The organism is Streptomyces sp. NPDC049887, from assembly GCF_040656535.1.
Classification (GTDB): domain Bacteria; phylum Actinomycetota; class Actinomycetes; order Streptomycetales; family Streptomycetaceae; genus Streptomyces.
This window is the reverse complement of record NZ_JBFAMM010000004.1, coordinates 1-54966: the sequence shown is the minus strand read 5'-3', so window position 1 is coordinate 54966 and position 54966 is coordinate 1. Positions and strand designations below refer to the sequence as shown.

General features: G+C 71.8%; 55 protein-coding genes, 1 tRNA gene, 4 pseudogenes and 1 riboswitch (1 of these 61 only partly in view). Of the genes and pseudogenes, 26 read left to right on the top strand and 34 right to left on the bottom strand.

The window, feature by feature from the left end:
- The 3 genes in view from AB0J10_RS06360 to AB0J10_RS06350 are tightly spaced (at most 31 nt apart) and all read right to left on the bottom strand, a layout consistent with a single transcriptional unit that may run on beyond the window.
- A protein-coding gene (locus AB0J10_RS06360) for a hypothetical protein (protein ID WP_363058406.1) crosses the window boundary here: on the bottom strand, positions 1-206 show its 5' portion. It extends 10 nt beyond the left edge of the window; the window shows 206 of its 216 coding nt (coding positions 1-206); its start codon is at positions 204-206; its stop codon lies beyond the left edge, outside the window.
- 31 nt (positions 207-237) lie between these two features.
- Complete coding sequence (locus tag AB0J10_RS06355) at positions 238-453, bottom strand: hypothetical protein (protein WP_363058404.1); 216 nt, start codon at positions 451-453, stop codon at positions 238-240.
- Positions 454-483: 30 nt separating this feature from the next.
- A complete protein-coding gene (locus AB0J10_RS06350; protein ID WP_290353683.1) occupies positions 484-693 on the bottom strand; it encodes a hypothetical protein in 210 nt (69 codons plus the stop codon).
- Between the two features lie 353 nt (positions 694-1046).
- Between AB0J10_RS06350 and AB0J10_RS06345 the strand changes: the two genes are divergently transcribed.
- Positions 1047-1307: a hypothetical protein gene (locus AB0J10_RS06345; RefSeq protein WP_363058402.1), complete on the top strand. Its 261-nt coding sequence runs from the start codon at positions 1047-1049 to the stop codon at positions 1305-1307.
- Between the two features lie 391 nt (positions 1308-1698).
- The gene (locus AB0J10_RS06340; protein ID WP_363058400.1) at positions 1699-2019 is read left to right on the top strand and encodes a hypothetical protein; all 321 of its coding nucleotides are present in this window, start codon (positions 1699-1701) and stop codon (positions 2017-2019) included.
- Between the two features lie 85 nt (positions 2020-2104).
- On the opposite strand, the gene AB0J10_RS06335 is transcribed toward AB0J10_RS06340, so the two are convergent.
- Both AB0J10_RS06335 and AB0J10_RS06330 read right to left on the bottom strand, forming a co-directional pair.
- Positions 2105-2365, bottom strand: coding sequence for a hypothetical protein (locus AB0J10_RS06335; protein WP_363058398.1), 261 nt, complete (start codon positions 2363-2365; stop codon positions 2105-2107).
- A 260-nt stretch (positions 2366-2625) separates the two neighbouring features.
- A complete protein-coding gene (locus AB0J10_RS06330; protein ID WP_363058396.1) occupies positions 2626-3141 on the bottom strand; it encodes a helix-turn-helix transcriptional regulator in 516 nt (171 codons plus the stop codon).
- Between the two features lie 555 nt (positions 3142-3696).
- On the opposite strand from AB0J10_RS06330, the gene AB0J10_RS06325 reads away from it, so the two are divergent.
- Both AB0J10_RS06325 and AB0J10_RS06320 read left to right on the top strand, forming a co-directional pair.
- A complete protein-coding gene (locus AB0J10_RS06325) occupies positions 3697-5637 on the top strand; it encodes a cellulose synthase catalytic subunit (RefSeq protein ID WP_363058394.1) in 1941 nt (646 codons plus the stop codon).
- A complete protein-coding gene (locus AB0J10_RS06320; RefSeq protein ID WP_363058392.1) occupies positions 5634-7586 on the top strand; it encodes a kelch motif-containing protein in 1953 nt (650 codons plus the stop codon). The genes AB0J10_RS06325 and AB0J10_RS06320 overlap by 4 nt, the downstream gene beginning before the upstream one ends.
- Positions 7587-7658: 72 nt before the next feature.
- Here the strand turns inward: AB0J10_RS06320 and AB0J10_RS06315 are convergent, their stop codons facing one another.
- From AB0J10_RS06315 to AB0J10_RS06280, 8 genes and pseudogenes are all read right to left on the bottom strand, one after another.
- Positions 7659-8660, bottom strand: coding sequence for a glycoside hydrolase family 6 protein (locus AB0J10_RS06315; protein WP_363058390.1), 1002 nt, complete (start codon positions 8658-8660; stop codon positions 7659-7661).
- Between the two features lie 238 nt (positions 8661-8898).
- Positions 8899-9570 carry a class F sortase gene (locus tag AB0J10_RS06310; RefSeq protein ID WP_363058388.1) on the bottom strand — a complete coding sequence of 224 codons (672 nt, stop codon included), beginning with the start codon at positions 9568-9570 and terminating at the stop codon, positions 8899-8901.
- 6 nt (positions 9571-9576) lie between these two features.
- The gene (locus AB0J10_RS06305; RefSeq protein WP_363058386.1) at positions 9577-10251 is read right to left on the bottom strand and encodes a hypothetical protein; all 675 of its coding nucleotides are present in this window, start codon (positions 10249-10251) and stop codon (positions 9577-9579) included.
- Between the two features lie 105 nt (positions 10252-10356).
- On the bottom strand, positions 10357-11136 hold the full coding sequence (locus AB0J10_RS06300) for an HAD-IIA family hydrolase (RefSeq protein ID WP_363058384.1): 780 nt from the start codon (positions 11134-11136) through the stop codon (positions 10357-10359).
- Between the two features lie 88 nt (positions 11137-11224).
- Positions 11225-11497: pseudogene (locus AB0J10_RS06295) on the bottom strand (nucleotide pyrophosphatase); the annotation flags it as partial.
- Positions 11498-11506: 9 nt separating this feature from the next.
- A pseudogene (locus tag AB0J10_RS06290) lies at positions 11507-11729 on the bottom strand (FAD-dependent oxidoreductase); the annotation flags it as partial.
- 146 nt (positions 11730-11875) lie between these two features.
- The gene (locus AB0J10_RS06285; protein WP_363058382.1) at positions 11876-12688 is read right to left on the bottom strand and encodes a hypothetical protein; all 813 of its coding nucleotides are present in this window, start codon (positions 12686-12688) and stop codon (positions 11876-11878) included.
- Positions 12689-13147: 459 nt separating this feature from the next.
- Complete coding sequence (locus tag AB0J10_RS06280; RefSeq protein ID WP_363058380.1) at positions 13148-14362, bottom strand: ROK family protein; 1215 nt, start codon at positions 14360-14362, stop codon at positions 13148-13150.
- Between the two features lie 56 nt (positions 14363-14418).
- Here AB0J10_RS06280 and AB0J10_RS06275 point away from each other — a divergent pair, with 56 nt between their 5' ends.
- Together AB0J10_RS06275 and AB0J10_RS06270 are read left to right on the top strand one after the other, a co-directional pair.
- Positions 14419-15543, top strand: a complete 1125-nt coding sequence (locus AB0J10_RS06275) for a Gfo/Idh/MocA family oxidoreductase (RefSeq protein ID WP_363058378.1) — start codon at positions 14419-14421, stop codon at positions 15541-15543.
- Positions 15540-16025: a heme-degrading domain-containing protein gene (locus AB0J10_RS06270; RefSeq protein WP_363058376.1), complete on the top strand. Its 486-nt coding sequence runs from the start codon at positions 15540-15542 to the stop codon at positions 16023-16025. Before AB0J10_RS06275 ends, AB0J10_RS06270 begins: the two co-directional genes overlap by 4 nt.
- A 127-nt stretch (positions 16026-16152) precedes the next feature.
- Here the strand turns inward: AB0J10_RS06270 and AB0J10_RS06265 are convergent, their stop codons facing one another.
- The 4 genes from AB0J10_RS06265 to AB0J10_RS06250 all read right to left on the bottom strand — a co-directional run bounded on the left by AB0J10_RS06265 (position 16153) and on the right by AB0J10_RS06250 (position 19370).
- Entirely contained in the window at positions 16153-17013 is an 861-nt protein-coding gene (locus AB0J10_RS06265) for a fumarylacetoacetate hydrolase family protein (RefSeq protein ID WP_363058374.1), read from the bottom strand.
- A gap of 148 nt (positions 17014-17161) precedes the next feature.
- Entirely contained in the window at positions 17162-17917 is a 756-nt protein-coding gene (locus tag AB0J10_RS06260; protein ID WP_363058372.1) for a YidC/Oxa1 family membrane protein insertase, read from the bottom strand.
- 117 nt (positions 17918-18034) lie between these two features.
- Positions 18035-18346, bottom strand: a complete 312-nt coding sequence (locus AB0J10_RS06255) for a DUF6412 domain-containing protein (RefSeq protein WP_363058370.1) — start codon at positions 18344-18346, stop codon at positions 18035-18037.
- A gap of 241 nt (positions 18347-18587) precedes the next feature.
- Positions 18588-19370 carry a class E sortase gene (locus AB0J10_RS06250; protein WP_363058368.1) on the bottom strand — a complete coding sequence of 261 codons (783 nt, stop codon included), beginning with the start codon at positions 19368-19370 and terminating at the stop codon, positions 18588-18590.
- 117 nt (positions 19371-19487) lie between these two features.
- On the opposite strand from AB0J10_RS06250, the gene AB0J10_RS06245 reads away from it, so the two are divergent.
- From AB0J10_RS06245 to AB0J10_RS06230, 4 genes are all read left to right on the top strand, one after another.
- Positions 19488-20492, top strand: a complete 1005-nt coding sequence (locus AB0J10_RS06245; RefSeq protein ID WP_363058366.1) for a hypothetical protein — start codon at positions 19488-19490, stop codon at positions 20490-20492.
- A gap of 56 nt (positions 20493-20548) precedes the next feature.
- The gene (locus AB0J10_RS06240; RefSeq protein ID WP_363058364.1) at positions 20549-23689 is read left to right on the top strand and encodes a DUF3427 domain-containing protein; all 3141 of its coding nucleotides are present in this window, start codon (positions 20549-20551) and stop codon (positions 23687-23689) included.
- A 308-nt stretch (positions 23690-23997) separates the two neighbouring features.
- Positions 23998-24450 carry a hypothetical protein gene (locus AB0J10_RS06235; RefSeq protein ID WP_363058362.1) on the top strand — a complete coding sequence of 151 codons (453 nt, stop codon included), beginning with the start codon at positions 23998-24000 and terminating at the stop codon, positions 24448-24450.
- 110 nt (positions 24451-24560) lie between these two features.
- On the top strand, positions 24561-24848 hold the full coding sequence (locus AB0J10_RS06230) for an acylphosphatase (RefSeq protein ID WP_363058360.1): 288 nt from the start codon (positions 24561-24563) through the stop codon (positions 24846-24848).
- Between the two features lie 190 nt (positions 24849-25038).
- Here the strand turns inward: AB0J10_RS06230 and AB0J10_RS06225 are convergent, their stop codons facing one another.
- From AB0J10_RS06225 to AB0J10_RS06215, 3 genes are all read right to left on the bottom strand, one after another.
- The gene (locus AB0J10_RS06225; RefSeq protein WP_283301333.1) at positions 25039-25305 is read right to left on the bottom strand and encodes a DUF1876 domain-containing protein; all 267 of its coding nucleotides are present in this window, start codon (positions 25303-25305) and stop codon (positions 25039-25041) included.
- 60 nt (positions 25306-25365) lie between these two features.
- Positions 25366-25809, bottom strand: a complete 444-nt coding sequence (locus AB0J10_RS06220) for an SRPBCC family protein (RefSeq protein WP_363058358.1) — start codon at positions 25807-25809, stop codon at positions 25366-25368.
- A 789-nt stretch (positions 25810-26598) separates the two neighbouring features.
- Positions 26599-28305: a DUF445 domain-containing protein gene (locus AB0J10_RS06215; RefSeq protein ID WP_363058356.1), complete on the bottom strand. Its 1707-nt coding sequence runs from the start codon at positions 28303-28305 to the stop codon at positions 26599-26601.
- A gap of 108 nt (positions 28306-28413) precedes the next feature.
- Between AB0J10_RS06215 and AB0J10_RS06210 the strand changes: the two genes are divergently transcribed.
- Entirely contained in the window at positions 28414-29718 is a 1305-nt protein-coding gene (locus AB0J10_RS06210) for an SGNH/GDSL hydrolase family protein (protein WP_363058354.1), read from the top strand.
- Positions 29719-30048: 330 nt separating this feature from the next.
- On the opposite strand, the gene bcp is transcribed toward AB0J10_RS06210, so the two are convergent.
- Positions 30049-30516, bottom strand: coding sequence for a thioredoxin-dependent thiol peroxidase (bcp, locus tag AB0J10_RS06205; RefSeq protein ID WP_363058352.1), 468 nt, complete (start codon positions 30514-30516; stop codon positions 30049-30051).
- A gap of 127 nt (positions 30517-30643) precedes the next feature.
- Between bcp and AB0J10_RS06200 the strand changes: the two genes are divergently transcribed.
- The 3 genes from AB0J10_RS06200 to AB0J10_RS06190 all read left to right on the top strand — a co-directional run bounded on the left by AB0J10_RS06200 (position 30644) and on the right by AB0J10_RS06190 (position 31925).
- Positions 30644-30964 (top strand): DUF3618 domain-containing protein, encoded by a 321-nt coding sequence (locus tag AB0J10_RS06200; protein ID WP_138055004.1) that lies wholly within the window; start codon positions 30644-30646, stop codon positions 30962-30964.
- Between the two features lie 55 nt (positions 30965-31019).
- Positions 31020-31367, top strand: coding sequence for a co-chaperone GroES (locus AB0J10_RS06195; RefSeq protein ID WP_017948036.1), 348 nt, complete (start codon positions 31020-31022; stop codon positions 31365-31367).
- Positions 31368-31501: 134 nt separating this feature from the next.
- Positions 31502-31571: riboswitch (guanidine-III (ykkC-III) riboswitch) on the top strand.
- Between the two features lie 33 nt (positions 31572-31604).
- The gene (locus AB0J10_RS06190; protein ID WP_363058349.1) at positions 31605-31925 is read left to right on the top strand and encodes a multidrug efflux SMR transporter; all 321 of its coding nucleotides are present in this window, start codon (positions 31605-31607) and stop codon (positions 31923-31925) included.
- Positions 31926-31981: 56 nt separating this feature from the next.
- Here the strand turns inward: AB0J10_RS06190 and AB0J10_RS06185 are convergent, their stop codons facing one another.
- A complete protein-coding gene (locus tag AB0J10_RS06185) occupies positions 31982-34516 on the bottom strand; it encodes a transglycosylase domain-containing protein (protein WP_363058347.1) in 2535 nt (844 codons plus the stop codon).
- Positions 34517-34748: 232 nt separating this feature from the next.
- Between AB0J10_RS06185 and AB0J10_RS06180 the strand changes: the two genes are divergently transcribed.
- From AB0J10_RS06180 to AB0J10_RS06150, 7 genes and pseudogenes are all read left to right on the top strand, one after another.
- Positions 34749-35549, top strand: coding sequence for an ABC-2 family transporter protein (locus AB0J10_RS06180; protein ID WP_363058345.1), 801 nt, complete (start codon positions 34749-34751; stop codon positions 35547-35549).
- Positions 35550-35640: 91 nt separating this feature from the next.
- Positions 35641-36078 (top strand): annotated as a pseudogene (locus tag AB0J10_RS06175) (ABC-2 family transporter protein); the annotation flags it as partial.
- Between the two features lie 66 nt (positions 36079-36144).
- Positions 36145-37002, top strand: a pseudogene (locus AB0J10_RS06170) (ATP-binding cassette domain-containing protein); the annotation flags it as partial.
- Between the two features lie 26 nt (positions 37003-37028).
- A complete protein-coding gene (locus AB0J10_RS06165; RefSeq protein WP_363058343.1) occupies positions 37029-37736 on the top strand; it encodes a DUF1707 domain-containing protein in 708 nt (235 codons plus the stop codon).
- A gap of 172 nt (positions 37737-37908) precedes the next feature.
- Complete coding sequence (locus tag AB0J10_RS06160) at positions 37909-38565, top strand: HNH endonuclease signature motif containing protein (protein WP_363058341.1); 657 nt, start codon at positions 37909-37911, stop codon at positions 38563-38565.
- Positions 38562-39062: an HNH endonuclease gene (locus AB0J10_RS06155; protein WP_363058339.1), complete on the top strand. Its 501-nt coding sequence runs from the start codon at positions 38562-38564 to the stop codon at positions 39060-39062. Before AB0J10_RS06160 ends, AB0J10_RS06155 begins: the two co-directional genes overlap by 4 nt.
- 50 nt (positions 39063-39112) lie before the next feature.
- Positions 39113-39196 (top strand) — tRNA-Leu (locus AB0J10_RS06150).
- A gap of 59 nt (positions 39197-39255) precedes the next feature.
- Here AB0J10_RS06150 and rdgB read toward each other — a convergent pair.
- From rdgB to AB0J10_RS06130, 4 genes are all read right to left on the bottom strand, one after another.
- A complete protein-coding gene (rdgB, locus tag AB0J10_RS06145) occupies positions 39256-39858 on the bottom strand; it encodes an RdgB/HAM1 family non-canonical purine NTP pyrophosphatase (protein WP_363058337.1) in 603 nt (200 codons plus the stop codon).
- 73 nt (positions 39859-39931) lie between these two features.
- Positions 39932-40309 (bottom strand): hypothetical protein, encoded by a 378-nt coding sequence (locus AB0J10_RS06140; protein WP_363058335.1) that lies wholly within the window; start codon positions 40307-40309, stop codon positions 39932-39934.
- A gap of 271 nt (positions 40310-40580) precedes the next feature.
- Positions 40581-41318 (bottom strand): ribonuclease PH, encoded by a 738-nt coding sequence (gene rph / locus AB0J10_RS06135; protein WP_363058333.1) that lies wholly within the window; start codon positions 41316-41318, stop codon positions 40581-40583.
- A gap of 179 nt (positions 41319-41497) precedes the next feature.
- A complete protein-coding gene (locus AB0J10_RS06130) occupies positions 41498-41731 on the bottom strand; it encodes a PTS glucose/sucrose transporter subunit IIB (RefSeq protein WP_123187908.1) in 234 nt (77 codons plus the stop codon).
- 272 nt (positions 41732-42003) lie between these two features.
- Here AB0J10_RS06130 and AB0J10_RS06125 point away from each other — a divergent pair, with 272 nt between their 5' ends.
- Together AB0J10_RS06125 and AB0J10_RS06120 are read left to right on the top strand one after the other, a co-directional pair.
- Positions 42004-43299: a PTS transporter subunit EIIC gene (locus AB0J10_RS06125; protein ID WP_363058331.1), complete on the top strand. Its 1296-nt coding sequence runs from the start codon at positions 42004-42006 to the stop codon at positions 43297-43299.
- A gap of 241 nt (positions 43300-43540) precedes the next feature.
- On the top strand, positions 43541-44815 hold the full coding sequence (locus tag AB0J10_RS06120) for a PTS transporter subunit EIIC (RefSeq protein ID WP_363058329.1): 1275 nt from the start codon (positions 43541-43543) through the stop codon (positions 44813-44815).
- 165 nt (positions 44816-44980) lie between these two features.
- On the opposite strand, the gene AB0J10_RS06115 is transcribed toward AB0J10_RS06120, so the two are convergent.
- From AB0J10_RS06115 to AB0J10_RS06105, 3 genes are all read right to left on the bottom strand, one after another.
- Positions 44981-45400: a universal stress protein gene (locus AB0J10_RS06115; RefSeq protein ID WP_363058327.1), complete on the bottom strand. Its 420-nt coding sequence runs from the start codon at positions 45398-45400 to the stop codon at positions 44981-44983.
- Between the two features lies 1 nt (position 45401).
- Positions 45402-46982 (bottom strand): APC family permease, encoded by a 1581-nt coding sequence (locus AB0J10_RS06110; RefSeq protein WP_363058325.1) that lies wholly within the window; start codon positions 46980-46982, stop codon positions 45402-45404.
- A 127-nt stretch (positions 46983-47109) separates the two neighbouring features.
- Complete coding sequence (locus AB0J10_RS06105; protein WP_363058323.1) at positions 47110-47862, bottom strand: MBL fold metallo-hydrolase; 753 nt, start codon at positions 47860-47862, stop codon at positions 47110-47112.
- A 242-nt stretch (positions 47863-48104) separates the two neighbouring features.
- Between AB0J10_RS06105 and AB0J10_RS06100 the strand changes: the two genes are divergently transcribed.
- The gene (locus tag AB0J10_RS06100) at positions 48105-48611 is read left to right on the top strand and encodes a type II toxin-antitoxin system PemK/MazF family toxin (RefSeq protein WP_363058321.1); all 507 of its coding nucleotides are present in this window, start codon (positions 48105-48107) and stop codon (positions 48609-48611) included.
- 155 nt (positions 48612-48766) lie between these two features.
- On the opposite strand, the gene AB0J10_RS06095 is transcribed toward AB0J10_RS06100, so the two are convergent.
- The 5 genes from AB0J10_RS06095 to AB0J10_RS06075 all read right to left on the bottom strand — a co-directional run bounded on the left by AB0J10_RS06095 (position 48767) and on the right by AB0J10_RS06075 (position 51609).
- Positions 48767-49717, bottom strand: a complete 951-nt coding sequence (locus tag AB0J10_RS06095; protein ID WP_363058319.1) for a cysteine synthase — start codon at positions 49715-49717, stop codon at positions 48767-48769.
- 16 nt (positions 49718-49733) lie between these two features.
- Positions 49734-50021 (bottom strand): MoaD/ThiS family protein, encoded by a 288-nt coding sequence (locus tag AB0J10_RS06090; RefSeq protein ID WP_363058317.1) that lies wholly within the window; start codon positions 50019-50021, stop codon positions 49734-49736.
- A gap of 106 nt (positions 50022-50127) precedes the next feature.
- Positions 50128-50253 carry a putative leader peptide gene (locus AB0J10_RS06085; RefSeq protein WP_363058315.1) on the bottom strand — a complete coding sequence of 42 codons (126 nt, stop codon included), beginning with the start codon at positions 50251-50253 and terminating at the stop codon, positions 50128-50130.
- 87 nt (positions 50254-50340) lie between these two features.
- A complete protein-coding gene (locus tag AB0J10_RS06080; protein ID WP_363058313.1) occupies positions 50341-50763 on the bottom strand; it encodes a M67 family metallopeptidase in 423 nt (140 codons plus the stop codon).
- Between the two features lie 57 nt (positions 50764-50820).
- Positions 50821-51609, bottom strand: coding sequence for a TetR/AcrR family transcriptional regulator (locus tag AB0J10_RS06075; RefSeq protein WP_363058311.1), 789 nt, complete (start codon positions 51607-51609; stop codon positions 50821-50823).
- 149 nt (positions 51610-51758) lie between these two features.
- On the opposite strand from AB0J10_RS06075, the gene AB0J10_RS06070 reads away from it, so the two are divergent.
- Both AB0J10_RS06070 and AB0J10_RS06065 read left to right on the top strand, forming a co-directional pair.
- On the top strand, positions 51759-54221 hold the full coding sequence (locus AB0J10_RS06070) for an MMPL family transporter (protein WP_363058309.1): 2463 nt from the start codon (positions 51759-51761) through the stop codon (positions 54219-54221).
- The gene (locus AB0J10_RS06065) at positions 54218-54907 is read left to right on the top strand and encodes a DUF2993 domain-containing protein (protein WP_363058307.1); all 690 of its coding nucleotides are present in this window, start codon (positions 54218-54220) and stop codon (positions 54905-54907) included. The genes AB0J10_RS06070 and AB0J10_RS06065 overlap by 4 nt, the downstream gene beginning before the upstream one ends.
- The last annotated feature ends 59 nt before the right edge of the window (positions 54908-54966 follow it).

The following is a 54966-nucleotide window of genomic DNA, read 5'->3' as shown; positions in this document are numbered from 1 at the left end:
ATCGAGATGGACTGGGTCGCCTCGGAGGCCGCGACGGCGTCCGGGGAGTCGATGTTGGCGGCGAGCGACTCGTTGTGGGCGCTGACGTAGGCGATGCGCTCGCTCACGTTCGTGGTCCTGACGAAGTTGAACCGCAGCCGGCCCAGGGCCTCGCGCCCGGGCAGCAGTTCGGCGGCGGCCTCGGCGTTGAGCTGGTCGTTGTTCATGGTGGAAACCCCTCTCGGGAGGAAGCGCCGGCTACTGGCTGACGCTGATGGACTGGGCGGCGGACGAGGCCGCGATGGCGTACGGGGAGTCGATGTTGGTCGCGAGCGACTCGTTGTGGGCGCTGACGTAGGCGATGCGCTCGCTCACGCTCGTGGTCCTGACGAAGTTGAACCGCAGCCGGCCCAGGGCCTCGCGCCCGGGCAGCAGTTCGGCGGCGGCCTCGGCGTTGAGCTCTTCGACGTTCATGGTGGAAACCCCTCTGGGAAGGAAGCGCCGCTACTGGCGGACGCTGATGGACTGGGAGGCGTCGGAGGCCGCGACGGCGTCCGGCGAGCAGACGTTGGCCGCGAGCGACTCGTTGTGGGCGTCGACGTAGGCGATGCGCTCGCTCACGCTCGTGGTCCTGACGAAGTTGAACCGCAGCCGGCCCAGGGCCTCGCGCCCGGGCAGCAGCTCCGCGGCGGCCTCGGCGTCCAGTTCTCGCATGCCAAGCATGGGTGGGTCCTTTGCACGAAGGGCATGGGCGGGCCGCGCCCGTTCCCGAACGCGTCCATCCATGCCGGACGATCTGTCTGACGAGATTGGACAGTAGGACTCCGCGAAGCCGCCGACAAGGGACCGGAACATTCCGCCCGCCACGGCGAAGACCCCCATGTCCGCCAAAGCCGCAGGCAGGAGAGGCGGCGGGCAGGGACGGACTCGACGCCCGCCCACACGGAGCCTCACCCGATCGGCTCAATTCCGGCCGATCCCCACCGGCAACGGCAGGGCTCCTCATGGCTATCCTCTCGTGCCTCAAGACGGGTGAACCACCCGAAACCTCCGCGAGAGGGGTGCACGTGCTTGTCGTCACCAAGGCGTCCGCGACCGCCGTTGTCCGCGATCGGACGGGAGAGCCGGTGGTGCTGCTGTCCGGCGAACTCCCCTCCGCCCTCACCCCGTCCGGCGTGGACGAGCTGCTGAACCTGGCCGCCGCCGTGCTCGGGGCGGAGGAACTGGAACTCTTCCGGGCCTGCCTCGCGGCACTCCGCTGCGGCGAGAGGCTCCGGGAAACCCGTATCGAGGTGAGCGGAGCCGTACTGACCATCTACCGCAGCTGAGCGACGGGGCCGGCGCCCCTGCACATCCCGGCGCGGAATTCCGCGCGACGGCCAGGCGTTCCGGCAGCCCACGATTCCGGCCACCCGCGCCGCCGGAATTCTTCAACCCAGGACCCGGTGCAGCCGAGTTGCAATTTCCGCAATTTCCCGACCACACCCAAACCGCCCGCGAAACGCCGCAGTTGAGTCACCCTCGCGAGTGTTCTCAGGGATCACCGCCACATTTCACGGAAAGCTCACGAAGCAAAGCTCAGCCCCGGTTCGACCAGGTTTCGACACAAGGCCGGCAATGCGCCGAAAAGACCTCTCGGCGGACATGCGCGAAGCAATCCGGACACGGGATCCGCGTATGGTCCGGAGGGCCACCAGAAATCCCTAGAACAGGAGAAAAATGGTGAGAACATTCGCACGTGTCATTGCGACCGCGGCCCTGACCGCGACCGCGGCCGCCATTCCCCTGACGGGCACGGCCATCGCCGCACCGGCCCATTCCCCCGTCGCAGCACAGCAGTTCCGCGCCGTGGAACTCTGCACCGACCTCGACCTGCGGCACGTCGGGCACCGCACCCGGGACCGCCACCGGAACCGGTGGGACCGCGACTGCCACCGCCTGTGGGAACGCCGTGCCGCACACCGGGCGCACTGGTACGACGCCTACGGGAGGTACCGCAACCACGCCGGATACGGCTGGGATTGCGGTCGCCGGTTCTGATCCGGCCTGATGCGCCGCCCGAACCGACGGGCGGTCGGCGTGGGCTCCCGGAGACGGCTCCCGGGAGCCCGCTGCCGTTCGCGGATCAGTCGCGGTAGATGGTCAGTACGGCTCCGCTCACCTCGATACGGGTTTCCCGGAGCCTCTCGCCGCAGCGGAGTGCCGCGAGGCAGGCCCGGAAGAGTTCCAGTTCCTCCGCCCCGAGCACGGCGGCGGCCAGGTTCAGCAGCTCGTCCACGCCGGACGGGGTGAGGGCGGAGGGGAGTTCGCCGGACAGCAGCACCACCGGCTCTCCCGTCCGATCGCGGACAACGGCGGTCGTGAGCGCTCCCGGAACGACAAGCACGTCCACCCCTCTCCCGGAGGCATCGGGCGGTTCACCGCCCCGCGGGGCGAGAATAGACCCCCAATCGCCCGCATTTCCGGGCTATCCGATACTTCGCCAGCAAATGCATCAAACAGATGCGCCATACACGCCACCGGCCCGAAGTCCCCGATCCCCCATCGAAATCACACGCCCCCGCACTTCGCCGGCGCGCTCCGGAATCCGAGGTCCGACCCGTCGGCGCGCCCTGTGGGCCGGTTCAGTCGCCGGTGGGGCGCGGTTCAGTCGCCGGTGGGGTGGGGGTCGGTGCCTTGGTGGGTGGTGGGGCGGGTGTCGGTGCCGTGGCCCGTGCGGGGTCCTGTGCCGGTGTCTGCGCCGACGCCGGTACCTGTGCCGGTGTCGGTACGTGCGGGTGTGTCGGTGTCGGGTCGGTGGGTGTTGCGCAGGAGGGATTCGACGAGTGCGGTGACGTGGCGGCGGTCGGCGGGGGAGAGCTGTTGGACGCTGGCGATGAGGGTGGCGACCTCGGGGTCGGCGGGTGCGCCGGGGGTCTCCTCGAAGTACAGGTGGATCCCGCAGGCTTCGGCAGCGGCTCTGCGGACGGAGTCCAGGGGTAGTTCCAGCCCTCTGGCCAGGCCCTCCAGCGTGGCCTGCTGCGGCATGCGGGTGACGCGTTCGGCGGTGGCCAGGTGGTGCACGGTGGAACGCGGGACGCCCCCGCGCCGGGCCACGTCGCCGTAGGACCAGCCCTGCTGCTCCAGCCGGCTCTTCACCAATTCCTGCAGTGCGTTGGCCACGCGAGGGATTCTTCCCGCTCGGACGCCGGTTGACCAAACCGCCGTCAACGACTGCGCGGGGAGGCACCGGAAAGCCCGACGTCCAACGTGATCGGACAACCCATCCAGAGCGATTGGACATGCCCCCGGCGGCACGCCTCCGCAGCGGCACCCGCCCGAAGGTCCCGCCCGCACACGCCCACCCACCACCTCGCGGCGGCGCGGCGCGCCGGTTCCCGGACAGCGCGCCTCCCGGCGACCCCGGATCCGCTTGCGATCACGTCCCCGCTCCGAGACCCTGTCCTGAGAGTCCGCGGCCCCAAGGGGTCAGCGGGCTCAAACAGTTGCGACTTGGGGTGATTCGAGGGGATTCTCCCGTCGCTACTGGCCCGGCGTGGGGGTCCCGTTCCCGGAGGAACGCGGAGACGGGCATCATGCAACCGGAAGACCATCGTCTTATGTCTACGGATACGGTGGCCTGCCACTGATGCGTCCGGTACCGGCTGGCCCAGGGGAGCCCCGGTCCGGACACGACCGAACGATCACGCAGCCAGCAGGCGTGCGGGGGGATGAAAGATGACGTCGACGCCCAACGGCGCCCGGCAGCAGGACGACGACCCTTCCCGGACCACGCAGCTTCGGGTTCCCCCGCAGCTCAGGACGGGAGGCCACCGGTTGCGCCCCAAGAAGGCGCTGCCGAGGTACGACTACGAGCACTACAGCCGGCTGGCCGGTCCCCTGACCCAGCCGGACCCGTCGAAACCGTACAAGGTGCAGTACCGCTCGCTGCTGTCGCAGGAGCCGCACCGCGTCCGGGCCGCTCTGCTCCTCGGGGCCGCGCCGCTGGTCTCGCTGGGCCTGTTCGCCTGGCTGATGCAGCCGCAGCACTGGACCGAGCGCGATCCCAACCTGGACAACGAGCTGCTGCTGTGGCTCGACGTCGTCATGCTCGTCTCGATCGGCCTGATCGAGCTCTTCCGGACGATGAACGTCCTGTCGAACGCGCACGCGACACTCGTCGCCCGCGACCCGATACCCGTCGTGCCGGAGTCCGGCACCCGCGTCGCCTTCCTCACCTCCTTCGTGCCGGGCAAGGAACCCCTGGAGATGGTCACGAAGACGCTCGAGGCGGCAGTGAAGATCCGGCACCGCGGGCTGATGCACGTGTGGCTGCTCGACGAGGGCGACGACCCGGCCGTCAAGGAGGTCTGCGCACGGCTCGGCGTCCACCACTTCTCCCGCAAGGGCATAGCCAAGTGGAACCAGGAGAAGGGCGCCCACCGGGCCAAGACCAAGCACGGCAACTACAACGCCTGGCTCGAGGCGCACGGCGGGGACTACGACTTCTTCGCCTCCGTCGACACCGACCACGTACCGCTGCCGAACTACCTGGAGCGGATGCTCGGGTACTTCCGCGACCCGGACGTCGGGTTCGTCATCGGCCCGCAGGTCTACGGCAACTACGACACCTTCGTCACCAAGGCCGCGGAGTCCCAGCAGTTCCTCTTCCACGCCCTGATCCAGCGCGCCGGCAACCGCTACGGCGCCCCCATGTTCGTCGGCACCTCCAACGCGGTGCGCATCAGCGCCATCAAGCAGATCGGCGGCCTGTACGACTCGATCACCGAGGACATGGCCACCGGCTTTGAGATGCACCGGGCCAAGAACCCGGGCACCGGCAACAAGTGGCGGTCCGTCTACACCCCGGACGTCCTGGCCGTCGGTGAGGGCCCGTCCGCCTGGACCGACTTCTTCACCCAGCAGCTGCGCTGGTCCCGCGGCACGTACGAGACGATCCTCAAGCAGTACTGGAAGGGCTTCGGCACACTGCCGGCCGGCAAGCTCTTCAACTACACGATGATGATCATCTTCTACCCGATGTCGGCCCTCAACTGGATCCTGGCGGCCCTCAGCTGCGCGCTGTTCCTGGGCATGGGCGCCTCCGGCGTGCAGATCGACCCGGCCATCTGGATGATGCTGTACGGCAACGCCTCGGCCCTGCAGATCGGTCTCTACATCTGGAACCGCCGCCACAACGTGTCGCCCCACGAGCCCGAGGGCTCCGGCGGTCTGGCCGGCATGGTGATGTCCGCGCTCTCCGCGCCGATCTACGCACGCTCCCTGATGGACGCCGCGCTGCGCCGCAAGAGCAAGTTCGTGGTGACGCCCAAGGGCGACTCCTCCAGCCCGGACACGCTCTTCGGCACGTTCCGGATCCACCTCTTCTTCATCCTGATCTTCGGCGGCTCGCTCGTCTCCTCGTTCTGGTTCGGGCACGACCATCCGGCGATGATCACCTGGGCCGGCCTGGCCCTGCTGATCACGGCGGCGCCCATCTTCGCCTGGCGGCACGCGATCCGCGAGGAGAAGAAGAAGCGGAGGGGGCGGCGCCGTGCGAAGCCGGGGACGGACGGCGAGGCCTCCGGGACCGTGCCGCCGGCCGCCCATGAGCAGCAGCACCAGTGGGCCCCCGCGGACCAGACCATGCAGATCGCCCTTGGGGGACGTAAGAAATGAGCACAATTCCCGTCCGGCCGAACCACCGCAAGAACCGGGCCCGGCGGATCCTGATCGGCGCGGCGGTCGTGGCGGCGATCGCCGGGTTCAACGGACCGGCGATGTACCGGTACGGCTCGGAGCAGTACCACGAGTACAAGATCAACCGGCCCGAGTACAAGGCGGCGAACGGCCACTGGGACTTCCTCGACGTCCCGGAGAAGTACAAGATCAACACGATCCACGCGGCCCTGCTCCACACCGGCAAGGTGCTGCTGATCGCGGGCTCCGGCAACAACCAGAAGAACTTCGACGCCAAGAAGTTCGAGTCGGTGCTCTGGGATCCGACGACGAACGACTTCAAGCACATACCCACGCCCAAGGACATGTTCTGCGCCGGGCACACCCAGCTGCCCGACGGCAAGCTGCTGGTCGCGGGCGGCACCAAGCGGTACGAGAAGCTCCAGGGTGACGTCACCAAGGCCGGCGGCCTGATGATCGTCCACAACGAGGACCCGGACAAGCCGATCACCCTGCCCGCGGGCACCAAGTTCACCGGCAAGAAGAACGGCAAGACGTTCATCTCCAAGGACCCGGTCCTGGTCGAGAAGGCGAAGAAGGTCTTCGACAAGGAGACCGGGCGCTTCCTGCGCACCGAGGCGGGCCTCGGCCGGATCTACGTCGAGGCCGCGAAGTCCGGGAAGTCGTACGAGACCGGCACCGAGGACAACTACCGGGTGCACGGCCTCAAGGGCACGGACAACCGGAACGTCTACGGCATCGCGCAGAAGCTCGCCCTCGACAAGAAGGACTTCCAGGGCATCAAGGAGGCCTACGAGTTCGACCCGGTCGCGGAGAAGTACATCACCGTCGACCCGATGAACGAGGCCCGCTGGTATCCCACGCTCACCACGCTCGAGGACGGCAAGGTCCTGTCCCTGTCCGGCCTGGACGAGATCGGCCAGATCGTCCCGGGCAAGGACGAGATCTACGACCCGAAGACGAAGAAGTGGGAGTACACCGGCTTCGAGCGGCGTTTCCCGACCTACCCGGCGATCTTCCTGATGGACAACGGGAAGCTCTTCTACTCCGGCTCCAACGCCGGATACGGTCCCGCGGACGTCGGCCGTGACCCCGGGATCTGGGACCTGGACACCAACAAGTTCACCAAGGTGCCTGGGCTGAGCGACCCGGACCTGATGGAGACCTCGGCGACGGTGATGCTGCCGCCGGCCCAGGACCAGCGGTTCATGGTCATCGGCGGTGGCGGGGTCGGCGAGTCCGAGAAGTCCAGCGAGAAGTCCCGGCTGGTCGATCTGAAGGACCCGCAGCCCCGCTTCAAGGACGGCGCCTCCCTCGACAAGGGCACCCGCTACCCGAGCGCCTCGCTGATGCCGGACGACAGCGTCCTGGTCACCGGCGGCTCCGAGGACTACCGGGGCCGCAGCGGCTCCAATGTGCTGGAGGCGCGCACGTACGACCCGAAGACGGGCGAGTACGCCCGGGTCGCCGACCCCAGGGTCGGGCGCAACTACCACTCGGGTTCGGTGCTGCTGCCCGACGGCCGGGTGATGATCTTCGGCTCGGACTCGCTCTTCGGCGACGACGCCAACACCAAGCCCGGTGTCTTCGAGCAGCGGATCGAGATCTACACACCGCCCTACCTCTTCCGGGACTCCCGGCCGGAGATCGGCGCCGGCCCGAAGAAGATCGCGCGTGGCGGCTCGGCGACGTTCAAGAGCACGGACGCGGCGAAGCTGAAGTCGGCGAAGCTGATGCGGCCCAGCGCGGTGACGCATGTGACCGACGTCGACCAGCGGTCCATCGCGCTGGAGATGACGAAGACGGCGGGCGGTTTCGAGGTCACGGTGCCGAAGAACCGCTCCCTGGTCCCGTCCGGCTGGTACATGCTGTTCGTGACGGACGACAAGGGCACCCCGTCGGAGGCCGTCTGGGTCGAGGTCCCCTAGTCCGGGACGACGAACGGCCGCGACGGCGAGGGGGCTCCCGCGGCGGGAGCCCCCTCGCCGTCGTGTGCGCGGCTACTCGGTGTTGCGGGCCAGTTCGAGCGCGTACTCCGGGTACCAGTCGCCGGCCTTGGGACCGCCCTTGCAGTCGCCGTCGGACTCGCCCGGGCGCTTCACCCACAGATAGGCGTCGACCAGCGGATCACCGGTCTTCGTCGTGGGCTCCTCGCCGAGGGCGCGGCCCGGCGGGTTGCACCAGTTCTCCTTGGGATCGCCCTGGGTGTACGGCCCGTTGCCGTTGCGGCTGGTGTCGATCACGAAGTGCTTCCCGCCGACCTTGGCGGAGAGCTTGCGACCGAAGTCCTTGCTGGCCTCGGTCGTCTGGAAGTTGGAGACATTGACCGCGAAGCCGTCGGCCTGGTCGATGCCGGCCCGGCGCAGCGGGTCCGGGAGAGAGCCCGGGTCCGCCCAGCCGGCGTTGCCCGCGTCCAGGTAGACCTTGGTGGCGGGGAGTCGACCGAGCCGTTCGATGGCCCCCTTCAGCAGGTCGTACCGCTCCTGGTGGTGCTCCTGCGGGGTGCAGCCGTCCACCAGGTGCAGCACGGCGTCCGGTTCGAGGACGACGGTGGCCCGGCGGTCCCCGATGCCCTCGGCGACCTTGTCCACCCAGGCCCGGTAGGCGTCGCCGTCCGAGGCACCGCCCCTGGAGAACTGACCGCAGTCCCGGTGCGGGATGTTGTAGAGGACCAGCAGGGCGTCGCGGTCCGCCTTCGCGGCGGCCTCGGTGTACCGCCGCGCCTCGCCCTCCGGGTCGTCGGGGCCGATCCACTCCCCCACCGGCTGAGCCGCGATCTTCTTGATCAGCTCGGCGCTCGCGCTGTCGCCGTCGTCGAGGTACGAGGCCACCTGCTTCGCCGCGTTCCCCTCGGGGTTCACCCAGTACGGGTCCGTCCCCTTGGGCTGCTGCGCAGCGGGCTTGTCGCCGTCGCCGTCCGAGGAGGAACATCCCGCCACCAGCAGGACGGCCCCCATCGCGGCCGCCGTCCATCGGGCGCGCCCGACTCGACTGCCGTACATCCACTCCCCCTTGGTGCACCGTGGTACGTGCCGGGCCACCCCCCAGGCGCCCCGCTGCCGGAACGAGCCCGGCCGGATCCATCCTGACACACGCGGTCCGCCGACCACGAGGCAACCGAGGCCGCCGCTGCCCCGGCAGGACGCGGCCTCGGACGACAGCCGCGCTCCCGTCGGTGCGGACCCCGGCCGCCACCGGCGGAGCGGGCCCGGCTGCCCCGAACGCCGCCTCCGGCGGGCCTCAGATGCCGCGCGCGTCCGTGAGGTACGCCGACACCACGACGTTCGCCGTGTACGAAGCGGTCTTCTTGTCGTAGGTGCCACCGCAGGTGATGAGCCGGAGTTCGGCCCGGCCCGGATGGTGCGCCCCGTACACCTTCCGGGCGTCGAACCGGTCCCGGCCGACGACCTGGACGTCCTCGATGGTGAAGACGGCGACCGAGCCGTCGGTCCGGGTCACCTTGACCGTCTCGCCGGGGCGGGCCGCGCTGAGGCCGTAGAAGACCGCCGGCTCGGTCCTGGTGTCGACGTGGCCGACGAACAGCGCGGCGCCCTCGGCACCGGGCCGGGTTCCGGTGCCGAACCAGCCGACGGCGTCCGGGGTGGCGAACGGCGGCGGTTCGACCGCGCCCGTGGTGTCCAGGCCGCGGGCGACGACGGGGGCCGAGACCCCTATCGAGGGAATGTCCACCTTGGTGGGTCCGACGGGTGCCAGCGGCTCCCGGGCGGGCGGCAGCGGTACGCCGAGCGGGCGGCCCACCGCCGCCACGTCACCCGTGGTGGGGGCCGAGGAGCCCCCGGCACCGTCGCTGGCCTCACGGCCCCAGAACCACAGGCCCGTCAGCAGGATCGCCCAGGCCACCCCGGTGAGCAGCCGGCCGCTGCCCGGAGGCGCCTCGTCGCCGGAGGACACGGCGGGTCAGTCCCGGTCCGGGGAGCCGACACGCCGGCGGCGGGCACTGCGGAAGGCCACGGCGACCGCCGCCGCTCCGGCCAGAAGCAACCCGATCACCGTGTGCGGCGTGCCGGGGCCCTGGCTGTCGGCGGACTTGGCGCTCTGCGCGGCCAATCGGTCGGCGGCGCCCCCACCGCCGGCGCGGACGGGGGCGACGGGGCTCTCGGCCGGGTCGGGGTTCCCGACCAGGTCCTCCGGGCCGTCTCCCTCGTCGGAGCCCTCGTCGGAGCCGTCGTCTGAGCCGTCGTCTGAGCCGTCCCCGCGGTCCCGGGACCCGTTGTCCTTCCTGCCGTCCTGGGACCCCTCGTCCTTCTTGCCGTCGCGAGATCCCTCGTCCTTCTTGCCGTCGTCCTTCTTCCCCTCCTGGCCCCCACGGTCCCTCCTGCCGTTCTCCTCCTCGCCCTGCTTGTCGTCGGGCTCGAGGCGGGAGGGCGGCGTGAGCGTGACGATCTGGAGCCGGTCCACGGCACCGCTCTCCCGGCCGTCCTGCACCTCGCTCCCGGATTCCGCTCTGACGGGGTGGACCGTGTCCGTGGGCCGGGCACCTTCCTCCGCGTGCGCGGCCCCGGGGACGGGCGCCAGGATCAGGAAGCCGGCGGCCACCCCTACGACACGGAGAGCAATCGGAACTGAACGCATTGTGAACCTCCTGGTGTAAAGAGATTCACGCGTTCCGCCCAGTTCCGCATCTCCAGGGGACCCGGACGGGTCAGTGCGGCGGGGCCGCCCGGGCCTCCGACCGGGTCAGATCCGGTCCACCAGGTCCGCGATGGAGTCGACCACCTTGGAGGGTCGGAAGGGGTAGCGGTCGATGTCCGCGGGTGCCGTCAGACCGGTCAGCACGAGGAAGGTCTCCATGCCCGCCTCGAGGCCCGCGAGCACATCGGTGTCCATCCGGTCGCCGATCATCGCGCTGGACTCGGAGTGCGCCCCGATGGCGTTCAGCCCGGCCCGCATCATCAGCGGATTCGGCTTGCCCACGAAGTACGGATCCTTGCCGGTGGCCTTGGTGATCAGTGCCGCGACCGATCCGGTCGCGGGCAGCGGGCCCTCGGCGGACGGCCCGGTCTCGTCCGGGTTGGTACTGATGAAGCGGGCCCCGCCGTTGATCAGCCGGATCGCCTTCGTGAGCGCCTCGAAGCTGTACGTACGGGTCTCGCCTAGGACCACGTAGTCGGGATCCTGGTCGGTGAGGACGTACCCGATCTCGTGCAGGGCGGTGGTCAGCCCCGCCTCGCCGATGGCGTACGCCGTACCGCCGGGGCGCTGGTCGTCCAGGAACTTGGCGGTGGCCAGCGCGGACGTCCAGATGTTCTCGATCGGCACGTCCAGGCCCATCCGCGCCAGCCGGGCGTGCAGGTCGCGCGGGGTGTAGATGGAGTTGTTGGTGAGGACGAGGAACGGTTTCCCGCTCTCCCGGAGCTTCTTGATGAAGGAGTCGGCGCCGGGGATCGGCACGCCCTCGTGGATGAGGACACCGTCCATGTCGGTGAGCCAGGATTCGATCGGCTTGCGATCTGCCATGAAGCGGACTCCTGCCGTACGCGTAGTGCGAGGTGCGGTGAGCTGACGGGGCGCCGCCACGACGATGTACCGGCGCCCTCCAGCCTAGTCAGGAAGTCGTGACCCTGACCCCGTCGATCACCCGGTACCAGTTGTTGGCCCCGGTGTAGTGGAAGCGGAAGCTCACGTTGGCGGCCCCGGCCGGGACGGGGACGGACACGGACTGCGACTGCGACACCACGTCCGAGGTGTAGCTCCTCACCACGGCCGCCGTCCCACCGTTGAAGGAGGCCAGGGTCCGGGCGGTCTGGCCGCCCTCCTGGCGGTAGAGGGTCGTGAAGTCGAGCCGCACGGTGCCGCGGCCGCTCACCTCGTACGCGGGGGCCGAGCCCGGGGACCGGGCGCCGGCGCCCTCCCGGAGCTCGCGGGCGCGCAGGGCCGTCTCCAGTCCCTCACCCCGGCCCGGCAGCTGACCCGGATCTGGCCGAGTTGCGCAGGCCGGCCCCGGTGGCCCCGGCCTCGCGCTCGATCTGCACGACCTCGTGGCCGCGTTCCACTGCCTGCCGGGCGTGCATGCTTCCCACCACGTCTGCTCCCACGACGCTGACTCGCACGCTCGCAGCGCTCGCCGCGGTGGAGGACCCGCCGGGAGTCGGTCGGGAACGGGCCGGGAGTCGGTCGGGGACGGGCCGGGAGTCGGTCGGGGACGGGCCGGTGAACGGGCTCGCAGGGAAGCAACGCCTTGATTCCCTGCCGGCCCTCAGCGGGACCGGCGCCTCAGCATGAGCAGCACCACCGCTCCGGCCAGGAGGACGCCACCGGCCGTGGCCATACCCACCGAGTGCCAGGGACGGGCACCGGTCGCGGCGAGTTCGTGCGCGTCCCGCCGGGCGGCTCCGTCCTCACCTGACCCGTCGCCGGGGGCGCGGGTCCGGGTCGCCTCCGGTTCGGCGGCGGACTCCGAGGGCCGGCCGGTGGGCTCGGGTGCGACGATGGCGAAGCGGTAGTCGTCGGACTCCCCCACCCAGTCCCCGTCCGCCCCCCGGCGCTGGACGACGGCGGCGTTCGCGACGACGGCGTCAGGGGGCGTGGTGCGGTCGGGGAAGGCGAGCCGCACACGTACGGAGAACGTGCCGCCGGCCGGCAGCGACAGGCCCGCGAACCCGCCCGAGCCGGCGCCGAAGGCACCGACGGCCTCCCCCTGGTCCGTCGTCTCGACGGTGACGGGCCTCCACATCCGCGCGGCGCCGTCGAAGAACTCCAACCGGACCCGGTCGGGCGGGATGGCCCGGGCCTGCCCGGCGAGGACGACCACGGGATGGATGTTCAGGCACGGCTGGGCCGTGGTGTTGGAGAGTTCGACGGAGAACTCATGGGCGCCTCCGCCGGCCCGGTACTCCCCCGGGCCCCGCACGATGCGGGTGGCGACCGGGAACTCGACCGCGCTCGGATCGCCGCAGGAAGGCTGCTGCTGGAGGGGCGCTCCGCCGGGTGCCGCCGGCGACGCGGCGTTCGGCGCCCCGGACTGCGGCGCGCTGGGCTGCGGGACGGCGGGCTGCGGAACCGGCGGCACGGACGCCGCCGTCCGGGGTCCAGCAGGCTGCTGGGGTGCCGGGGGCTGGGGCACCAGGGGCTGCGGCACGGTGGACGCGGGCGGCACGGGCTGGGACGGGAGTCGTCGGGGCGGGGTACCCCGGACGGCGGGGGCGGACCGCGGTGCGGCGGGTTGCTGGCGACCGGTGCGGGGCGGTGGGGACGGAGGAGCGCTCGTGCGGGGCGGCGCGGGAGGCGGTGCGGCCGTACCCGGCGCCGACGGTACGGGACGCGGGGTCTGCGGGGGGTGCGCGGGGGCCGGTCCCGCCAGGACGACGGGGACGAGGGCGGCCGTGACGGCTCCGGCGGCGAGGGCGGTGCGCAGGCGCATGGGGAACCTCAGCAGATCGCGGGCGTGGGCGGCGTCGGCAGCGACGCTGCCACGCGCGCCTCCGCCCGCCGGGTACCGACGCCACCCAGCGACCTGAAAATCACACCATTACGCCCGGTTGGCGGATCCCGTCGCCTCCATACGACCGAACAGCGGTCCCAGCACCAGCTGTGCCGCACCCTCCGCCACGGGGTGGGCACCGGTCTCGGCCAGCGCGACGCGCACGGCCCCGTCGCCGACCACCGCGCGAACGCCCCGGACGAACGTCTCCGGGTCGGCGAGGACCGTACGCCCGCCGAGCAGCACCTGGTCGACGTCGAGCAGCCGTACGAGGTTGGCCGCCCCGGTGCCCAGGATCCGGGCCGCTTCGCCGAGCTCACCGCGGGCGACGGCCGCGAGGCACAGGGCCTCGATGCAGCCGTGGTTGCCGCAGGGGCAGACCGGGCCGTCGAGCCGTACGACCTGGTGCCCGAACTCGCCGGCGCCGGTACGCGCTCCCCGGTGCACCACGCCGCCGATCACGAGCCCGGCGCCCAGTCCCGTACCGAGGTGGAGGTAGGCGAACGACCCCGGCGCGGCCGTGGCGGAGGAGGCGGACGTGGCGTAGGCCCCCGGCGCGGCCGTGGCGGAGGCGGCGGCGGGGACGGGACCCCCGTCCACGGGTCCGGTCGCCGTACCGGCGCCCCTGGAGCCCGCCTCCGGCCGCCCCCGCAACGCGAGTGCCAGTGCGGCCGCGTTGGTGTCCTTGTCCAGGACGACCGGCAGGCCGAGCCGTTCCGCGAGTTCGTCGCGGAGCGGGACGCCCGCCCACCCGGGCGCGCCGGTCACCCGGCCCGGGACCCCGCTCCAGTGGTCCAGCGGCCCGGGCATGCCGACCCCGACGCCGAGCACCCGTTCCGGTGCGCCCGCCAGCAGCGCCCGCACCTCGCCCGTCGCCGCCGACATGACGCCGGGCACCGCGCCAGCGAGGTCCAGCGCCCGGGTGCGGGAGGCGACCACGGTGCCGGCGAGGTCGACGAGGACGGCCGTCAGCTCGTCACGGTCCAGGTGGAGCCCCACGGCGTGCGCGGCGGACGGGACGAGTCGCAGAACCGTACGGGGCTTTCCACCGGTGGACGCACGGCGGCCCGCCTCGGTCGCCAGCCCCTCCGCCCGCAACCTCGCCGTGATCTTGCTGACGGCCTGGGGCGTGAGTCCGGTGCGCTCGGCCAGCTCCAGCCGGCTGATCCCGTCCTCGCCGGCCGCCCTCAGCAGATCCAGTACCAGCGCCGCGTTGTGGCTGCGCAGCACCGGAAGATTCGCACCCGCGTTGCTCCACTTCACCCAGCCATTGTGCGCTGCGCTTGCGCTTTGGCAACAGCGTTGCTTAAGTGGGGCCCATGACAGGCAGCACTGGCACCGGCGCCACGCCCGGGAAACCCACCCCGGCCGGGACGCCCTTCCGTGTCGGACTCGTCGGCTACGGCCTGGCGGGTTCCGTCTTCCACGCCCCGCTCGTCGCGGCCACCGAGGGCCTCGCCCTCGACACGATCGTGACGTCGAGCGAGGAGCGCCGGGAGCAAGCCCGTGCCGAGTTCCCCGACGTCCGCTTCGCGGCCACGGCCGACGCGCTGTGGGAACGCGCGGACGAGCTCGATCTGGTCGTCATCGCGTCTCCCAACAAGACGCACGTCCCGATCGCCACCGCCGCCCTCGAGGCCGGGCTCCCCGTCGTCGTGGACAAGCCGCTCGCCGGGACGGCCGCCGAGGCCCGGGCGCTGGCCGGCCTCGCGGAGAAGCACGGACTGCTGCTCTCCGTCTTCCAGAACCGCCGCTGGGACAACGACTTCCTCACCCTCCGCCGCCTGATCGAGGACGGCGAGCTCGGTGAGGTCCAGCGCTTCGAGTCCCGGTTCGAGCGCTGGCGCCCGCAACTCAAGGGCGGCTGGCGCGAGTCGGGGGCCCCCGAGGAGATCGGCGGCCTCCTCTACGACCTGGGCAGCCACGTCGTCGACCAGGCCCTCACCCTCTTCGGGCCGGCGGTGCGTGTGTACGCGGAGTCCGACGTACGCCGCCCGGGCGCCGAGACCGACGACGACACGTTCATCGCCGTCACGCACGCCGGAGGCGTCCGCTCGCACCTCTATGTGAGCGCCACGGCCTCCCAGCTCGGCCCGCGTTTCCGGGTCCTGGGCTCGGCCGCCGGCTATGTGAAGTACGGCCTGGACCCGCAGGAGGCCGCACTGCGCGACGGCGCCCGGCCCGAACCGGGCCGCCCCTGGGGCCAGGAGCCGCGGGAACTGTGGGGGCGCGTGGGCTCCGGAGAGTCGCCGCTGACGGGTGGCGGACACCCCGTCGAGACCCTGCCCGGCGACTACCCGGCCTACTACGCCGGCGTCGCCGCCGCCCTGCGCGACGGCACCGCCCCGCCGGTCACCGCGTACGAGGCGGCCGACGCCCTCGACGTCCTGGAGGCGGCCCGCCGCTCCGCCCGCGACGGCGTCGCCGTGGAGCTCGGCGCATGAGCGGCGGCGACGCACGGGCCGGCTTCCCCGGTATAGCCGTGCTCGAGGCACAGGAAGAGCGTCTGACGCTGCGCCGGTTCACCCACGACGACGCCTGGGCCCTCGGCTCCGCGCTGGCCGAGCTGGCGCGCGAGCGGCAGGCACCGGTCGCGATCGACATCCGTCGCGGCGGACAGCAGCTCTTCCACTGTGCCCTCCCCGGGTCGTCGGCGGACAACGACGCCTGGATCGACCGCAAGCGGCGGGTCGTCGAGCGCTACGGCGAGAGCTCGCTCCTCGTCGGCAGCAGGTTCCGCGCCAAGGGCACGACGTTCGAGGAGTCGTCCCGGCTCGATCCCGACCGGTACGCGGCGCACGGCGGATCGTTCCCGGTCCGCGTCGAGGGCGCCGGCGTCATCGGCACGATCACGGTCTCCGGCCTTCCGCAGGTCGAGGACCACGCGATGGTGGTGGAGGCACTGGAACGCCTCCTCGCCACCTGAGGACCCGCGGAGGGGGTGAATCCCCCGCACCCCCTCCGCGACCCTTCCCCTTTTCTCCTCCTCGCCGCGCGCTTCCCCCTCGCCCTGCCCGCGCGGCGCCTCCCCGACGGCTCCCCTACCGTGCGGCCTACGCGTCCTTCAGCACCTGGCGCTGGCGCCCGAGCCCTTCGATCTCCAACTCGACGACATCACCGGCCCGCAGATACGGCTTGGGCTCCGGCTGCCCCATCGCCACACCGGCGGGCGTACCGGTGTTGATCACGTCCCCCGGGTACAGGGTCATGAACCGGCTGACGTACCGGACGACTTCGGTGACGGGGAAGATCTGGTCGGCGGTGGAGCCGTTCTGCTTCAGCTCACCGTTGACCCATAGCCTCAGGGGCAGCGCCTGAGGGTCCGGCACCTCGTCCCGGGTCACCAGCCAGGGTCCCAGCGGGTTGAACGTCTCGCAGTTCTTGCCCTTGTCCCAGGTGCCGCCGCGCTCGATCTGGAACTCCCGCTCCGAGACGTCGTGCGCGACGGCGTACCCGGCGATGTGCGCCAGCGCCTCCTCGTGGGACTCCAGACAGCGCGCGGTACGCCCGACGACCACCGCGAGCTCGACCTCCCAGTCCGTCTTCACGCTGTTGCGCGGCACGAGGACGGTGTCGTCGGGTCCGACGACCGTGTCCGACGCCTTGAGGAAGACGACGGGCTCGGCCGGGGGCGCCGCGCCGGTCTCCGCCGCGTGGTCGTGGTAGTTCAGCCCGATGCACACGACCTTGCCGACACGGGCGACCGGGGGGCCGATCCGCTCCCCGGCCGCGTCGAGCACCGGGAGTTCCCCGGCCTCCGCGGCCGACCGGATCCGGCCGAGCGCCTCCTCGTCGGCGAGCAGGGCCCCGTCGATGTCCGGCACCAGTCCGGACAGGTCCCGCAGCGTCGTCCCGTCCCGGTCGAGCAGCGCGGGCCGTTCCGAACCCGCTTCACCGACACGCAGCAGCTTCATCTGTTCTCCCTGTGGTCCCTGTCGTCGAGGTGGCCCCGCTTGAGGAGTCCCCGCGTGCGGCGGAGGGGAATGTGCGGCTCATCGGAGGTTTGGCTGATCCTCCAAGAGATCGGAACAGCCCACAAGACCCTGTTCACAACCTGGACCGTTACCCGGCGGTAGCCAGCGCGCCGGCAGCCGGGGCGTCCCGGTACAGGAGCACCCTCTCCACGGCGCTCCACGTCGTGCTGGTCACCACGTAGAGCGCCGCCGCCAGCGGCACCACCGCGACGGTGATCAGCGTCGCGAACGACATCAGCGGCAGCACCCTCGTCATCAAGCCCGCCCCCGGCAGCGCCTGCTCCGGCCCGGCCGGGGCGGCGGCCGCGAGCTGCCGCCTGGTCCGCACATACGTGAACGCGGCCACGACGGCGACGATCCCGAACAGCGCGAGATACACCGAACCCGCCGGCCCGAACACCCCGCCCTGCGCGAGCGCGTCGGCCCACCGGCCCCCCAACTCGGCCCCGAACAGGCCGTGCCCGAGCAGTTCGTTCGCCTCCCCGCCGATCCGGGGGCTGGAGAACAGGTGGTACATGAGGAAGAACGCGGGCAGCTGCAGCAACCCGGGAAGGCAGCCCGCAAGCGGCGAGACCTTCTCCCTCGTGTGCAGTTCCAGGACGGCACGCTGCAGCCGCTCCGGATCCTTGCCGTGCTTCCTGCGCAGCTCGGCCATCTGCGGCGCGAGCCGGGCCCGTTCCTTCTGCCCCCGCGCCGCCGCGCGGGACAGCGGATGGACGGCCAGCCGAACCAGCGCGGTGAACAGGACGATCGCCGCGGCGGTGGCGGAAGCGTGGAACAGCGGCTGGACCAGATCGGCGAGCCGGCCGACCAGGGATGCGAACAGGGACATGAGTGCGGACATGGAGGCCCTCCGGGTCTCGTCGTGCCGGGAAGAACGGATATGTCGGCATGACGACCCGCGAAGGGACGCACGCCCCCGAAGGGGCACGCGCGAGAAAGGCGAGGGGGGTTGGCGTCCCTACGCGATGGTCGTCGAGGGACGACCGGGAGCCCTGGGCCGGCAGCGACCCGCGGAGTCGGGATCGCGCTGCGGCAGGAACGCCGTGCGCTGCTCGCGATCACGCAGCGCGGTACGTATGCGGGTGCGCGGGACCCGCGGCACCGACCGCGAGAGGATCAGCGCACAGGCGACCAGCGCGGCACCGGCCGCCGCGGTGGCGGCGAGGGCCACGGCGGTGGAGAGTCCGATGCCCTCGGCGACGAAGACCTCGACGAGGATGAAGAGCAGCAGCGCGAGCGGCCTCAGCACGCGCCAGGTCTGACCGGCCATGCGTGCCCCTCCCTTGCTTCCCCGCCCCGCTCGCCGCGGTGGCTGTGCTGCCGCACCAGTGATACGAACCTCCATTCGTTATACACGAGCGAAACGCCCTCCGGGTTCCCTGTGGAAAACCTCGGCGACGCACCTCGCACCGCCCGCGGGACCGGCGTCCGGCGACGGCCGTCCGGCGACGGGCGGGTCTCCGCGAGCGCAGCGGCCGGCCGGGCCCGGAGCGAGACGCGCGAGGCGCGCATCACCGGGGCCGCGTCGCGGCGAGCTTTCCCCACACCACCAGCCGGTACTCGGACGTGTACTCGGGCGTGCACGTCGTCAGCGTCACGTAGCGGCCCGGCTCGCCGTACCCGTGACCGGGCCGGACCACGCTCCTCGGCACGGCCGCGATCACCCCGCCGTCGCGCGCGGACGTCTGCGGCAACTGCTTGTCCACGACATAGGTGAAGACGCCGGTGCGGGTCTCCACCTCGATCCGGTCGCCCCTGCGCAGCCGGTTGATGTACCGGAACGGCTCGCCATGGGAGTTGCGGTGCCCCGCGACCGCGAAATTGCCCACCTGCCCCGGCTGCGCCGTCCGCGGATAGTGCCCGACATAGCCTTCGTCCAGCACACCGCGCCTGGCGACGCCCCGCGCGACGGGCACGACGAGACCGAGCCGGGGGATGCGCAGCACGGCGTACGCCTGTGCCCAGCGGGGCGCGGCCTCCCGCGGGCCCCTGCCACCGCCGACGCCCGGTGCGCGCCGCTCCGGTGCCGCCTGCCCCGCACCGGGGTCCGGCCCCGTGCCGTCGCCCGACGCGGCCCCGGCACCCGCCCCGGGCGTCCGTACCCACTCCCGCTCCAGCGCCTCGACCTGCCGTGCGGCACCCTCCTTGGCCTGCCGGTTGGTCCACCAGAGCTGGTGCGCGACGAGCAGGAGCACCACGACGCCCAGGGTCACGGTGATCTCGGCACCGGCCCAGAGCGCGCGGGCGAGCCCGGCCCGGGCGCCCGCCCGGGTCCGCCGCCCCTGTACCACCACAGGTACCCGCCCGGCTCCCCGCCGCGGCCTCCGCTCCCGCACGGGGCGCACGATAGGGGCAGCCCCTCCAAGTCACCAGGCCCCTGCGAGGCCCCGTACAGCAGTACGGTGTGCTTCATGCGCCCCGACACGCCTGCCGACCACACCGCCGAAGCCGAGCGCCTGCTGCGCACAGCGGAGCAGTACCCGGAGGACCGTGAACCGCTGCTGCTCCAGGCCGCGGCACATCTGGAGCTCTCCGGCGACCGGGCCCGCGCGAGCGGCCTGTACGACAGCCTCCTCGCCGACGATCCGGACGACTCCCACCTGATCAAGGCGCTCCAGGCGGCCAACCTGTGGGAGTACGGCCACGAGGCGGAGGCACGCACGCTCATCGACGGCATCCGCACGGCGGCCCCGGACGACGCGGCACCGTGGGAGATCATCGCCGAGACGCTGGAGGCCCACGACGAACTCGACGCGGCCCACGCCACCTTCACCGAGGCCGTCACCCGACTCATCGTCCCGGACGAGGAGACCTCCTACTCGACCCAGTCCCTCCTGACCGGCCGCCACCGCGTGCGCCGCCTCCTGGCGCTGCCGCACGACGACTGGGACACCCTCGCCGACCGCCTCCACTCGGCGGCCGTCCCCCTGGACGAACTCCACGACCCCAAGCGCCTGTGGGCCCTCGGCTCCTCGGACCCCGCGGAACTCCGCGCCGAGATCGACCGTCTCCGCTCCGAGCTGGGCACCTACCGGGCCGCCCTGTCCCGCCCCTTCCCGGTCGCGGTCCTCCACTGGCCTGCACCCGAACTGACCGAACTCCTCGGCACGTACCCCTCGCTGGCCTCTGAGTACCCGACCCACGACGCCCATCTCACCGCCATCGAGTCCGCCCTCCGCGACCTCGCGGCGACGGGCACGGGCAACCTCGGCATCGTCACGGGCACGGTCCCCTCCTACGAGGCGTTCGCCGCTTCGGAGGCCACCTCCCCCGCGGACGCCTCGCTCCTCCCCCAGTACGCCACGACCCTGGCGGCCCGCGGCAAGGCGATGCCATGGCCCCCGTCGAAGGGGGCACTGTGCTGGTGCGGGTCGAGGGCCGCGTACGGGGGGTGCCACGGGGTGGGCAGGCCCTGATCCCTGCCGGTGGCCGCTGGAGTCTCTGAGAGGTGGGTCGCAGGGGAGGGATTGAGATGACGAGGCCGGTCGACGCCGAGCAGCCAGTTGCTGGACTCTACGAGCAGTTGATCACCTTGCGGCTGGAGAACCGGCTCAAGGACCTGGGAGCGGACGGCCAATGGCACGCGATCGACGACGTCGTGGGGCCCGAATCATCGCCCCACGTGATCGCCCGCCATGTGGCGGAGACGACCAGACTGGTGCTGGAACGGCTGCCCGCCGCAGATCGAGTGCACGCGGCGAACCACATCCTCGAGGCCATGAACACCGTGGACGGGGCTCGTGAGTGGGTCGACCTCGTCGCCGAAGGCCCCCGGCAGTTGCTCGCAGTCGCCGAGAAGGAAGCCGAGGGCGTGTATGCCATCCGCCCGGCGACGCCCCTCTCCGACACGGCACTCATCACCAACTCCCCCGAAGACCCGAGCCTCGGTTTCGAGTTGCGGGCCGAGTTGGCGACGGCTGACGGTGTCGATCTGCTCTGCGCCTTCGTGAAATGGCACGGACTTCGCGTCATCGAGCGTTCCCTGGAAGCCGCCCACGCTCGCGGAGTGCCCATTCGCGTCCTCACGACCACCTACATCGGTGCCACCGAGCGGCGCGCTCTGGACAGGCTGGTTCAGAAGTTCAACGCCCAGATCAAAGTCAACTACGAGCTGCGCTCCACCCGCCTCCATGCCAAGGCCTGGCTCTTCCGCCGGAACAGCGGCTACGACACGGCGTACGTGGGCAGTTCCAACTTGTCGAAGGCCGCCCTCCTCGACGGACTGGAGTGGAACGTCCGGCTCTCCTCCGTCGCCACCCCGGACGTGCTGCGCAAGTTCGAGGCGACATTCGACTCCTATTGGAGCGATTCGGCATTCGAACCGTACGATCCCGTGCGCGACGCCACGCGTCTCGACGACGCGCTCCTGCAGGCGGGCCGCGGTACCCGCAGCCCCGAGGGCCGGCATGTCACACTCTCCGGGCTGGAGGTACGCCCCTACCCGCACCAACGGGACATGCTGGAACGCCTTGAAGCGGAGCGCGAACTCCACGGACGCGACCGCAACCTCTTGGTCGCGGCGACCGGCACCGGCAAGACGGTCATGGCCGCTCTGGACTTCAAGCACCTGCGGGAGAAGTACGGACCAGATCTGCGGCTTCTCTTCGTCGCTCACCGCCAGGAGATCCTCAGACAATCACTCCGTACGTACCAGGACGTGCTCGTCGACGCGAACTTCGGGGAGGAGCTGCACGGCAACCTCGTTCCGGGAGAATGGAACCACGTCTTCGCCAGCGTTCAGTCCCTCAGCACGCGGCGTCTCGAACGCTTCCCACCGGACCACTTCGACGTCATCGTCATCGACGAGTTCCACCACGGAGTGTCGCCGACCTATCGGAAGATCATCGACTATTTCACTCCTCGCCAGCTGCTCGGCTTGACTGCGACGCCGGAGCGGATGGACGGACGCAACGTCCAGGACGAGTTCTTCAACGGCCGCATCGCGGCGGAGATGAGGCTGTGGGAGGCACTGGAGAATGAGCTGCTGAGCCCCTTCCACTACTTCGGCGTGACCGACGGCACCGACTTGAGCGCCGTTGCGTGGAAGCGCGGCTCCTACGACCTGTCGGAGCTGAGCAACCTCTTCACCGGTAACGACGCTCGAGCACGCCTCGTGGTACGGGCCGTCATGGACAAGGTCTCGGACCCGGCGTCCATGCGTGCTCTGGGGTTCTGCGTGTCGGTGTCCCACGCGCGCTTCATGGCCGACTTCTTCTCACGCGCCGGCCTCAGAGCCGTGGCGCTGTCGGGCGAGTCGCCGAGAAGCGACCGAAAGGCCGCGCTGGACGCTCTGAAGTCCGGAGAGCTGCAGGTCATCTTCTCGGTCGACCTGTTCAACGAGGGCCTGGACATCCCGGACGTCGACACGCTCCTCCTCCTGCGCCCCACCTCAAGCGCAACGGTGTTCCTGCAGCAACTCGGGCGGGGACTTCGCCGGACCGAGAGCAAAGCCGTGCTGACCGTTCTCGACTTCATCGGCCAGCACCGCAAGGAGTTCCGCTTCGAGCGGCAGTTCCAGGCGCTGACCAATCTGACGCGCAACCGCCTGCTGGCCGGTATCGAGCGCGATTTCCCGACCCTCCCCTCCGGCTGCCAGATCATTCTTGAGCCCAAGGCCAAGGACACCGTGATCAGCAACATCCGCAGTCAGATCGGCGTCAACGTCACACAACTGGCACGTGAGGTCGGTCAGTACGCGGAGCCCCGTCTCTCCGGCTACCTCAAGCAGAGCGGCCGGGACATCAAGGAGCTGTACCGAGGTAACGGAAGCTCTTGGACGGGCCTCCTGCGCCGCGCCGATCTGCTCTCCACGACGGCGACCGAGGGGGAGGACGCACTCCTCAGAAGGGTGCCCGCGTTTCTTCATGTCGACGACCCGCACCGCGTCGCGGCGTACACGAGCCTCCTCGAGGACGACGCCCCGCCGTACGACGAGCTCGACGACCTCGGCCAGGCATACGCACGCATGTTCTTCTTCTCACTCTGGCCCCTCGGGGGCTTCCGCACGTACCAGGAGGCCTTCGACTCACTGCGGCCCCGCCATGACTTCCGAAGCGAACTCCGGCAGGTTCTGGCCTACGACCTCGACCAGGCGGACCACGTCCCCACCCCCCTCCTCGGCGACCTTGGCGGCCTCCCCCTCACGGTGCACGCTTCCTACAGCCGCGAGGAGATCCTCCCTGCTCTGGACCAGTCCCACATAGGGGGCTCCATGCCGGGCCACTTCCGCGAGGGCGTCAAGTGGTGCGAGAGCATACGAACCGACGCCCTGCTGATCACTCTGGAAAAGGACGAGAAGGACTTCTCCCCACAGACCCGCTACCGGGACTACGCCCTGAACGAGTCACTCTTCCACTGGGAGTCCCAGAACCAGACCTCGGACACATCCCCCACCGGCATCCGCTATCGGAGACACGAGGAGCTGGGGAGCCACGTCCTCCTCTTCGTCCGCCGCTACAAGAAGACGGATATCGGTGGACCTCAGCCCTGGCTGCTCCTCGGCCCCGCGGACTACGTGACGCACAAGGGAAGCAAACCGATGGGCATCACGTGGAGGCTTCGGCATCAGATGCCTGCCGGCGTCTGGACCTACTCGACCGTCGCCGCGAACTGACCGGCGGCCGGCTCCGCGCACGGCGGGTGGGGTCAGGGGTCGATTGCCGCAGCCCGGCCGGCCTGCCCGCGTCTCCCGCCCCTGACCAGCCAGGAGTCGCGAGAGCGCGCGTTCCGCTCCGTGCGGTTGTCACGTCTGTAAGTGGTGGGTCCCCCGGCGCGGTCGTAGCGTCGATACAGGAGCAACCGTTCGAAGGAGGTCGGGAGCGCCTGTCGGGATGCGCCGTCGGGTACGGGGCCGCCCTGGGCGGTACGGGTGCGTGGGAACGGTGGGCCGGGTGGCTCGGGGAGAGACGGCTGGGAGCACACATGCAGACACACAAGCTGAGGACCGCGGCCATGATCCTCGCCGCGATGCCGCTCGCAGTAGGCCTTGTACCGGCGACCGCCTCGGCGTCCACCTCCGTGGCGGCACAGCCCGGCGACCAGGTCGTGGTCGTGGACTGCTTCATGAAGGCGCAGGTGCGCCCGAGCGAGTTCCTGATCGCCTGCGGGGACGGCAACAGTGGGCTGACCGAGCTCAAGTGGTCGTCGTGGGGTCCGACGTCCGCCATGGCCACGGGGCTGAACGTGGTCAACGACTGCAAGCCCTACTGCGCCGCGGGCACCTTCCACTCGTACCCCGTGAACGTCAGGTTCGAGCGCCCGGAGGCATGGGAGAAGAACCCCGATCAGCAGCGGTACGGGCAGCTCCACCTCAGCTTCCCCGGCAGCCGGCCCGAGCACCTGCCGCCCGAGGTGACGTACAAGCTGTGGGACTGACGGCCGCCGGGGCCCGTTCCCTGCCGGCCTGACCGCCCGGTCGCATCCGTGCCGCCGTGCGCGACGCGTCGCCGCCTGGCGCGGCCCACCGGCTCGTACGATCCGGAGGCATGGTGCGAAAGCGCGTAGTGGTCTCCGGGGTCGTCCAGGGCGTCTTCTACCGGGACACGTGCAGGCGGGTCGCCGAGGAGCACGGGGTGTCCGGCTGGGTGCGGAACCTGGCCGACGGACGGGTCGAGGCCGTCTTCGAGGGCGGTCCCGACGCCGTCGAGACGCTCGTGCGGTGGGCACGGTCAGGGCCGCCGTCCGCCGATGTGCACTCGGTGGAGGTGAGCGACGAGGAACCCGAGGGGCTCGCGGGGTTCGAGGTACGTCACAGCTCCGGCGGTGGCGCCTGACCCTCCCGCCGGGGCCGCGCTGGTCCTACCCGGCGGGCGCCCGGTCCCCGGGGCTTGCCGGGGCCGGCGCGAGGCGGGTGGGTACCCCGCGGGCAGGTCATGCGCCGGTGGCCGGGGAGTGTCTCCCCGGCCACCGGCGCATGGTGTCGGCCCGCCGCCGGCCCGCGGGGCCGGTGCGGACCGCCCGCCGTCACATGCCGATGTTCGCCGGGCGGTGGGTGTGGCTCTCGACGTCGGCCGCCGCGCGGCCGACGAGTTCATGGGCCAGTTCGGAGCAGGCGCGGGCAGCCGCCAGTTCCTCGCCTATCTTCGCGTCCGGGCTGTCGCCCGGATTGCGTCGCGCTATGCCCTTGCCCTCGACACCGGGAGCGTTGGGACCGCTGAGAGAGGCCTTGCAGGCCGTCCGCGTCCCGTCCTCCTCGAACGACAAGTCGATGTTCCAGTGCTGCGTCGTCATGACGGGTCACCTTCGCCGTGCGGTTCCGTCGGCCCCGTCCACCGCGGGGCACTGTGCTGGTCAGGTGCGGGGGTGTGCCCGTTCCACCAGGTCCTTGAACTGGTGGAGGTCCGCCCGGACGGTTCTCTCGATCGCGGACGACTGGGCAAATCCCCGGGGCCCCCCGAACGCGTCGTGCGCCTCCGCGGGGTCGTACTCCATGCGTAGCTGCATCCTCGTGTGGGTCGCGTCGATCGGGAGGAGCGAGACGGAGCCGCTGAGGTGCGGGGTCTCCGTCGTCCTCCAGGTCATCGTCTGATTCGGACGGAGATCGTCCGTGGCGGCGTCGAGCCCGAAGGCCCGCCCCGCCGCGGTCTCCACATCCATGTGGACGCCGGAGGCTCCCTCGCGCCGGGCCTCCCGTACGCCTCCGACGAACCGCGGATAGTCCTCGACCTGGTGCAGGTGGTTCCAGACCACGTCACCGGGCGCCGTGATGTCGATCTGTTCTTCGAGAGTGGGCATGACGGTCTCCCTGCCTCTCCCTCCAGGGTGCGTTCCGCGGCGCCTCACCGCAACGGATCCGGCGGGGTGCGCGGGCGGCCGGGGGCGTCTCCCGCGCCGGCCCGTGGGCGGCCAACCGGCCGGTGGGCAACGGGGTCTTCGCCGCCGGCGGGCGGTACGTCCGGGCCGGACGGCCCCGGCCCCGGACCCGGCCCCGCGCGGGGCGTCGGAACCGCTCGACCACGGGCTGCCCGCAGCCCCTGGGGGACAGCCCTTGGCGTCGAGTGCCGATGGGCCGGACCGACCGGCCCGTCGGCGGCCGGAGGTGAGGGCGGACCCGGGGACCGGTCCACCGGCCGTGTCGGCCCGACCTGCAGTTCGGGGGGATCCGCGGAAGAGGGGCGGCACCCATGGCCAGGATTCCCGCAGCGGCAGTCGCGGCGAGCGCCCTCGTCGGCGGTCACGGACTGGCCGGGTGGACCGGGAAGCGGCCGCTCGGCGGGGTGGCGCCGGCGTCCTGGGCCGTCACCGGCCGGGCCCGCTGGACGCGTCCTTCGGGACAGGCCGCCCGAGACCGAGGACGGCCCGGGACACGGCCGAAAGCGGCCCCGAAGGACGTTGAACGGAGACGGCGGCGCATCCGTATTCAAGGGCAACTCCCCCATGGTGGCTGGGTGCGTAACCGGCGGAAAGGGTCCGGTTACGCACCCAGCGCTTCACCCGGCTCGCGGCTCTCCCCGCCGCAGGCCCGCCCGGCACCGGCCCAGCGCCGGCCGCCTGCCCGCCGCCCCCGGCCCGTCCGGCCGCGGCTCATCCACCGAGCGCGTGCGCCACCGTGTAGATCAGCAGGCCGGCGAGCGCACCGACGACCGTGCCGTTGATCCGGATGAACTGCAGATCACGACCGATGTGCGCCTCGATCTTGCGCGAGGTGTGCTCGGCGTCCCAACTCGCCACCGTGTCGCTGATCAGGGACGTGATCTCCTCGCGGTACGTCGTCACCACGTACACCGCGGTGTTCTCGATCCAGCCCTCCAGCTTGCGCTGAAGCCTGCCGTCGGTGGCCAGTCGTGCGCCCAGGGACATCAGGGAGGCACGGGCCCGCAGCCGCAGTTCGCTGCGGTCGTCCTCGGCCGCGGAGATGATCATGGCGCGCACGGACGACCATGCCGACGCGATGATGTCCTGCACCTCGGGACGGGAGAGCATGTCCGACTTCATGCGCTCCACCCGCGTGCGGGTGTCCGTGTCCGCCTGGAGGTCGGAGGCGAAGTCGGCGAGGAACCGGTCGATCGCGGCGCGCGCGGGGTGGTCGGGGGCGTCACGCATCTCGGTGACGAACCGGACCAGCTCCTTGTAGACCCGCTCTCCGACCTTCCGGTCGACGAAGCGCGGCGTCCAGCCCGGGGCTCCGCCCTGAACGGCGTCCATGACGGAATCGCCGTGGGTGACCAACCAGTTCAGGGCGCGGGCGCAGACCAGGTCCACGGCACGGTGGTGGGCACCATCGGCGACGATCTTGTCGAGGGTCTTGCCGATGCCCGGCGCGATCTCGACGGTCTCCGCACGGCGGGTGATGGCCTCGCCGACGACGGCCTGGACGTCGGAGTCCCGCAGGACGGCGAGGGCCCCGCGCAGGGCGGTGGACAGTTCGGCGGTGACGCGGTCGGCGTGTGCGGGCTCGGCGAGCCAGGCGCCGAGCCGGCCGCCGAGGGAGAGGCCGCGCAGTCTGGCCCGTACGACGTCCTCGGAGAGGAAGTTCTCCCCGACGAAGTTCCCGAGGGAGGCGCCGAGCTGGTCCTTCTTGTTGGGGATGATCGCGGTGTGCGGGATGGGGATGCCCAGGGGGTGCCGGAACAGTGCGGTGACGGCGAACCAGTCGGCCAGGGCGCCGACCATCCCTGCCTCGGCTGCGGCGGCCACATAGCCGGGCCAGCCCTCGATGCCGGAGTTCCTGGCCCAGGTGGCGAGCGTGAAGATCACCGCCACGAGGAGCAGCAGCCCCGTGGCCGTGGCCTTCATCCGGCGTACTCCGCGGCGTTTCTCCTCGTCTGCGGCGGTGTACGCGAAGGAGGCGAGCGGTGCCGGCCGCTGCTGACGGGCGCGCCCGGCCGCGGCCCCGGAGCGGCCGTGAGCGGGCGCGGCAACGTCCGGGCCGCCGCCCGGCGCGTCGTATCCCGGTCCGTCGCCGCTCTCGCCACGGGGCCGGGTCCTGGACCCGTCGCGGACCTCCTCGCCGGTCGCCGCGGGGCGGCGCACCGCACCGCCGACGTCGTCACGGCCGCTCCCGCCGCGCCCGTCGTCACCTGATCGGCCCAGCGGTCCCTCGCTTCCGGCGGCGCGGCCCCCGGAGCGGCCGTGAGCGGGCGCGGCAACGTCCGGGCCGCCGCCCGGCGAGGGCGGCGCGGGGGCGCCGGCTGCCGGGCCGTACCCGTCCGGGGCGGCCGCAGTGGGGCCCGGACGGCCGGCGGCCGGATCCTCGCGCTCAGGTCGTTCAGTTCGCTTCATCGACTCCACCCGTCCGCGTACGCGACGTTCCTACCCAACGGCCGTACGCCTTCTCCCTACCTGTGGTACTCCCGGGGCGCACTTCGAGTTCCCACGGCCATATCGGATGATGTGCTCATGAAAACCCAGCGGGCCGGGTACGGCCTGTTCGCCGCACTCGTCGCCCTGACCCTGCTGATCTCCGGCGCGATCATCACCGCCTTCTCCCTCGTCGGTCCGGACGACCGGCGGCGGGCCGCTCCCAGCACCGGAACCGGCGGCCGGCCCGGCAACGCGACGGCGCGGGCCGTGGGCACCGGCGGCTGGACCGGGACCTGGTCCGCCGCGCCCGGGGAGGCCGGAGTCGCCCCCGCCGGAGGGCACTCCGTAAGGAACGTCGTCCACACCAGCCTGGGCGGCAGCGAGGCCAGGATCACCCTGTCGAACCTCTACGGGACCGAGCCCCTGCACATAGGCCGCGCCTCCATCGCCGTCGCCGCCGGGGGCGCGGCCGCCGTCCCCGGCAGCCTGCGGCCGGTGCTCTTCGACGGGCGCCGGTCCGTCTCCGTGCCCCCGGGCGGGCATGTCGTCGGCGACCCGGCCCTCCTCAGCGTCCCCGAGGACGGGCATCTGCTCGTCACCCTCTTCCTCCCGGCGCCCGGCGGGGGCACGGTCACCCTGCACGCGCGGGCGCGCCAGACCTCGTACCTGGCCGAGGGCGACCGCACCCGCGACGCCGGCGCGGCGCGCTACACCCTGCGCACCTCCTCCTGGCACCACCTGACGGCCGTCGACGTCCGCAATCCGGCCGCGCGCGGCACGGTGGTCGCCCTCGGCGACTCGCTCACCGACGGAGCGGGCTCCACGCCCGACACCGACCGCCGCTGGACCGACCACCTGGCCGACCGGCTGCGCTCGGGCCGCTGGGGGTACGGCGTCGTCAACCAGGGCATCAGCGGCAACCGGCTCCTCCTGGACGGCATCGGCCCGAGCGGGCTGTCGCGTTTCGACCGCGACGTGCTCGGCCGACCGGGCGCCCGGGTCGTCGTGATCGCCCTGGGTGTCAACGACCTCCTCCGCCCGGCCGGCACGGCGGACCCCGCGGGGGTCACGGCCGGGCTGCGGAGCCTCGCGGACCGGGCACGGGCGCGCGGACTGCGGGTGGTCGGGGCGACGCTCATGCCGTTCGAGGGGCACCCCCGCTACAGCCCGGCGCTGGAGGCCGCCCGGCAGGAGATCAACGGGGCCGTGCGCGCGGGCACCGTCTTCGACGCCGTCGTCGACTTCGACCGCGCCCTGCGGGATCCGTACGCCCCGGAGCGGCTGCACCCGGCGTACGACTCCGGGGACCATCTGCACCCCAACGACGCGGGATACGCGCGGATGGCGCACAGCGTTGATCTCTCAGGGCTGACGGGCGAACGGTCGTCGGCCCGCCTCTGACGCGGGGGCGGGCGGCGCGGCAGGACCCGGACCGCCCGCGGGGGCCCGGCGGAGCCGCCTCGGCACGCCCTACGGGGTCCGGGCCCGGGCCGGCCTCCTGCCCCGTACGGGGTTGTCCGTGCCCGGGGCCCCGTCCGGCACGGCGCGAGGACGGTCGGGCGAGCGCCCAGCGCCGCCCCCGGCCGGTGCGCCCCACGGCGGTCCTTCCGCGCCGGTACGGGTACGGAGTGGGTCCTCTCGACGGGAGGGGGCGAACCGCCGCACCCGCCTCCGGCGGGCCGCCGGCCGCGGCCCCGGCTTGCGAGGGGACTCCGGCCGACGGCCGCGGCGTCAGAGGCCCAGGTCCTTGATGATCTTCGCGACGTGGCCGGTGGCCTTGACGTTGTACAGCGCCCGCTCGACCTTGCCGTCCTCGTCCACGACGACCGTCGATCGGATGACTCCCGTCACCGTCTTGCCGTAGAGCTTCTTCTCGCCGAACGCGCCGTACGCCTCCAGGACCGCCTTCGACGGGTCGCCGACGAGCGTGACCCCGAGCCCCTCCTTCTCCCGGAACTTCGCGAGCTTCTCCGGCTTGTCCGGGGAGACCCCGATCACGTCGTAGCCGGCCCCCGCCAGCAGGTCCAGGTTGTCGGTGAAGTCGCAGGCCTGCTTGGTGCAGCCCGGGGTCAGGGCCGCCGGGTAGAAGTACACGATGACCTTGCGGCCCTTGTGGTCGGCGAGCGAGACCTCGTTGCCGTCCGCGTCGGGCAGGGTGAAGTCCGGGGCGGTGTCGCCGGGCTGGAGTCGCTCGCTCATTCTCGGTTCTCCTCGGGGAAGTGGGCGTACGGCACCGAGCGTAATAGGGGTGCCGTTGGGTGCGGTCGGCGTCGAGCTGACAGACTGTCGAGGAAGGACTACCGGAAACGACGACGGAGGCGGCGCGGTGTCGGACGCCAGGACCCCTGCGCAGATCGAGGCGGACATCGTCCGCCGGCGCGAGCAGCTCGCCGAGACGCTCGACGAGATCGGGGTGCGGATGCACCCGAAGACGATCATCGGGGACGCGAAGGCCAAGGTCGCCTCGACCGTGGACCAGACCGCCGGGCGGGCGTTCGTGGCCGCGAATCGCGTGGTGATCGACGTGAAGAACCGGTTCGTGCACCCGGACGGCGCGCCCAGGCTGGAGCGCGCGGTGCCGGTGGCGCTGGCCGTCGTGGGCCTGGTCGGTCTGCTGGCGCTGGCCGCCAGGAAGCGGAAGGCGTGACCCCGTTCCACCCCGGAGGCGGCCCGACCGGCGTTCGGCAGGTAGGTTCGATGTCGTGAGCGACAACACCCTCGACAAGCACGACAAGCTGCCCATCAAGATGCTGCACGACCGGGTGCTGGTCCGGTCGGACGCCCCCGAGGGCGAGCGGCGGTCCGGCGGCGGCATCCTGATTCCGGCGACCGCGGCGGTCGGCCGGCGTCTGGCCTGGGCGGAAGTGGTGGCCGTCGGGCAGAACGTCCGTACGGTCGAGGCCGGCGACCGCGTGCTGTACGACCCGGAGGACCGTGCGGAGGTCGAGGTGCGCGGCGTGGCGTACGTACTGATGCGCGAGCGCGATCTGCACGCCGTCGCCGCGGACCGGTTCGAGGGCGCCGAGGACTCGACCGGGCTGTACCTGTAGCGGTCCGCCCCGCGGCGCCGCCCGGCCGGTGCCGGTGAGCACGGTCCGGCCCACTCCCGGACCGACCGCGCGCACTGGCCGCGCAGCGCCCTCAGGGCAGGGAAGAGGCCTGGTGACACCGTCACCGGGCCTTCCTCATGCCTTTGCTACGGTGGGTTCGACCCGACGAGACGCGCCGTACCGGGCAGGCAAAGACGACGCACCCCGCACGAAGTCCGCGTCTCGGAGGTGCCCGTGATGGCCTGGGTCCTGCTCGTTCTCGCCGGTCTGCTCGAGGTCGGCTGGTCGCTCGGCATGAAGTTCACGGAGGGTTTCACCCGGCTCTGGCCCAGCGTGTTCACCGCCGCCGGGATCGTCGCCAGCATGCTGCTGCTGTCCCACGCCGCCAGGACCCTGCCGATCGGCACCGCGTACGGCGTCTGGGTCGGCATCGGGGCGGCCGGTGCCGCGATCGTGGGGATGGCCGTCCTCGGTGAACCGGCGACGGCCGCCCGGATCTTCTTCGTCGTCCTGCTCCTCGTCGCCGTGGTCGGCCTGAAGGCGACCTCGGGCCACTGAACCCGCCCACCACGGCGGCGCCGCTCGATCACAGCCGGTCGGCCCCGGAGCGCGCCTCACAACCGGTCGGGGAGTACACCCCAGTCGTCCGTGCCGACCGTAGCCTGCGGGCCGCCGCCGTCGCCTCCGCCGCCGGTGGTGCCCCGGGTGACTCCGCCCTGTGCCCCGCCGAACTGGCCGGTGCCGCCGTTCGGGCCGCCGGTCGCCGGGCCGCCGGTGCCCCGGCCCGCCGTGGGCGGGCGGCCGCCCGTGGTTCCGCCCGCCGGCGGAGCGCCCCCGTCGCGCGGGATCCCGCCGTCCGCCGCACCGTCGGTGTCCGGCCAGTCCGCCGGTGGCGGCGCGCCGGTGGCGGACCGGCGACCGTCCGTGCGGTCCTCGTCCCCGACCGGCCCGAAGGGGTCGTCGCCGGGCAGGCCCGGCTCGTCGAACGGGTAGAACTCCTCCTCCTCGACGACCGTCAGGTCGAAGTCCTTGGCCTCGCGGCCTGCCAGCGCGGCCGCCGTGAACTCGCCCCAGATCGCCGCAGGCGCCCCGCCGCCGTTGATCCGCGGGAGGCCCAGCGCCCCGTAGAGCGACTTCTGGGCACCGGTGTCGGGATCCTGGCCCATGACGGCGACGACGGTCGCCAGATCGGGGGTGTAGCCGGCGAACCAGGCGGCCCTGTCGCCCTCCGCCGTACCCGTCTTGCCCGCCGCGGGCCGTCCGGAGGACTGCGCCGCCGTGCCCGACCCCTGCCGGACCACGCCCATCAGCACGGACGTCGTGGTGTCCGCCGCCTCGCGGCTGACGGCCTGTCCGACCGGCGCGCTCGGCAGGTCCAGTGCCGCTCCGTCCTTGGTGATGCGCTCGACCAGCGTGTACGTACCGTGCCGGCCGTGGTTGGCGAGCGTCGCGTACGCCTCGGCCATGTCCAGGACGCTCGCGGTGGCCACACCGAGCGCGATGGACGGCGTCGCGGTCAGGTCCGGAGTGCTCTCCGGGATGCCGAGGGCGATGGCGGTGTCCCGCACCCTGCGCGGTCCGACGTCCTGGGCGAGCTGCGCGTACACCGAGTTGACCGAGTGGTCCGTGGCCATCCGCAGGCTCAGCGGGCCGTAGGAGACGTTGTCCTCGTTCTCCGGCGCGTAGCCGGTCGGGCCGTGGCGGCCCTGCACCTGGCGCCGGTCCGTGCCGTCGTAGAGCGTGTCGGGGGTGATCCGCCGGCCGTCCTGGGTCATGGAGCCGTTCTCGACGGCCGCGGCGAGGACGAACGGCTTGAACGTCGAGCCGACCTGGTAGTCGCGGCGGGTGGCGTTGTTGACGTACTGCTTGGTGTAGTCGATGCCGCCGTACATGGCGACGACCTTGCCGCTCGCGGGGTCGATCGACGCCCCGCCCACGCGGACGTTGCGGTCGGCGGCACGGCCGGGATCGCGCCGGGACATCACGTGCCGGTCGACGGCGGCGACGAAGGCGTCCTGCTTCTTCCGCTCCAGGGTGGTGGTGATGCGGTAACCGCCGCGCGCCAGGGTCTTCTCGTCGACGATCCCGTTGCCGGTGATCCAGTCCTCGACGGCCTGGACGACGTAGCCTCGCTGTCCGGAGAGCCCCGTGGCGGGGCCCGCCGTCTGCGGCATCGGGAAGATCATGGTGGCCCGGTCGGAAAGGGGCAGCCACTTCTCCGTCACCATGCCGTCGAGCGTGTAGTTCCAGCGGGCCAGCGCCCGCGGCCGGTTCTCGGGATGAGCGGCCAGGTCGTACGCGCTGGGCGCGTTGAGCAGCGAGGCGAGGTAGGCGCCCTCGGCGGTGTCGACCGCACCGATGTCCTTGCCGTAGTAGGCGTGGGCGGCGGCCTGGATGCCGTACGCGTTGCGGCCGAAGTAGCTGGTGTTGAGGTAGCCCTCCAGGATGTCGGCCTTGCTCTCCTCCCGGTCGAGTTTGATCGCGATGAAGAACTCCTTCACCTTGCGGGTGACCGTCTGCTCCTGGCCCAGGTAGTAGTTCTTGACGTACTGCTGGGTGATGGTGGAGCCGGACTGCCTCCCCTTGCCGGTGACGGTGTTCCAGGCGGCACGGACCATCGCCTGGGGGTCGACGGCCCGTTCGGAGTAGAAGTCGCGGTCCTCGGCGGCGAGCACCGCGCGCTGGACGGAGAGGGGGATCTGGGAGAGCCGGACGCTCTGCCGGTTGACCTCGCCGTCGCGGGCGATCTGCGTGCCGTCCTTGTACAGGTACACATTCGACTGGGCCGTGGCCGTGGCGTTGGCCGGCGGGATACCGACCAGCAGGTAACCGGTGACGAAACCGCCGATGAGCAGGAGCGCGAACAGCAGGGACGCGCCGAGGACCGTCCGCCACGTGGGGACGGCACGCCAAAGGCCGGTACGCCGGCTGCGGGTACGGCCGCGGCCCCGACGGGCGTCGGCAGCCGGCCGCTCCGTGGGGTCCTGGCCGCCCTCGCGGTCCGCGACCACGTCCGGGCCCTCCCGGCCGGGCCCGCCGTCCCGTCCCTCCCCGCCCTCCCCGCCCTCCGCGTGCGACGGGCCGGGCACCGGGGGGCCGACGGCGGTCGGATCCCTCGGGTCCCGGCGCTGCTGTGGCTCGTGACTCATGTCCGTGGAGACTCCTCGGGCCCCGGCCCGGAGGAGCACCTCCAGGCCGGAAGCTGACATTTCGGGCGATTCGCTGTGTGCCCATACTGCACTTCCCACCCCCCTGACCCCCGGACCACCGCACGGAATACGGTCGCGGCGGCCGGTTCCTCCGGGCTAGGGTCATGCGCTTCGGCGCGTCCGAACCGGACGCGCAGTCCTTGCGACGATTCCCACCCAAGGAGGCTGTCCGGTGCGGCTCTACGCGGCCGTCGCGGCAGGTGGCTTCCGGCGCCATGCCACATACCGGGTGGCGACGGCGGCGGGCGTCTTCACCAACACCGTCTTCGGCTTCATCATGGCCCACACCTATATCGCCCTCTGGGACGAACGCCCGCAGCTCGGCGGCTACGACCTGTCCCAGGCCGTCACCTTCGTATGGCTCGGCCAGGCCCTCCTGATGACCAGCGCCATGATGGGCGGCGGCTTCGAGGACGAACTCATCGAACGCATCCGCACCGGCGACATCGCCATCGACCTCTACCGCCCCGCCGACCTCCAACTGTGGTGGCTCGCCGGAGACCTGGGCCGCGCGGCCTTCCACCTCCTCGGCCGAGGCGTCGTCCCCCTGCTGCTCGGCGCCCTCGCCTTCGACCTCGCACTGCCCGCGTCCCCGCTGCCCTGGCTGGCCTTCCTCACCGCCGTGCTCCTCGGCGTCGTCGTCAGCTTCGCCCTCCGCTACCTCGCCGCCCTGTCGGCGTTCTGGTTGATGGACGGCGCCGGCGTCCTCCAGGTCACCCGGCTGGCCGGCCTGTTCTTCTCCGGCATGCTGCTGCCGCTCACCCTCTTCCCCGGCGCCCTCGGCGAACTCGCCCGGCTCCTGCCCTGGTCCTCACTGCTCCAGATCCCCGCCGACGTACTCCTCGGCAAGCGCACGGGCTGGGGGCTCGTCCACGCCTACGCCTTCCAGCTGGGCTGGGCGGCCGCCCTCCTGGCCGCCGGCCGGCTCCTCCAGACGGCCGCCACGAGAAGGGTGGTCGTCCAGGGTGGCTGAGCGACCACGGACTTCCGACGGACGCCCAAAGCCCGTCCAACACCTGCGCACCCTGCGGTCCGGACTGCGCGCCTACGGACTCATCGCCGCCATGTGGATGCGCTCCACCATGACGTACCGCGCGTCCTTCGCCATGACCGCGCTCGCCAACCTCGCCGCCACCTCCTTCGACTTCGTCGTCATCCTGCTGATGTTCGCCCACGTCGACACCCTCGCCGGATATGGCCTGCCGGAGATCGCCCTCCTCTACGGATCGGCCGGAACCGCCTTCGGCCTCGCCGACCTCGCCATGGGCTCCATGGACCGGCTCGGACGACGCGTTCGCGACGGCACCCTCGACACCCTCCTCGTGCGCCCCGCCCCCGTGCTCGCCCAGGTCGCCGCCGACCGCTTCGCCCTCCGCCGCCTCGGCCGCATCACCCAGGGCCTGCTGGTCCTGGGCTACGCACTCCTCGCACTCGACATCGCCTGGACCCCACTCAAGGCCGCCATGGTGCCGATGATGCTGCTCAGCGGGGCGGCGATCTTCGCCGCCGTGTTCGTCGCCGGCGCCGCGTTCCAGTTCGTCGCCCAGGACGCCGCCGAAGTGCAGAACAGCTTCACCGTGCCGCGCGGCGAGATGGTCGGCTACATCGGCCCCAACGGCGCCGGGAAGTCCACCACCATCAAGATGCTGACGGGCATTCTGACCCCCAGCGGCGGACGGCTGCGCGTCGCCGGGATCGACCCGTCACGCGAACGCACCCGGCTCGCCCGGCGCATCGGCGTGGTCTTCGGGCAGCGCACGACACTCTGGTGGGACCTGCCGCTCATCGACTCGTACCGGCTGGTGCACCGCATGTACCGGATCCCGGACTCCCACTACCGGCGGAACCTGGAGCGCTGCGTCGAACTGCTGGACCTCGGCGCCCTGCTGGACGTACCCGTACGGCAGCTCTCCCTCGGTCAGCGCATGCGCGGCGACATCGCCGCGGCCCTGCTGCACGACCCCGAGGTGCTCTACCTCGACGAACCCACCATCGGCCTCGACGTCGTCTCCAAGGCCAAGGTCCGCGAGTTCCTGCGCGACCTCAACGCCGAACGCGCCACGACCGTCCTCCTCACCACCCACGACCTCACCGACATCGAGCAACTGTGCAAGCGCGTCATGGTCATCGACCACGGCCGGCTCGTCTACGACGGCACCCTCGCAGGACTCCACGAGGTCGCGCCGGGCGAACGCACCCTCGTCGTCGACCTCGAACGCCGGCTCCCGCCCATCGAGGTCGCTGGCGCGCGGCCGGTACGGGTCGAGGGCCCGCGCCAGTGGCTCGCCTTCCCCGCCTCGGCGTCGGCGGCACCGATCGTCGCCGCCCTCGCCGCCGACTACCCGCTGGTGGACCTGTCGGTGCGGGAGCCCGACATCGAGTCGGTGATCGCGAGGATGTACGCGGAGCGTTCGACGGCGCCCTGAGCGCCCCGATTGACTAGGCTGAACGCATGACGAGCGACCTTCCGGACATGCGGGCCTCCGACGCCGAGCGGGATCGGATCGCCGAACGGCTGCGGGACGCCGTCGCCGAGGGCCGCCTCGACATGGACGAATTCGAGGAGCGGCTCGACGCCGCCTACAAGGCACGTACGCGCGGGGAGCTGGAACCCCTCGTACGGGACCTCCCGGCCCCTGGCGGAGCCCCGGCACCCCTCGCCGCCCCGCCTGCCCCCGCAACCGGCACCGCGGACTACGCCCGGCGCACCGGCCACCCTCCCACCTCCAAGGGCGCGTTCGCGTTCTGGAGCGGCTTCGGCCGCAAGGGCACCTGGACCGTCGCGCGCAGGTTCACCGCCGTCGTCCTGCAAGGGGGCGGCGAGATCGACCTGCGGGACGCCGACTTCGAGGACCGGGACACCGTCATCCGCTGCTTCACCCTCATGGGCGGCATCCAGGTCACCGTGCCCCCGGACATGCACGTCGACGTCAGGGGCTTCGGCTTCATGGGCGGCTTCGGCGAGGCCGGCTCCGGCGGAGACCCGGACGACATCGCCCCCGGCTCACCCCGTGTGATCGTCACCGGTTTCGCCCTCATGGGTGGCGTCGGCGTCGAACGCAAGCTCCGCAGGGCCGACAAGCAGCGCCTGAAGGAGGCCCGCCGTCGGGAACGCCTGGACAAGCGCGAGGGCGGCGGGGCACGGGGCGAGCTGGAGTAGCCGTCCCTCCTCCGGGGGCGCCGGGCGGCACTGGGGGTGGGGGGACGGCCGCCTCCCAGCGGGGGCCGGCGCCTGCCTTCGGGGCACGGACCCTGCGTGACCGTTCGACGGCCGCTTCGTTACTCCGTGCGAGGAGACGAACACACGACCGGTACGGAGGGGGACGCAACGCATGCCGGTGAGCCCGTACACACGAGAACGCCTGTCGGAGGCGGCGAGCACCTCGCGGACGCTGTCGGAGGCCCTGGAGAAGCTGGGGGCGGGAGCGGCTTCGCGGTCCTACATCCGAGCCCGCATGAAGAAGCTGGGCGTGGACACCTCGCACTTCGAACGCGAGGGGACACGCTGGACGAGGGAGACCCTGGAGGCCGCCGTCGCGGCTTCCTCGAATCTGTGCGACGTGTTGCGTCATCTGGATGTCGACGTGGTGGGTGGTCAGCACACGCACATCGCTCGCCGCATTCGCGCACTTGGGATCGATATCTCGCACTTCACCGCACCGCCCCGCACGGAAAGGACCCGCCGCAACCACCGTCGGCTCACGGCCGAGGAAATCCTCGTCGAGAACCACACCGGGCACGGCGGGCGCACGCCCAACGACAGGCTGCGGAGGGCACTGCTGGAACGGGGGGCCTGCGAGCGTTGTGCGCTCTGCGGACTGGATCCGGTGTGGCGGGGCCGCCGACTCCCCCTCGAGATCGACCACATCGACGGAAACTGGCGCAACAACCGCGCCGAGAACCTCCGGTTCCTCTGTCCCAACTGCCACTCGACCACGGACACCTACCGTGGGCGTGCACGAGCTCGGCACCAGAAGGCGCCCTCGTGAACCGTGCGGGCCGTCACAGCGCCGGCCGGCCGGCCGCTGCCGAGCTGGTCGCGGCCGTCGCCGCGTCGGAGTCGCTGGCGGCCGTCCTCAGACGGCTGGGTCGCCCGGACAACGGCGGTCAGCGCCTTCTGTTGAAGCGCTGGATCGCCGAGGCCCGCCTCAACACCTGCCACTTCCTGGGCCAGTCCCACCAGAGGGGCAAGCCTGGCACCACACCTCCCCTGCGCGCCGTGGACGTGCTGGTGAAACACGACGGCAAGCGCCGCAGAAAGGCGGAGCACCTGCGTCGCGCCCTTGCCGAGATCGGGAGAGCCGTGGAGTGCGCCGAATGCGGAGTCGGTGCGGAATGGCTCGGCCGGCCCATGACCCTTGAGGTCGATCACATAAACGGGGACTGGAGTGACGACCGGGCCAGGAATCTCCGGCTCCTCTGCCCCAATTGCCACGCTGTCACCCGCACCTGGTGCAGAGGAGGCCGCCGCCGCTCCGAAGCCTGAGGTCACCCGCGCCACGCATACGGCCGGACCGCTACGATGAGCTGGCGCGAGCGGTCGTTGCTGAATTGGCATAAGCGGGTGTTTTAGGGGCACCTGGGAGCAATCCCATGTGGGTTCGAGTCCCACCGGCCGCACATCTCCACAGTCGAAGGCCAGGCTCAGCCGCTGGTGGGCCCGGCCTTCGACTACCACCTCAGCCCAGCAGCTCCCGCACCACCGGAACCAGCGCCCGGAACGCCTTCCCACGGTGGCTGATCGCGTTCTTCTCCTCCGGGCTCAGCTGCGCGCACGTCCGCGTCTCGCCGTCCGGCTGGAGGACCGGGTCGTAGCCGAAGCCGTTCGTGCCGGCCGGGGCGTGGCGCAGGGTGCCGCGCAGGCGGCCCTCGACCACGCGTTCCGTGCCGTCGGGGAGGGCGAGGGCGGCCGCGCAGGCGAAGTGGGCGGCGCGGTGCTCCTCGGTGATGTCGGAGAGCTGCGCGAGCAGCAGTTCGAGGTTGGCCGTGTCGTCGCCGTGTGTGCCGGACCAGCGGGCGGAGAAGATGCCCGGGGCGCCGCCGAGGACGTCGACGCAGAGGCCGGAGTCGTCGGCGACGGCGGGAAGGCCGGTGGCCTGGGCCAGGGCGTGTGCCTTGAGCAGGGCGTTCTCGGCGAAGGTGACGCCGGTTTCCTTGACGTCGGGGAGATCGGGGTAGGCGTCGGCGCCGACGAGTTCGTGGATGAGTCCGGCGTCGGCGAGGATCGCACGGAGCTCGGTGATCTTTCCGGGGTTGCGGGTGGCGAGGATCAGGCGGGTCATGCGCCCAGTATCTCCGCGTCGGTGGCGGCGCGGGCGCCGCGGGTGGGGTGCACGGCGCCCGGCGGGCCGGGGTTCAGGAGGTGCAGACCTTGCCGAGTTCGGCGGCGGCGTCGGTGACCGGGGTGATGTCCGGGGTGGCGTCGCCGTTCTCCACGGACGTGCGGACGTTCTCGACTCCCTTGGAGAGGTCGTCGACGGCCTTGGAGAGGTCGGCGTTGTCGGTGGTGTCCTTGAGGTTGCCGAGTTCCCTGTCGATGTCGTTGAGGGCTTCGGTCAGCTGTGTCGGGTCCTCTGAGGCGGTGGAGACGGCCCGGGAGAGCCCGTCGACGCTGGTGGCTATGGCGTCGGCGGTCTTGACGCAGTCGAGAGCCTTGTCGACGGCACCGCAGCCGACGACTCCGGTGAGCGCGACGACGGTGACGGCGACGAGTGCGATACGGCGGCTGCGCATGGTGCAGTCCCTCCCCTGGTTCTCGGACGGGCGTACGGTTCGGCCCGTACGCCCGTACCTGCTGTGACGCCGGTGGTGGCGTTCTTGGTTGCTTCTTTGCTCTCCGGAGGGCGGCCCTGCCCGGGGCACCGGCCGAGGAGCGGCTCGGGTGCCGGGCCGGGGGCGAGTCGGGGGGCGAGTCGGGGGGCGGGCGGGGGACGCCCGGGGTCCTTCCGGACGACGCCTCGGGTCACCGGGGCGGGGGCGTGGGGTCGCTCGCTCGGAGCCGTGCTCACTCGCCGATCGCGGTGGCGAGGGCGGCGGTCTGGAGCGCGGCGAGGTCGGCGCAGCCGCCGGTGGCGAGGTCGAGGAGCGCGTTGAGCTCCTTCCGGTCGAACGGCTCGGCCTCGGCGGTGCCCTGGACCTCGACGAAGCGGCCGTCGCCGGTGCAGACGACGTTCATGTCGGTCTCGGCGCGGACGTCCTCCTCGTAGCAGAGGTCAAGCAGGGGCGTGCCGTCGACGATGCCGACGGAGACGGCGGCGACGGTTCCGGTGAGGGGTTTGCGACCGGCCTTGACGAGCTTGTTCGCCTGGGCCCAGGAGACGGCGTCGGCGAGGGCGACGTAGGCGCCGGTGATGGCGGCGGTGCGGGTGCCGCCGTCGGCCTGGAGGACGTCGCAGTCGAGGACGATGGTGTTCTCGCCGAGGGCCTTGTAGTCGATGACGGCGCGCAGGGAGCGGCCGATGAGGCGGGAGATCTCGTGGGTGCGGCCGCCGATCTTGCCGCGGACGGACTCGCGGTCGCCGCGGGTGTTGGTGGAGCGCGGCAGCATGGAGTACTCGGCGGTGACCCAGCCTTCGCCGCTGCCCTTGCGCCAGCGGGGGACGCCTTCGGTGACGGAGGCGGTGCAGAAGACCTTGGTGTCGCCGAAGCCGATGAGGACGGAGCCCTCGGCGTGCTTGCTCCATCCGCGTTCGATGGTGACGGGGCGGAGCTGTTCGGGGGTGCGGCCGTCGATTCGAGACATGTGGTGAGCCTATCCGTACGCGCGTGAGGGGCCCGTTCCCGGTGGGGAACGGGCCCCTCACGGGTGAGACCCCGTCGGGGTCGGACCGGCCCGGACCGGTGTGGAGTCGGGGTGGACCGGAGTGCGCCGTCAACGGTGCGGTCGCGCGCGGACGAGTGGGGAGGCGGCTCGCGCGGCGGTCACATCATGTCTTCGATGTCCGCGGCGATGGGGTCGGCGTCGGTGCCGATGACGACCTGGATGGCGGTGCCCATCTTGACGACGCCGTGGGCGCCGGCGGCCTTCAGCGCGGCCTCGTCGACCTTGCCCGGGTCCACGACCTCGGTACGGAGGCGGGTGATGCAGCCTTCGACCTCTTCGATGTTGTCGATACCGCCGAGCCCGGCGACGATCTTCTCAGCCTTGCTGGCCATGTCTTTCTCCCTGCGTTCGAGAGGCCCGTTCGGGGCGCTCGGAGCTGCCTCGGCCCACCGTCGGTCCGTTTCGTCACGGTAATGCACGGTTGGCCCATCTTCATGAGCGAGGAACCGCCACCTGTCGAATGATGACGATCACCGGCGACCCGCCTCCGCCACGGACCTCGATCGGGCCGCGGGGAATCCGGGACCGGACCGGAGCCGTACGAGGACTGGTCTACACCAGTCTGCGACACCTGCCAAACCAGGCGACTTCCGGGAGGACGCCGATGACCACCGAGAGCGCGGCCGTACCGCGGCAGACGTGGCGGCACAGGTCGTTCCAGGGGCTCCAGAAGATGGGGCGCAGCCTGCAGCTCCCCATCGCCGTGCTGCCCGCGGCCGGCATCCTCAACCGCCTCGGCCAGCCGGACGTCTTCGGCGACCAGGGTCTCGGCTGGACGAACCTCGCCAAGGTGATGGACGGGGCCGGCGGTGCGCTGCTGGACTCGGGCCTGGGACTGCCGATGCTCTTCTGCGTGGGCGTCGCCATCGGCATGGCGAAGAAGGCGGACGGCTCGACGGCGCTGGCCGCGGTGGCGGGTTTCCTCGTGTACTACGGCGTGATCCGGGAGTTCCCCGAGGAGTGCATCGACCCCGCGACCCCGGTGGCCACCGGCTGCCGGGCCGTGGACGGTTCGGTGGCGGCCTTCACGTACCAGAACCCGGGTGTGTTCGGCGGGATCGTGATGGGCCTGATGACCGCCTACATCTGGCAGCGCTACCACCGCACCAGGCTGGTGGACTGGCTCGGCTTCTTCAACGGGCGCCGACTCGTGCCGATCATCATGTCGTTCGTCGCGATCGCGTTCGCGGCGCTGTGCCTGTGGGTCTGGCCGCCGGTCGGCGGAGCACTGGAGAGCTTCAGCAACTGGCTGCAGGACCTGGGCTCGTGGGGCGCCGGCATCTTCGGCGTGGCGAACCGTGCGCTGCTGGTGGTGGGGCTGCACCAGTTCCTGAACGTACCGCTGTGGTTCCAGTTCGGCTCGTACACCAAGCCCGACGGCACGGTGGTGCACGGCGACATCAACATGTTCCTTAACGGGGACCCGAACGCGGGCCTGTTCACCACGGGCTTCTTCCCGATCATGATGTTCGCCCTCCCGGCGGCGGCACTGGCGATCACGCACTGTGCGAAGCCGCACCGGCGGGCCGAGGTGGGCGGGCTGATGATGTCGGCGGCGCTGACGTCGTTCGTCACGGGGATCACGGAGCCGCTGGAGTACTCGTTCATGTTCGTCGCGCCGGTGCTGTACGCGATCCACGCCGTGCTCACGGGCGTCTCGATGGCCGTCACCTGGGCGCTGGGCGTCAAGGACGGCTTCTCGTTCTCGGCGGGTGTCATCGACTACGCGATCAACTGGGGCCTGGCGACGAAGCCGTGGCTGATCGTCCCGATCGGCCTGGCCTTCGCGGCGGTGTACTACGCGATCTTCCGCTTCGCGATCACCAGGTTCGACATCAGGACGCCGGGGCGAGAGCCGGACGAGATCGGCGAGGAGATGGAGCGCAAGGTCACCGAGTAGCGGCAGCCGGCGAGCGACCGCGAGCGGTACCCGCTTGCGCAGGCAGGGTGGCGGCGAGGTCTCCGGGCGGGCGGCCGAGGCCCCCGGGAATCGCAGGTTCCTTATCTTTCCCTCACGTGCTACAACTGGTCTACACCTCTGACTGGTGTAGACCATGCGGTCCATACCACCGCGTTCCCCTAGTCGCCGCCGTCCCCCTCTCCCCCGGTGCCGGGCGGCGCCCTGCCCACTGGAGGAAGTTGTGACCACGGCCACCGTCGACACGGCGCCACCCGCCAAGAAATGGGGCTCCGGCCTGTTCCAGGGCCTGCAGAAGGTGGGCCGCAGCCTGCAGCTGCCCATCGCCGTGCTGCCGGCGGCAGGCATCCTGCTGCGCCTCGGCCAGCAGGATGTCTTCGGCAAGGACGGCCTCGGCTGGGACAAGGTCGCCTCGGTGTTCGCGACCGCCGGCGAGGCCGTCTTCGCCAACCTGCCCCTGCTGTTCTGCATAGGCGTGGCGATCGGTTTCGCGAAGAAGTCGGACGGGTCCACCGCGCTCGCGGCCCTCGTCGGCTTCCTCGTCTACAAGAACGTCCTCACCGCGTTCCCGGTGACCGAGGCCGTGGTCAACACCACCGCCAACAAGGGCGTCGACGTCGCCGCGACGTACAACGACCCCGGCGTCCTCGGCGGCATCATCATGGGTCTGCTGTCCGCGGTCCTGTGGCAGCGCTTCCACCGCACGAGGCTGGTGGACTGGCTCGGCTTCTTCAACGGCCGCCGCCTCGTGCCGATCATCATGGCCTTCGTCGGCGTGGTCGCCGGTGTCTTCTTCGGCCTCGCCTGGGAACCGGTCGGCAGCGTCATCTCCCACTTCGGCGAGTGGATGACGGGGCTGGGCGCCGGCGGCGCGGGACTGTTCGGCCTGATCAACCGCGCACTGATCCCGATCGGTATGCACCAGTTCGTGAACACCGTCGCCTGGTTCCAGATCGGCGACTTCACGAACGCCGCAGGTGAGGTCGTCCACGGCGACCTGCACCGCTTCTTCGCCGGCGACCCGGAGGCCGGACTGTTCATGACGGGCTTCTTCCCGATCATGATGTTCGGTCTCCCCGCCGCAGCCCTGGCCATCGCGCACTCGGCCCGCCCGGAGCGCCGCAAGGCAGTCACCGGCATGATGCTGTCGCTCGCCCTGACGTCGTTCGTCACCGGCGTGACCGAGCCGATCGAGTTCTCCTTCATGTTCATCGCGCCGCTGCTCTACGCGATCCATGCGGTCCTCACCGCCGTCTCGATGGCCGTGACCTGGATGTTCGGCGTCCATGCGGGCTTCACCTTCTCCGCCGGCCTGATCGACCTCGGTCTGGGCTGGAACAAGGCGACGAACCCATGGCTGATCATCCCGATCGGTCTGTGCTTCGCGGTCGTCTACTACGTGGTCTTCCGCTTCGCGATCACCAGGTTCAACCTCCCGACGCCGGGCCGCGAGTCCGACGAGGAACTGGCCGAACTCGAAAGGGCCGAGGCCAAGTAGCAGTCACGACCGCCGTGTGGCAGCCGGGCCACCCGGCGGTCGCGCCGGGACGCACACGGACCCCCGCACTCCCCTACGGAGCGCGGGGGTCCGCACGTGGACTCCGGGTCCGCTCCTCGCCTGCCCACCGGCCCTTCCCGTCGCGCTCCGGGCCCGTCCGCTCGATCAGGACTCCGCGGCCGGTACGCACAGCACCGGGACTCGTGAGATGTGCAGCAGCTTGTGCGGGGTCGAGCCCAGGAGGGCGCCGCGCAGTGGGCTCTCCCCGTAGCTGCCGACGACGATGACGCGCGCGTCGTGGCGGTCGGCGGCGTCGAGCAGCGCCTCCGCCGGTCCCTGGTCGAGGATCTCGACCGCCGTGGGTACGCCCGCGGCGTCGGCCGCGGCGACCGCGTGGGCGAGGGCGGTCCGGCCGGACTGGCGAATGGCCTCCAGATGGGTCCGGTACTCCTCGCCGAGCGTGCCCGGGGGCGCCGCGCCGAAGACCATGACGAGCGGCTCGCCGAAGGCGGCGGCCACCTCGATGGCCACCCGCAGTGCCCGCACGGAGCCGGGCGACTCGTCGTATCCGAGGACGACGGGCATCTCACGGCCCTCCGGATCCGCTCCGGCCGCCGTCCCCTCCGCTGCCCTTGCCGGTGCCGGTGCCGGTGGTGCCGCGTGCGAGGTCGGGGTCGCAGACGCTCGGGCGCTCGTGCCAGAAGCGGTCGCTCGTGAGCCGGCGGCCGAACATGATGAACAGTCCCACCACGACGATGAAGATGCCGATGACGAGCGGCGGGCCGAGCCCGAACCACGAGGCGCCGCTGTAGGAGTTGGCCGGGTCGGACATGTCGACGACGGACTCCACCAGCAGCCACAGCAGCAGCACGGCACCGATCACCGGTCCGAGGCCGATGAGCAGGAAGTTGCGCACGCTCTCGGTGAGATGGCGACGGTAGTAGACGGCGCAGGCGATGCCGGTGAGGGCGTAGTAGAACGCGATGAGCAGTGAGAGGGCCGTGAGCGAGTCGAGCAGGGCGTTCTCGCTGATCTGGCTGACGACGAGGTACCAGACGACGGCGACGACCGCGACGGCCCAGGTGCTGACGTGGGGCGTGCGGAAGCGGGGGTGGATCCGGGCGAGGGCGGCGGGCAGCGCACCGCGCCGTGCCATGGAGAGCCCCGTCCGGGATGCCGGGATGATCGTCGTCTGGGTCGAGGCGAGCGCGGACGTGGACACGGCCAGCAGCACGAGCCAGTCCCAGCCGCCCAGGACCTGCCGGGCGAGGGAGGCGAAGATGAACTCCTCCTCTGCGGCGTTCTCGGCGAGGTAGGCGGGGCCGGCGAAGGCGACGACCGCGATGGTGACCGAGAGGTACGTGCCCAGCAGGATGACCGTCGACCAGATGCCGGCCCTTCCGGGGGCGCTTGCGGAGTTCTTGACCTCCTCGGTGAGGTTGACCGCCGACTCCCAGCCCCAGTACATGAAGACGCCGAGCAGCAGACCGGCGGTCAGTGCGGCACCGCCCGCCGCGAAGGGATCGAGCCAGGTGATCTGCGGTTCGACGGCGCCGAGCGAGCTGGTGCCCGCGTACACGCGGTAGACGGCCACGACGGCGAACGCGAGCAGCGACGCCACCTGGGCGAGGATGAGCACGTTCTGGACGTGTGCCGAGGCCTCGGTGCCGATGACGCAGATGGCGGTCATCACGAGGATGAGCAGCACGGCGAGCAGCTGGCGTACGAGGTCGTTGGCCGCCCAGCTGTCGAGTCCCACGGTGAGCAGCCCGAAGCCGACGGCCACGTCGGCGAGCGAGCCGACGACGAGCACGCCGGTCATCATGATCGCCCAGCCCCCGAACCAGCCGGCCCAGGGCCCCATGGCGCGGGTGACCCAGGAGAAGGTCGTGCCGCAGTCCTGGTCGACCCGGTTGAGGTAGAAGAAGGCCGATGCGATCAGCAGCATCGGCACGAAGGAGGCGAGCACCACGCCGGGCGCGTAGACGCCGACGAGTGCCACCACCGAGCCGATGACCGCGGCCAGCGAGTACGCGGGCGAGGTCGAGTTGATGCCGATGACGAGCGCGTCGAGGAAGCCGATCGCGTTGTGCTTCAGCTCTCCGGGCCCTTCCCGGCTGTGCGAGCTGGGCGGAGGAGGGAGGGTGTCCTTGACGTCATCGGCCATGTTTCCTCGCAGATCAGGACGATGTGTCGCTTCTATGCGAGTTTAACGGGAGGTGTCGCTCCCGGCCTGCGGAGTGGATCTCCGCATCGGGCGGCGGGAACGGTGGTGCCCCGCGGCCCGATGCGCCTCACAGCTCGTAGACCGCGCCCGGGGCCGCCAGTTCCACGGGGCCCCGGAAGACGTCTCGCGCGTCCGCGAGATTGCGCTCGGCGTCCGTCCACGGCGGGATGTGGGTGAGCACGAGGCGCCCGGCCCGCGCACGGGCTGCGTGGGCGCCCGCCTCGCGGCCGTTGAGATGGAGGTCCGGGATGTCCTCCTTGCCGTGGGTGAAGGCCGCCTCGCAGAGAAAGAGGTCCGTGCCGTCGGCGAGGTCGACCAGGGGGTCGCAGACGCCCGTGTCGCCGGAGTACGTCAGGGAGCGGCCGCCGTGCTCGATCCGGATGGCGAAGGTGTCGACGGGGTGCGCGACCTTCTCGGTGCGCACGGAGAAGGGCCCGATCTCGAAGGCGCCCGGCTTGAGGGTGTGGAAGTCGAAGACCTCGCTCATCGACTTGTCGGAGGGGGTGTCGGCGTACGCGGTGGTGAGCCGCTGCTCCGCGCCCTCCGGTGCGTACACCGGGATGGCGTCGCAGCGGCCGCCGTCGTGGCGGTAGTAGCGGGCCACGAAGTACGCGCACATGTCGATGCAGTGGTCCGCGTGCAGATGGCTCAGGAAGACGGCGTCGAGGTCGTAGAGACCGATGTGGCGCTGCAGCTCACCGAGGGCGCCGTTGCCCATGTCGAGGAGCAGCCGGAAGCCGTCGGCCTCTACGAGGTAGCTCGAGCAGGCCGATTCCGCGGACGGGAACGACCCTGAGCAGCCGACGACGGTGAGCTTCATGGAGCTTGAACCTCCGTGGACGGTCGTCCGGTGGACGGGGAACGTGGGCGGGTAACGGGGTGCCGAGGCGTGCGCAGGGGAGGTCGTGCGGTGCGTCGAGCGTAAGGCGCGAAAGGGTTGGGCGCTCCTTCGCACGTACCCGTTGTGGGGGAACTCACCTGCCCTGTCACCGGATAGGACGACGCGTGACGGCGGGCGCACGACGCGCGCGGCCCGGGATGCGCGCCGGTACCGTCTGGGGTATGGACACGTCATGGTGGCTCGCGCTGGGCGCGGTGGTGGCGGTCGCGCTGCTGGCGGCCGTGACCCGGGTGAGGCCGGGCGGCCGGGCGGGGAGGCCCGGCGGAAGACCACCGGGCAGGGTGCCGACGAGGCCGCGGGGGCGCGTCCCTGGCGGACGGCGCGGCGGGCCGGCGGAGGGCGCCGCGCGTCCGGGACCGGAGCGGCGGCCGCAACCGGGCGAGATCTGGTGGGCGGACGTCCCGTTCGAGGACGGGCCCGGATCCAAGGACCGCCCCTGCCTGGTCCTCGCCGTGCACGGCGGCGCGGCACGCGTCGCCAAGATCACCAGTCGCTACCACGACGAGCGTCCGGGCGTGATCCCGCTCCCCCCGGGCACGGTCGGCGACGCGCACGGGCGTCCGAGCTTCCTGGAGACGGACGAACTCCGCGAGGTCCGGGTGCGGGACTTCCGCCGGCGGGTGGGTGCGGTGGACCCGCTGTTGTGGGACCAGCTGCGCCACCTGTGACGCCGTCCGGGCGCCCCGACGCCTCCACGGGGCCGGACCGGCTCCCCGGTACCGGGGGCGTCGGCACCGCGGTGACGTCCGGGCGCGCGCCCGAGCCCTCCGCGCGCCCGGGCGGGTGCCCGACGGCGCGGGGGGCATGCCCGCCGGCCGGGGCGTCAGGCCCAGAGCTGGCCCTGGAGGGCTTCCACCGCCGCCTGGGTCGTCGGGGCCGTGTAGACGCCCGTGGAGAGGTACTTCCAGCCGCCGTCGGCCACGATGAAGACGATGTCCGCGCTCTCCCCCGCCTTCTGCGCCTTCCGGCCCACACCGATCGCCGCGTGCAGCGCCGCACCGGTGGAGACCCCCGCGAAGATGCCCTCCTGCTGGAGGAGCTCGCGGGTACGGGTGACGGCGTCGGCCGAGCCGACCGAGAAGCGGGTGGTGAGGACGGACGCGTCGTACAGCTCGGGGACGAAGCCCTCGTCGAGGTTGCGCAGCCCGTAGACGAGGTCGTCGTACCGGGGCTCCGCGGCGACGATCTTCACATCGGGCTTGTGCTCGCGCAGGAAGCGGCCGACGCCCATGAGGGTGCCGGTGGTGCCGAGACCCGCGACGAAGTGGGTGATCGACGGGAGGTCGGCGAGGATCTCCGGGCCGGTGGTGGCGTAGTGGGCACCCGCGTTGTCCGGGTTGCCGTACTGGTAGAGCATCACCCACGACGGATTCTGCGCGGCGAGTTCCTTGGCCACGCGCACGGCCGTGTTGGAGCCGCCCGCCGCCGGCGACGGGACGATCTCGGCGCCCCACATCGCGAGGAGCTGCCGGCGCTCCTCGCTCGTGTTCTCCGGCATGACGCAGACGATCCGGTAGCCCTTGAGCCTGGCCGCCATCGCCAGCGAGATGCCGGTGTTCCCGCTGGTCGGCTCCAGGATCGTGCAGCCGGGCGTGAGGCGGCCGTCCTTCTCGGCCTGCTCGATCATGTGGAGCGCGGGGCGGTCCTTGACCGAGCCGGTCGGGTTGCGGTCCTCCAGCTTGGCCCAGATGCGGACGTCCTCGGACGGGGACAGCCGGGGCAGCCGGACGAGCGGGGTGTTGCCGACCGCGGCGAGCGGGGAGTCGTAGCGCATGGGGTGATCCGGCCGATCAGGCCATACCGCCGGCGACGGCCGGCAGGATCGTCACGCTGTCGCCGTCGGACAGCTTGGTGGTGATGCCGTCGAGGAAGCGGACGTCCTCGTCGTTCAGGTACACGTTCACGAAGCGGCGCAGCTGCTGGCCGTTCGCCTCGTCCACGATCCGGGCCTGGATTCCGGGGTGCCGGGTCTCGAGGTCGGCGAACAGCTCGGCGAGCGTGTCCCCGCTGCCCTCGACGGCCTTGGCGCCGTCGGTGTAGGTGCGGAGGATGGTCGGGATGCGGACCTCGATGGCCATGGCATGGGCTCCTGTCGGGAGGGGCGTAAGGGGCGTTGCGTAAGGGCGCGCGGCTGGGCCCCCGCGCAGGGGCTGGTGCAGGCTGCTGCGCTCGTGGGCCGTGGGCTCAGGCCGTACGGCTGTCCGCGCAGCGCGTACAGATGGCGCTGGCCAGGCGGCACAGGTCGACGTGCAGTCGCGCCACGAGCAGCGTCGTGCCCGGCGTCTTCTCGCTCACGTCGTGGGAAACCATGCGGTCATCGTAACGATTCCCGATCCGCCCCCCGGCATGTGATCTCGCATCATGGACCTGATCTGTTCGCCTGGTGGAATTTCGGCCTCAGTACGCCTCGACGACCCGGATCTCCTCCTCGGTGACCTCGCCGTCGAGGATCCGGAAGGAGCGGAACTGGAACGGGCCGGCGTCGTCGGCGTCCGCCGTGGAGACGAGCACGTAGTGGGCGCCGGGCTCGTTGGCGTAGGAGATGTCGGTGCGCGACGGGTACGCCTCGGTCGCCGTGTGCGAGTGGTAGATGATCACCGGCTCCTCGTCCCGGTCGTCCATCTCCCGGTAGAGCTTCAGCAGGTCCGACGAGTCGAACTCGTAGAACGTGGGCGAACGGGCGGCGTTGAGCATGGGGACGAAACGCTCGGGCCGCCCCTTCCCGACGGGCCCCGCGACCACGCCGCACGCCTCGTCGGGGTGGTCCTCGCGGGCGTGGGCGACGATCCGGTCGTAGAGGTCCTGGGTGATGGTCAGCATGAGGACGAGAATAGGCGGACGGTTCCCGGATCTGAGATCCGGGACCGATGAGTGAGATCAGGGGGCGGGGGGCGGGCACTGGGCCTGGGCAGGGGGCGGGAACGGACCGTCGTCCGCCACCGGGCCGGGTGCGGGCGGGCGACCGTCCGCGGCGCCCGCCGGGCCTGCCCGGTCCGGCGCGGGTGTGCGGTCGGTCGCGGCGAGCAGCGCGTGCACCGTGGCCTCCATCGTGCGGCGGGCGGCATCCGGGTCGAGCCCGCCGCTGCGCCAGTGGTACCAGGCACCCCATGTGGTCACCGCGTCCAGCCCGTTGAGCAGGTCGGCCCGGCGTTCCCCGGTCAGCCGGTCCAGTTCCTCGGCGAAGACCTCGGTCAGCCGGCTGCGGGCGAAGTCGAGCACCTGGCGGATGGCGGACCCGACCCGCTCGGACGGGTTCTCCAGCCGCATCATCGTCAGCCGGGCCGGCGTGATCCACTCCAGGATGCGGGCACGCTGCTCGACGAGCGCGGCCACCCTCACCTCCCTCGGCCCGTCGGTCGGCAGGGGCCCGATCCGCGCGGCCAGCTGGTCGAGCCGCCGGGCGATGGCCGTGTCCTGGAGCTGCCCCATGTCGGCGAAGTGGTGGAAGACCAGGCGCCGCGACACTCCGGCCCGCTCGGCCACCCGGTCCGCGGGGAACTGCGTCTCCCCTTCGTCGAGCAGCGCGAGCATCGCGTCGGCGATCTTCTCCCTGGTCCGGCGGCCGCGCTCGGTGCGACCGTCCCGCGCCGGCCCGCCACCGGCCCCGGGACGTGCGCCTCCACCTGCACCGGCGTGATCCGGCGCCCGCCGGTCCGACTGGTTCACCTCGGTTCCTCCCATCCTTGCGTTGACATTGTTGCACTCGCGATGCAACCGTGCCGCTTGCACACCGAGTGCAATAACTCCGAGCCCATCCAGGGCCGCCGCACGAGAGGGCCCCGTCGGCCCGACGCACGAGAGGGACGGCTTCCCCCATGCTCCTGGCCACAGGGCGCTGGTGCGCCCGCAGACCGAAACGGACCGTGGCCGCCTGGCTGCTACTGCTCATCGTCCTGGTCTCCGCCGTCGGCACCTTCGGAAGGGTCACCAGTGAGGCCGTGACCATCCCGGGCAGCGACAGCCAGGCGGCGCGCGACACGACCGGGGCCTTCGCCGACGCGGCCTCCGGCCGTCAGCCCGTGGTCCTCCACGCACCGGCCGACGTCGCGCCGCTCACCTCCGCCGCGCAACGCGGAGCCGTCGAGGAGGCGGCGCGGGCCATCGAGGGCGTCGACCACGTCGTGGCCGTGACCACCCCGTACGAACCGGCCGGCGGCGGTCTCGCCGCCGACGGCCGCACGGGACGGCTGACGGTCGAACTCGACGTCGGCGGCCGGGACATCACCCCGGAGACGACCCGTGCCGTCACGGACGCCGCCGCGCCCGCGACCCGCGCGGGGATCGAGGTGACGGCCGGCGGCGACCTCGCAGCGGCGGCGGACAAGGGCTCCACCGGCCACAGCGAGATCATCGGCCTCGCGGCCGCGTTCGTCGTGCTCGCGCTGGGGTTCGGGAGCCTGGTCGCGGCCGGGGTCCCCCTGCTCACGGGAGCGGTCGGGCTGGGCGCGTCCCTCTGCCTGGTCGGCCTGGCCGGCCATCTGATGGACATGCCGTCCTCCGGGGCGACCATCGCGGCGATGATCGGCCTCGGAGTCGGCATCGACTACACGCTCTTCTGCCTGACCCGGTTCCGTGAGCTGCTCGCGGCCGGGGTGGGCGTCGAGGACGCGGCGGCGCGCACCACGGCCGGCTCCGGCAAGGCGGTGGTGTTCGCGGGCGGTGCGGTCGTCGCCGCGCTCGCCGGGCTCGCGCTGGGCGGGCTTCCCCTGCTGCACGCGCTGGCGCTCGCGCCGGGCATCGCCGTGCTGGTCGCCATGGCTGCGACGCTCACCCTGCTGCCCGCCGTGCTGTCGCTGCTCGGCCCTCGTCTCACCCCCCGGGCGCGGAAGGGACGGAAGGCACGGGAGGGACGCCGCGCGCGGGCGGAGCGGGACGCGAGTACGGACGGAGCCGTCCGGGCGGAGCGGCACACCCGGGACACACGGGACACACGGGACACACGGGACACGCGGGACACACGGGAGGACCGGCACGCACGGGAGGAGCGGTCAGCGGGCCGGGGGGAACGCATCGACGCCGGCACCGGGCCCGACGGGGAGCACCTCGAAGCCCCCACGGCCCGACCGCGGCCGCCGCAGGCGCACCCCGGCTCCGGGGGCGCTCCGGCCGGCTGGGGCCGGATCGCCGCGTTCGTCGCGTCCCGGCCGTGGCGCTGCCTGCTGGGCGCACTGGTCCTGACCGGCGTACTCGCCGCCCCGGCAAGTCAGTTGACGTTCGGTCAGCTGGACGCGGGCGACAAGGCCGTCGGCACGGCGAGCCGCACCGCGTACGACCGGCTGGCCGCTGCCTACGGTCCGGGCGCCAACGGGCCGCTCCAGGTCGTGTCCTCACTGCCCTCGCCCGCCTCCGGCCCCGACGACGCCCGGATCACGGCCGTGTCCGCCGCCCTGCGCGCGACGGACGGCGTCGCGTCCGTCGGGCCCGCCCAGCTGGACGCGAGCACCACTCGGGTGCGCTGGCAGGTCACGCCCACCACCGCACCGGCCGACCCGGACACGGTCGCCCTGGTGCACCGGCTGCGCGACGAGACCCTGCCCGGCGCGACCGGGGGCACCGGCCTGGTGACCCATGTGGGCGGGGCCACGGCCGCCCAGGCCGATCTGAACGAACGGCTGTCCGCGCGGATGCCCCTGGTCGTCGGCTTCGTGCTCGCCGTCGCCGCGCTGCTCCTGCTCGTGGCCTTCCGCTCCCCGGTCGTCGCGGTGAAGGCCGCACTGATGAACCTGGTGTCGGTCGCAGCGGCCTACGGCGTGCTCACCGCGCTCTTCCAGTGGGGGTGGGGTGCGACGCTGGTCGGGCTCGAAGGTCCGGTACCGATCCCGGGATACGTCCCGCTGCTGATGTTCGCCGTGCTGTTCGGACTGGCCATGGACTACGAGGTCTTCCTGCTGAGTGCCGTGCGCGCCGCCTATCTGCGCGACGGGGACAACCGGGGCGCGGTGATCTCCGGGCTCTCCGGCACGGGCCGGATCATCACCTCCGCGGCGCTGATCATGGTCAGCGTCTTCCTCGGCTACCTGCTGTCCGACGACCCCGTCGTGAAGATGTTCGGCATCGGCCTGGCCACGGCGGTCGCGTTCGACGCCACCGTCGTGCGCGGCGTGCTCGTGCCGTCCACGATGGTCCTGCTCGGCCGGGCGAACTGGTGGCTGCCCGGCGCCCTGGACCGGCTGCTGCCGCGGCTGGCCATCGAGGACGACGGCCACGCCGGTACCGTGCCGCCACCCTCCGCCCCGGCCGGCGACACGCCGCTCGTGGACGCCCGGAGCGCGTCATGACGCGGCGCCCGGCGGACGGCCGGCGGCGACTTCTGCTGTGGACGGCACTCGTGACGGCGGTGCTGCTCCTGGCGCTGCCGGCCGTCGACCGCCTCTCCGCGACCGTGGCCGAGAAGCGGCTCGCGGAACGGATCGCCGCACGGCAGGAGTCGCTGGTCGGCGCTCCGCGGGTCAGCATCGGCGGTTTCCCCTTTCTGCTGAGCGCGGCGCGGGGAACCTTTCCGGAGATCGCCGTGGAGGCGGACGCCGTGACCAAGGAGGGCCGGGCGGTCCGGGCGTCGGTGGAGCTGCGCGAGGTCACCGGGACCGGCGGCGGATACACGGCCGCGTCCGCGGACGCACGCTTCACCGCGCCCTTCGATTCCCTGGGGGCGGGTCTCGGGGACGGCGCCACGCTCTCGGCGGACGGGGACGGCCGGCTGCGTGTGGACCGCGAGGTCCTGGGCCTTCCGTTGACCGTGGTGGCCGAGCCGCGGCTGACCGGGCGCACCATCACCGTCGTGCCCGTCTCGGCGTCGTTCGCGGGCCAGCCGGTCGATCCGGCCGGCCCCCGGATCTCGGCGGCCTTCGCCGGCCGGGAGCTCGTCGTACCGGAGCTGCCCGCGGGCCTAGCGCCGACGCGGGTGTCGGTCGGCGAGGCCGGGGTGACACTGCACGCAAGGGGGAACGAGGTCCGGCTCGCGTGAGCCGCGGCCGGCCGTCGGCGGTCGGCGGCCGCGCGCCCGACCGGTCTCGTGGGCGCGCG

What these genes read in the sequence shown, in the direction of transcription:
- AB0J10_RS06355 (WP_363058404.1), bottom strand. Translation starts at nt 453, where the DNA reads ATGAACGTCGAAGAGCTCAACGCCGAGGCCGCCGCCGAACTGCTGCCC.
- AB0J10_RS06350 (WP_290353683.1), bottom strand. Translation starts at nt 693, where the DNA reads ATGCGAGAACTGGACGCCGAGGCCGCCGCGGAGCTGCTGCCCGGGCGC.
- AB0J10_RS06340 (WP_363058400.1), top strand. Translation starts at nt 1,699, where the DNA reads ATGGTGAGAACATTCGCACGTGTCATTGCGACCGCGGCCCTGACCGCG.
- AB0J10_RS06325 (WP_363058394.1), top strand. Translation starts at nt 3,697, where the DNA reads ATGACGTCGACGCCCAACGGCGCCCGGCAGCAGGACGACGACCCTTCC.
- AB0J10_RS06320 (WP_363058392.1), top strand. Translation starts at nt 5,634, where the DNA reads ATGAGCACAATTCCCGTCCGGCCGAACCACCGCAAGAACCGGGCCCGG.
- AB0J10_RS06315 (WP_363058390.1), bottom strand. Translation starts at nt 8,660, where the DNA reads ATGTACGGCAGTCGAGTCGGGCGCGCCCGATGGACGGCGGCCGCGATG.
- AB0J10_RS06305 (WP_363058386.1), bottom strand. Translation starts at nt 10,251, where the DNA reads ATGCGTTCAGTTCCGATTGCTCTCCGTGTCGTAGGGGTGGCCGCCGGC.
- AB0J10_RS06300 (WP_363058384.1), bottom strand. Translation starts at nt 11,136, where the DNA reads ATGGCAGATCGCAAGCCGATCGAATCCTGGCTCACCGACATGGACGGT.
- AB0J10_RS06275 (WP_363058378.1), top strand. Translation starts at nt 14,419, where the DNA reads ATGACAGGCAGCACTGGCACCGGCGCCACGCCCGGGAAACCCACCCCG.
- AB0J10_RS06270 (WP_363058376.1), top strand. Translation starts at nt 15,540, where the DNA reads ATGAGCGGCGGCGACGCACGGGCCGGCTTCCCCGGTATAGCCGTGCTC.
- AB0J10_RS06265 (WP_363058374.1), bottom strand. Translation starts at nt 17,013, where the DNA reads ATGAAGCTGCTGCGTGTCGGTGAAGCGGGTTCGGAACGGCCCGCGCTG.
- AB0J10_RS06260 (WP_363058372.1), bottom strand. Translation starts at nt 17,917, where the DNA reads ATGTCCGCACTCATGTCCCTGTTCGCATCCCTGGTCGGCCGGCTCGCC.
- AB0J10_RS06255 (WP_363058370.1), bottom strand. Translation starts at nt 18,346, where the DNA reads ATGGCCGGTCAGACCTGGCGCGTGCTGAGGCCGCTCGCGCTGCTGCTC.
- AB0J10_RS06245 (WP_363058366.1), top strand. Translation starts at nt 19,488, where the DNA reads ATGCGCCCCGACACGCCTGCCGACCACACCGCCGAAGCCGAGCGCCTG.
- AB0J10_RS06240 (WP_363058364.1), top strand. Translation starts at nt 20,549, where the DNA reads ATGACGAGGCCGGTCGACGCCGAGCAGCCAGTTGCTGGACTCTACGAG.
- AB0J10_RS06235 (WP_363058362.1), top strand. Translation starts at nt 23,998, where the DNA reads ATGCAGACACACAAGCTGAGGACCGCGGCCATGATCCTCGCCGCGATG.
- AB0J10_RS06230 (WP_363058360.1), top strand. Translation starts at nt 24,561, where the DNA reads ATGGTGCGAAAGCGCGTAGTGGTCTCCGGGGTCGTCCAGGGCGTCTTC.
- AB0J10_RS06225 (WP_283301333.1), bottom strand. Translation starts at nt 25,305, where the DNA reads ATGACGACGCAGCACTGGAACATCGACTTGTCGTTCGAGGAGGACGGG.
- AB0J10_RS06220 (WP_363058358.1), bottom strand. Translation starts at nt 25,809, where the DNA reads ATGCCCACTCTCGAAGAACAGATCGACATCACGGCGCCCGGTGACGTG.
- AB0J10_RS06210 (WP_363058354.1), top strand. Translation starts at nt 28,414, where the DNA reads ATGAAAACCCAGCGGGCCGGGTACGGCCTGTTCGCCGCACTCGTCGCC.
- bcp (WP_363058352.1), bottom strand. Translation starts at nt 30,516, where the DNA reads ATGAGCGAGCGACTCCAGCCCGGCGACACCGCCCCGGACTTCACCCTG.
- AB0J10_RS06190 (WP_363058349.1), top strand. Translation starts at nt 31,605, where the DNA reads ATGGCCTGGGTCCTGCTCGTTCTCGCCGGTCTGCTCGAGGTCGGCTGG.
- AB0J10_RS06185 (WP_363058347.1), bottom strand. Translation starts at nt 34,516, where the DNA reads ATGAGTCACGAGCCACAGCAGCGCCGGGACCCGAGGGATCCGACCGCC.
- AB0J10_RS06165 (WP_363058343.1), top strand. Translation starts at nt 37,029, where the DNA reads ATGACGAGCGACCTTCCGGACATGCGGGCCTCCGACGCCGAGCGGGAT.
- AB0J10_RS06160 (WP_363058341.1), top strand. Translation starts at nt 37,909, where the DNA reads ATGCCGGTGAGCCCGTACACACGAGAACGCCTGTCGGAGGCGGCGAGC.
- rdgB (WP_363058337.1), bottom strand. Translation starts at nt 39,858, where the DNA reads ATGACCCGCCTGATCCTCGCCACCCGCAACCCCGGAAAGATCACCGAG.
- AB0J10_RS06140 (WP_363058335.1), bottom strand. Translation starts at nt 40,309, where the DNA reads ATGCGCAGCCGCCGTATCGCACTCGTCGCCGTCACCGTCGTCGCGCTC.
- rph (WP_363058333.1), bottom strand. Translation starts at nt 41,318, where the DNA reads ATGTCTCGAATCGACGGCCGCACCCCCGAACAGCTCCGCCCCGTCACC.
- AB0J10_RS06130 (WP_123187908.1), bottom strand. Translation starts at nt 41,731, where the DNA reads ATGGCCAGCAAGGCTGAGAAGATCGTCGCCGGGCTCGGCGGTATCGAC.
- AB0J10_RS06125 (WP_363058331.1), top strand. Translation starts at nt 42,004, where the DNA reads ATGACCACCGAGAGCGCGGCCGTACCGCGGCAGACGTGGCGGCACAGG.
- AB0J10_RS06115 (WP_363058327.1), bottom strand. Translation starts at nt 45,400, where the DNA reads ATGCCCGTCGTCCTCGGATACGACGAGTCGCCCGGCTCCGTGCGGGCA.
- AB0J10_RS06110 (WP_363058325.1), bottom strand. Translation starts at nt 46,982, where the DNA reads ATGGCCGATGACGTCAAGGACACCCTCCCTCCTCCGCCCAGCTCGCAC.
- AB0J10_RS06105 (WP_363058323.1), bottom strand. Translation starts at nt 47,862, where the DNA reads ATGAAGCTCACCGTCGTCGGCTGCTCAGGGTCGTTCCCGTCCGCGGAA.
- AB0J10_RS06100 (WP_363058321.1), top strand. Translation starts at nt 48,105, where the DNA reads ATGGACACGTCATGGTGGCTCGCGCTGGGCGCGGTGGTGGCGGTCGCG.
- AB0J10_RS06095 (WP_363058319.1), bottom strand. Translation starts at nt 49,717, where the DNA reads ATGCGCTACGACTCCCCGCTCGCCGCGGTCGGCAACACCCCGCTCGTC.
- AB0J10_RS06090 (WP_363058317.1), bottom strand. Translation starts at nt 50,021, where the DNA reads ATGGCCATCGAGGTCCGCATCCCGACCATCCTCCGCACCTACACCGAC.
- AB0J10_RS06085 (WP_363058315.1), bottom strand. Translation starts at nt 50,253, where the DNA reads ATGGTTTCCCACGACGTGAGCGAGAAGACGCCGGGCACGACGCTGCTC.
- AB0J10_RS06080 (WP_363058313.1), bottom strand. Translation starts at nt 50,763, where the DNA reads ATGCTGACCATCACCCAGGACCTCTACGACCGGATCGTCGCCCACGCC.
- AB0J10_RS06070 (WP_363058309.1), top strand. Translation starts at nt 51,759, where the DNA reads ATGCTCCTGGCCACAGGGCGCTGGTGCGCCCGCAGACCGAAACGGACC.
- AB0J10_RS06065 (WP_363058307.1), top strand. Translation starts at nt 54,218, where the DNA reads ATGACGCGGCGCCCGGCGGACGGCCGGCGGCGACTTCTGCTGTGGACG.